Annotated in this window: 50 protein-coding genes (1 of these 50 cut by a window edge); 26 read left to right on the top strand and 24 right to left on the bottom strand. The window is 71.9% G+C overall.

Going from position 1 to position 56,629, the window contains the following annotated elements; genetic code table 11:
• Window positions 1-174: 174 nt before the first annotated feature.
• Entirely contained in the window at window positions 175-711 is a 537-nt protein-coding gene (locus ACZ53K_RS31570) for a YbhB/YbcL family Raf kinase inhibitor-like protein (RefSeq protein ID WP_468843315.1), read from the bottom strand.
• 139 nt (window positions 712-850) lie between these two features.
• Here ACZ53K_RS31570 and ACZ53K_RS31575 point away from each other — a divergent pair, with 139 nt between their 5' ends.
• The 3 genes from ACZ53K_RS31575 to ACZ53K_RS31585 all read left to right on the top strand — a co-directional run bounded on the left by ACZ53K_RS31575 (window position 851) and on the right by ACZ53K_RS31585 (window position 3,087).
• Window positions 851-1,558 carry a GntR family transcriptional regulator gene (locus ACZ53K_RS31575; protein WP_468843317.1) on the top strand — a complete coding sequence of 236 codons (708 nt, stop codon included), beginning with the start codon at window positions 851-853 and terminating at the stop codon, window positions 1,556-1,558.
• Complete coding sequence (locus tag ACZ53K_RS31580) at window positions 1,555-2,418, top strand: SCO6745 family protein (protein WP_468843320.1); 864 nt, start codon at window positions 1,555-1,557, stop codon at window positions 2,416-2,418. The genes ACZ53K_RS31575 and ACZ53K_RS31580 overlap by 4 nt, the downstream gene beginning before the upstream one ends.
• A 222-nt stretch (window positions 2,419-2,640) precedes the next feature.
• A complete protein-coding gene (locus ACZ53K_RS31585; RefSeq protein WP_468843323.1) occupies window positions 2,641-3,087 on the top strand; it encodes a hypothetical protein in 447 nt (148 codons plus the stop codon).
• A 74-nt stretch (window positions 3,088-3,161) separates the two neighbouring features.
• On the opposite strand, the gene ACZ53K_RS31590 is transcribed toward ACZ53K_RS31585, so the two are convergent.
• Together ACZ53K_RS31590 and ACZ53K_RS31595 are read right to left on the bottom strand one after the other, a co-directional pair.
• Window positions 3,162-4,802, bottom strand: coding sequence for a multicopper oxidase family protein (locus tag ACZ53K_RS31590; RefSeq protein ID WP_468843326.1), 1,641 nt, complete (start codon window positions 4,800-4,802; stop codon window positions 3,162-3,164).
• A 97-nt stretch (window positions 4,803-4,899) separates the two neighbouring features.
• A complete protein-coding gene (locus ACZ53K_RS31595) occupies window positions 4,900-5,364 on the bottom strand; it encodes a DUF6153 family protein (RefSeq protein ID WP_468843329.1) in 465 nt (154 codons plus the stop codon).
• A 114-nt stretch (window positions 5,365-5,478) separates the two neighbouring features.
• Between ACZ53K_RS31595 and ACZ53K_RS31600 the strand changes: the two genes are divergently transcribed.
• Together ACZ53K_RS31600 and ACZ53K_RS31605 are read left to right on the top strand one after the other, a co-directional pair.
• Window positions 5,479-6,180: a DUF998 domain-containing protein gene (locus tag ACZ53K_RS31600; protein ID WP_468843332.1), complete on the top strand. Its 702-nt coding sequence runs from the start codon at window positions 5,479-5,481 to the stop codon at window positions 6,178-6,180.
• Between the two features lie 101 nt (window positions 6,181-6,281).
• Window positions 6,282-7,145, top strand: coding sequence for an alpha/beta fold hydrolase (locus tag ACZ53K_RS31605; protein ID WP_468843567.1), 864 nt, complete (start codon window positions 6,282-6,284; stop codon window positions 7,143-7,145).
• Between the two features lie 27 nt (window positions 7,146-7,172).
• Here the strand turns inward: ACZ53K_RS31605 and ACZ53K_RS31610 are convergent, their stop codons facing one another.
• The gene (locus ACZ53K_RS31610; RefSeq protein ID WP_468843336.1) at window positions 7,173-7,790 is read right to left on the bottom strand and encodes a DsbA family protein; all 618 of its coding nucleotides are present in this window, start codon (window positions 7,788-7,790) and stop codon (window positions 7,173-7,175) included.
• A gap of 275 nt (window positions 7,791-8,065) precedes the next feature.
• Between ACZ53K_RS31610 and ACZ53K_RS31615 the strand changes: the two genes are divergently transcribed.
• Complete coding sequence (locus tag ACZ53K_RS31615; protein WP_030670291.1) at window positions 8,066-9,427, top strand: glutamine synthetase family protein; 1,362 nt, start codon at window positions 8,066-8,068, stop codon at window positions 9,425-9,427.
• Window positions 9,424-12,462 (top strand): bifunctional [glutamine synthetase] adenylyltransferase/[glutamine synthetase]-adenylyl-L-tyrosine phosphorylase, encoded by a 3,039-nt coding sequence (locus tag ACZ53K_RS31620; protein ID WP_468843339.1) that lies wholly within the window; start codon window positions 9,424-9,426, stop codon window positions 12,460-12,462. The genes ACZ53K_RS31615 and ACZ53K_RS31620 overlap by 4 nt, the downstream gene beginning before the upstream one ends.
• On the opposite strand, the gene ACZ53K_RS31625 is transcribed toward ACZ53K_RS31620, so the two are convergent.
• The 3 genes from ACZ53K_RS31625 to ACZ53K_RS31635 form a co-directional block, all read right to left on the bottom strand.
• Entirely contained in the window at window positions 12,444-13,286 is an 843-nt protein-coding gene (locus tag ACZ53K_RS31625; RefSeq protein WP_468843343.1) for a phosphatase PAP2 family protein, read from the bottom strand. The two genes, ACZ53K_RS31620 and ACZ53K_RS31625, sit on opposite strands and share 19 nt — an antisense overlap.
• A gap of 121 nt (window positions 13,287-13,407) precedes the next feature.
• Window positions 13,408-14,487: a LacI family DNA-binding transcriptional regulator gene (locus ACZ53K_RS31630; RefSeq protein WP_468843345.1), complete on the bottom strand. Its 1,080-nt coding sequence runs from the start codon at window positions 14,485-14,487 to the stop codon at window positions 13,408-13,410.
• Window positions 14,488-14,581: 94 nt separating this feature from the next.
• The gene (locus tag ACZ53K_RS31635) at window positions 14,582-16,177 is read right to left on the bottom strand and encodes a glycoside hydrolase family 13 protein (RefSeq protein WP_468843348.1); all 1,596 of its coding nucleotides are present in this window, start codon (window positions 16,175-16,177) and stop codon (window positions 14,582-14,584) included.
• 353 nt (window positions 16,178-16,530) lie between these two features.
• Between ACZ53K_RS31635 and ACZ53K_RS31640 the strand changes: the two genes are divergently transcribed.
• From ACZ53K_RS31640 to ACZ53K_RS31665, 6 genes are all read left to right on the top strand, one after another.
• Window positions 16,531-17,796: an extracellular solute-binding protein gene (locus ACZ53K_RS31640; RefSeq protein ID WP_468843351.1), complete on the top strand. Its 1,266-nt coding sequence runs from the start codon at window positions 16,531-16,533 to the stop codon at window positions 17,794-17,796.
• 14 nt (window positions 17,797-17,810) lie between these two features.
• Window positions 17,811-18,776, top strand: coding sequence for a carbohydrate ABC transporter permease (locus ACZ53K_RS31645; RefSeq protein WP_468843570.1), 966 nt, complete (start codon window positions 17,811-17,813; stop codon window positions 18,774-18,776).
• Window positions 18,773-19,624, top strand: a complete 852-nt coding sequence (locus ACZ53K_RS31650) for a sugar ABC transporter permease (protein WP_468843353.1) — start codon at window positions 18,773-18,775, stop codon at window positions 19,622-19,624. The genes ACZ53K_RS31645 and ACZ53K_RS31650 overlap by 4 nt, the downstream gene beginning before the upstream one ends.
• A 1-nt stretch (window position 19,625) precedes the next feature.
• A complete protein-coding gene (locus ACZ53K_RS31655; protein ID WP_468843356.1) occupies window positions 19,626-21,254 on the top strand; it encodes a glycoside hydrolase family 13 protein in 1,629 nt (542 codons plus the stop codon).
• The gene (locus ACZ53K_RS31660; RefSeq protein ID WP_468843358.1) at window positions 21,239-22,330 is read left to right on the top strand and encodes a LacI family DNA-binding transcriptional regulator; all 1,092 of its coding nucleotides are present in this window, start codon (window positions 21,239-21,241) and stop codon (window positions 22,328-22,330) included. The genes ACZ53K_RS31655 and ACZ53K_RS31660 overlap by 16 nt, the downstream gene beginning before the upstream one ends.
• Before the next feature lie 79 nt (window positions 22,331-22,409).
• Window positions 22,410-23,072, top strand: coding sequence for a maltokinase N-terminal cap-like domain-containing protein (locus tag ACZ53K_RS31665; RefSeq protein WP_468843361.1), 663 nt, complete (start codon window positions 22,410-22,412; stop codon window positions 23,070-23,072).
• A 15-nt stretch (window positions 23,073-23,087) separates the two neighbouring features.
• Here ACZ53K_RS31665 and ACZ53K_RS31670 read toward each other — a convergent pair whose 3' ends face one another.
• From ACZ53K_RS31670 to ACZ53K_RS31680, 3 genes are all read right to left on the bottom strand, one after another.
• Window positions 23,088-23,642, bottom strand: coding sequence for an EF-hand domain-containing protein (locus tag ACZ53K_RS31670; protein ID WP_468843364.1), 555 nt, complete (start codon window positions 23,640-23,642; stop codon window positions 23,088-23,090).
• Window positions 23,643-23,726: 84 nt separating this feature from the next.
• Window positions 23,727-23,921: a DUF397 domain-containing protein gene (locus tag ACZ53K_RS31675; RefSeq protein ID WP_468843366.1), complete on the bottom strand. Its 195-nt coding sequence runs from the start codon at window positions 23,919-23,921 to the stop codon at window positions 23,727-23,729.
• A complete protein-coding gene (locus tag ACZ53K_RS31680; protein ID WP_468843368.1) occupies window positions 23,918-24,748 on the bottom strand; it encodes a helix-turn-helix domain-containing protein in 831 nt (276 codons plus the stop codon). Before ACZ53K_RS31680 ends, ACZ53K_RS31675 begins: the two co-directional genes overlap by 4 nt.
• A 149-nt stretch (window positions 24,749-24,897) precedes the next feature.
• Here ACZ53K_RS31680 and ACZ53K_RS31685 point away from each other — a divergent pair, with 149 nt between their 5' ends.
• From ACZ53K_RS31685 to pulA, 3 genes are all read left to right on the top strand, one after another.
• On the top strand, window positions 24,898-25,380 hold the full coding sequence (locus ACZ53K_RS31685) for an ATP-binding protein (protein ID WP_468843371.1): 483 nt from the start codon (window positions 24,898-24,900) through the stop codon (window positions 25,378-25,380).
• A 105-nt stretch (window positions 25,381-25,485) separates the two neighbouring features.
• Window positions 25,486-26,901 carry an alpha-amylase gene (locus ACZ53K_RS31690; RefSeq protein WP_468843373.1) on the top strand — a complete coding sequence of 472 codons (1,416 nt, stop codon included), beginning with the start codon at window positions 25,486-25,488 and terminating at the stop codon, window positions 26,899-26,901.
• 46 nt (window positions 26,902-26,947) lie between these two features.
• Window positions 26,948-29,581, top strand: coding sequence for a pullulanase-type alpha-1,6-glucosidase (pulA, locus tag ACZ53K_RS31695; protein ID WP_468843376.1), 2,634 nt, complete (start codon window positions 26,948-26,950; stop codon window positions 29,579-29,581).
• A gap of 345 nt (window positions 29,582-29,926) precedes the next feature.
• On the opposite strand, the gene ACZ53K_RS31700 is transcribed toward pulA, so the two are convergent.
• The 8 genes from ACZ53K_RS31700 to ACZ53K_RS31735 all read right to left on the bottom strand — a co-directional run bounded on the left by ACZ53K_RS31700 (window position 29,927) and on the right by ACZ53K_RS31735 (window position 37,832).
• The gene (locus ACZ53K_RS31700; RefSeq protein ID WP_468843379.1) at window positions 29,927-30,454 is read right to left on the bottom strand and encodes a GNAT family N-acetyltransferase; all 528 of its coding nucleotides are present in this window, start codon (window positions 30,452-30,454) and stop codon (window positions 29,927-29,929) included.
• Window positions 30,455-30,497: 43 nt separating this feature from the next.
• Entirely contained in the window at window positions 30,498-31,214 is a 717-nt protein-coding gene (locus ACZ53K_RS31705; protein ID WP_468843381.1) for a TetR/AcrR family transcriptional regulator, read from the bottom strand.
• A gap of 91 nt (window positions 31,215-31,305) precedes the next feature.
• Window positions 31,306-32,400 (bottom strand): PDR/VanB family oxidoreductase, encoded by a 1,095-nt coding sequence (locus ACZ53K_RS31710; RefSeq protein ID WP_468843384.1) that lies wholly within the window; start codon window positions 32,398-32,400, stop codon window positions 31,306-31,308.
• 1 nt (window position 32,401) lies between these two features.
• Window positions 32,402-33,406 (bottom strand): metal-dependent hydrolase, encoded by a 1,005-nt coding sequence (locus ACZ53K_RS31715; RefSeq protein WP_468843387.1) that lies wholly within the window; start codon window positions 33,404-33,406, stop codon window positions 32,402-32,404.
• An 80-nt stretch (window positions 33,407-33,486) separates the two neighbouring features.
• Entirely contained in the window at window positions 33,487-35,484 is a 1,998-nt protein-coding gene (locus ACZ53K_RS31720; RefSeq protein ID WP_468843390.1) for a hypothetical protein, read from the bottom strand.
• Between the two features lie 65 nt (window positions 35,485-35,549).
• A complete protein-coding gene (locus ACZ53K_RS31725) occupies window positions 35,550-35,795 on the bottom strand; it encodes a DUF397 domain-containing protein (RefSeq protein ID WP_468843393.1) in 246 nt (81 codons plus the stop codon).
• 124 nt (window positions 35,796-35,919) lie between these two features.
• Entirely contained in the window at window positions 35,920-36,567 is a 648-nt protein-coding gene (locus ACZ53K_RS31730) for a LuxR C-terminal-related transcriptional regulator (RefSeq protein WP_468843395.1), read from the bottom strand.
• Window positions 36,531-37,832: a sensor histidine kinase gene (locus ACZ53K_RS31735; protein ID WP_468843397.1), complete on the bottom strand. Its 1,302-nt coding sequence runs from the start codon at window positions 37,830-37,832 to the stop codon at window positions 36,531-36,533. Before ACZ53K_RS31735 ends, ACZ53K_RS31730 begins: the two co-directional genes overlap by 37 nt.
• Before the next feature lie 245 nt (window positions 37,833-38,077).
• Here ACZ53K_RS31735 and ACZ53K_RS31740 point away from each other — a divergent pair, with 245 nt between their 5' ends.
• Window positions 38,078-38,920: a GNAT family N-acetyltransferase gene (locus ACZ53K_RS31740; protein WP_468843400.1), complete on the top strand. Its 843-nt coding sequence runs from the start codon at window positions 38,078-38,080 to the stop codon at window positions 38,918-38,920.
• Entirely contained in the window at window positions 38,917-39,804 is an 888-nt protein-coding gene (locus ACZ53K_RS31745; protein WP_468843402.1) for a lysophospholipid acyltransferase family protein, read from the top strand. The genes ACZ53K_RS31740 and ACZ53K_RS31745 overlap by 4 nt, the downstream gene beginning before the upstream one ends.
• Here ACZ53K_RS31745 and ACZ53K_RS31750 read toward each other — a convergent pair.
• The 4 genes from ACZ53K_RS31750 to ACZ53K_RS31765 form a co-directional block, all read right to left on the bottom strand.
• Window positions 39,780-40,382, bottom strand: coding sequence for a winged helix-turn-helix domain-containing protein (locus tag ACZ53K_RS31750; RefSeq protein WP_468843405.1), 603 nt, complete (start codon window positions 40,380-40,382; stop codon window positions 39,780-39,782). The two genes, ACZ53K_RS31745 and ACZ53K_RS31750, sit on opposite strands and share 25 nt — an antisense overlap.
• Window positions 40,383-40,626: 244 nt before the next feature.
• Window positions 40,627-41,298: a rhomboid-like protein gene (locus tag ACZ53K_RS31755; protein WP_468843407.1), complete on the bottom strand. Its 672-nt coding sequence runs from the start codon at window positions 41,296-41,298 to the stop codon at window positions 40,627-40,629.
• Between the two features lie 102 nt (window positions 41,299-41,400).
• Entirely contained in the window at window positions 41,401-41,664 is a 264-nt protein-coding gene (locus ACZ53K_RS31760; protein ID WP_468843410.1) for a carboxypeptidase-like regulatory domain-containing protein, read from the bottom strand.
• Between the two features lie 91 nt (window positions 41,665-41,755).
• Window positions 41,756-42,685, bottom strand: a complete 930-nt coding sequence (locus ACZ53K_RS31765) for a trypsin-like serine peptidase (protein WP_468843412.1) — start codon at window positions 42,683-42,685, stop codon at window positions 41,756-41,758.
• Between the two features lie 407 nt (window positions 42,686-43,092).
• Between ACZ53K_RS31765 and ACZ53K_RS31770 the strand changes: the two genes are divergently transcribed.
• Window positions 43,093-44,013 carry a Gfo/Idh/MocA family protein gene (locus ACZ53K_RS31770; RefSeq protein WP_468843415.1) on the top strand — a complete coding sequence of 307 codons (921 nt, stop codon included), beginning with the start codon at window positions 43,093-43,095 and terminating at the stop codon, window positions 44,011-44,013.
• Here the strand turns inward: ACZ53K_RS31770 and ACZ53K_RS31775 are convergent.
• Entirely contained in the window at window positions 44,006-44,485 is a 480-nt protein-coding gene (locus ACZ53K_RS31775) for a hypothetical protein (protein WP_468843418.1), read from the bottom strand. The two genes, ACZ53K_RS31770 and ACZ53K_RS31775, sit on opposite strands and share 8 nt — an antisense overlap.
• 402 nt (window positions 44,486-44,887) lie before the next feature.
• Here ACZ53K_RS31775 and ACZ53K_RS31780 point away from each other — a divergent pair, with 402 nt between their 5' ends.
• The 5 genes from ACZ53K_RS31780 to ACZ53K_RS31800 all read left to right on the top strand — a co-directional run bounded on the left by ACZ53K_RS31780 (window position 44,888) and on the right by ACZ53K_RS31800 (window position 50,233).
• A complete protein-coding gene (locus ACZ53K_RS31780; protein ID WP_468843421.1) occupies window positions 44,888-46,432 on the top strand; it encodes an AMP-binding protein in 1,545 nt (514 codons plus the stop codon).
• Between the two features lie 208 nt (window positions 46,433-46,640).
• Complete coding sequence (locus ACZ53K_RS31785) at window positions 46,641-47,396, top strand: response regulator (RefSeq protein WP_468843424.1); 756 nt, start codon at window positions 46,641-46,643, stop codon at window positions 47,394-47,396.
• A 62-nt stretch (window positions 47,397-47,458) separates the two neighbouring features.
• Window positions 47,459-49,090, top strand: coding sequence for a sensor histidine kinase (locus ACZ53K_RS31790; protein ID WP_468843427.1), 1,632 nt, complete (start codon window positions 47,459-47,461; stop codon window positions 49,088-49,090).
• Window positions 49,087-49,758 (top strand): hypothetical protein, encoded by a 672-nt coding sequence (locus ACZ53K_RS31795; RefSeq protein WP_468843429.1) that lies wholly within the window; start codon window positions 49,087-49,089, stop codon window positions 49,756-49,758. Before ACZ53K_RS31790 ends, ACZ53K_RS31795 begins: the two co-directional genes overlap by 4 nt.
• A gap of 124 nt (window positions 49,759-49,882) precedes the next feature.
• Window positions 49,883-50,233, top strand: a complete 351-nt coding sequence (locus ACZ53K_RS31800) for a hypothetical protein (protein ID WP_468843432.1) — start codon at window positions 49,883-49,885, stop codon at window positions 50,231-50,233.
• 264 nt (window positions 50,234-50,497) lie between these two features.
• Here the strand turns inward: ACZ53K_RS31800 and ACZ53K_RS31805 are convergent, their stop codons facing one another.
• A complete protein-coding gene (locus ACZ53K_RS31805) occupies window positions 50,498-52,765 on the bottom strand; it encodes a terpene synthase family protein (protein ID WP_468843435.1) in 2,268 nt (755 codons plus the stop codon).
• Between the two features lie 849 nt (window positions 52,766-53,614).
• On the opposite strand from ACZ53K_RS31805, the gene ACZ53K_RS31810 reads away from it, so the two are divergent.
• The gene (locus ACZ53K_RS31810; protein WP_468843438.1) at window positions 53,615-56,182 is read left to right on the top strand and encodes a Z1 domain-containing protein; all 2,568 of its coding nucleotides are present in this window, start codon (window positions 53,615-53,617) and stop codon (window positions 56,180-56,182) included.
• Window positions 56,179-56,629, top strand: partial view of a PD-(D/E)XK motif protein gene (locus tag ACZ53K_RS31815; protein WP_468843440.1) — the start only. It continues 572 nt past the right edge of the window; only the first 451 of its 1,023 coding nucleotides appear in the window; its start codon is at window positions 56,179-56,181; its stop codon lies beyond the right edge, outside the window. Before ACZ53K_RS31810 ends, ACZ53K_RS31815 begins: the two co-directional genes overlap by 4 nt.

The raw sequence follows: 56,629 nt of genomic DNA on the forward strand, positions 1-56,629 counted from the left end.
CCGCACCCACCCCACACGACAACGTCGGCCGTCAAGACCACAACCAGGTCTCGAAGGCCGACGTCACGCGAGGCCCCGAATAAACCAACAGCGTCACATATGTGGTCGGGGGCCGTTTACGTCGCCGGTCGCCGGTCGCCGGTCGCCGGTCGCCGGTCGCCGGTCGCCGGTCGCTCAGGCGGCGGGGGTCTCGGCGGTGGCGGTCAGGACCGCACGGCCCAGGGTGTGCCCGGCCATGGTGAAGCCCAGGACGGCCGGGGTGGCGTCGGCCGGGACGCCGATGGACTCGACGTCGAGGGCGTGCACCACGACGAAGTAGCGGTGCGGTCCGTGCCCGGCGGGCGGGGCGGCCCCTATGTAGCGGGCCGCGCGGGCGTCGTTGGGCAGCTGGTAGGCGCCTTCGGGCAGGCCCGAGCCGGTGTCGTCGCCGGCGCCCTCGGGCAGCTCGGCGACGGTGGCGGGGATGCCGGCGACCGCCCAGTGCCAGAACCCGGACCCGGTGGGGGCGTCGGGGTCGTACACGGTGACGGCGTAGCTCCTGGTGCCTTCCGGGGCGCCGCTCCAGGACAGCTGAGGGGAGGTGTCCTTGCCGCCGGGGACGCCGGAGGAGAACTGCTCGGGCGGCCAGGGGGCGCCGTCGGTGACGTTGGTGCTCGTGACGGTGAAGGAAGCCGCCTCGGGGAGGCGGGTGAAGGGGTCGTTGGCGCGCATCGCGTCGTTCCTTTCGGGCCGTGCGGGGGGGGGAGTGGCCGACGGGGGTCCGCGGCGGGGCGCCGTCGGTCCTCTCCCATCGATGGATCGACCATAGCATCGATAATCGATTATCCAGCCTTTCATCTATGATGAGTCCATGAATCAGACGACCCCCGACCCGGCCGCCCCGGCGAAGCAGATGCTCTCCGAGCAGGTCTACGCACACCTGCGGGACGCGATCATGCGCGGGGAGCACGCCCCCGGCGACCCCCTCAAACCGCAGGACCTCGCCAAGGAACAGGGCGTGAGCCTGGCCGTCGTGCGCGAGGCGCTCGTGCGGGTGGTCGGCGACGGCCTCGCCGACCGGCTGCCCAACCGCGGCTTCGCCGTCCCCGCCTTCTCCGACCGCCGCTGGCAGGAGATCGCGGAGGCCCGCCGGACCGTCGAACCGGTGGTGCTGCGCCTGTCCGTCGAGCGTGGCGACGTCGACTGGGAGGCCCGCGTACGCGCCGCCCACCACCGGCTGACCCGCACCCCGGCGTACCTGCCGGAAGAGGGCGAGCACTACAGCGCCGCCTGGGCCGAAGCCCACCGGGTCTTCCACCGCACCCTGCTGGAGGGATGCGGCAACCCCACCCTGATGGAGACCTTCGACCGGCTGTGGACCGCGAGCGAACTGGCCCGCCGCTGGTCGGCGCACCGCAACCCCGGGCGGGACGGCGCCGAGGAACACCGCCGGCTGGAGGAGGCGGCACTGGCCCGCGACGCCGACACCGCCGCCGAGGTACTGGCCCGGCACCTCAGCCTGACCGCGGCCGGACTGACCGGCTGCGACCACGACGCACCTGCGAAGGACGCCCGATGACCGCATACGAGGCGAGCGCGGGGCGCCGTTGCCACAGCGCCGTGGGTCCGCTGCACTCGTGCCTGTACTTCGCGCCGGAGCAGCAGGACGAACTCGCGGCGCTCGGGCTGGAACGCGGGCCGATGGCCTACTACGCGGGCCGCGCGGCCCCGCTCGGGGCGGTCGACGCGGGCACGGTCACGGCGACGTTCTACAACTTCAGCCATGAGCACGTACGGCGCCACATCCCCGCCGCATGGACGGTCACCACGCCGGAGGCGGTGCTCACGGCCCGGCTGCGCGCCGCGGACACGGCACTGCGGCGGCTGCTCGGCGAGAAGGCGCTCGCGTCCGAGGAGATGGCCGAGGCTGCCGGGCTGGCGTTGCGCGCCGCCGAGGCAGGCCACCGCGAGGCGCGGCCGCTGTACGCCGCCAACGCCGGCCTGCCCGTGCCCGGGGAACCGCACCTGGCCCTGTGGCACGCCGCGACGCTGCTGCGCGAGCACCGCGGTGACGGCCACCTCGCCGCCCTGGCGGTCGCCGGCCTGTCCGGGATCGAGGCGCTGGTCCTGCACAACGCCACCGGCACGGGGCCGACATCGGCGCTGCTCCTGCGGACCCGCGGGTGGTCGGCGGAGCAGTGGGCCGCCGCCCGGGACCGGTTGCGCGGGCGCGGGTTGCTGGACGGGGCGGGGGACCTCACAGACGCGGGCACGGCCTTGCGGGGCGAGGCCGAGGCGCTCACCGACCGCCTCGACGCCGCGCCGTACGACCATCTCGGCCCGGCCGCCACCGCGCGCCTCACCGAGCTGGCCGCCGCCTTCACCGGGGCCCTGCGGGCCGCGGGCGCCTTCCCCGCGCACGCGTTCGGCAAGGGCTGAGGCGCCGGGACGCGGGTGCGCGTAAGCCCAGAATGAGCTCAGGCTGTGCGCGGGCTGTGCGCCCGCTGTGTGCAACGGGGCTGTGTCATGGCCGCGCGGCGGCTGTTACCCGATGGCCGGAAAGCGGCAACAGCGGCTTCCTAGCGTTCCGGGTGTGGGCCTTCCGGGGCCCCCACGTCAGGTCCGGGCCCGGCCCGGACACCGTACGTAGCAAGGAGCAGCATGTTCTTCGCAGCCGGCCGCAAGGCCGACGAGTCCGCGCCCGCCTCCGCCGCCCGGACGGGCAGGCGGCCGGGCCTGCGCGCCGCGGTCGTCACCGCGGCGGCCGGTGCCGTCATCGCCGTTCCGGCCGCCGCCGCGTTCGCGGCCCCGGCGCACTCCGCGGCCCCCGCTCCCGCGGCGTCCGCCGCCGCGTCGCACAGCGTGAAAAAGGTGAAGATCGCCAACCACTACACCCTCGCGTGGGACGCCAAGGCGGGCACCGCCACGGTCCTGGACCCGGACGGCGACGCCGTCGGCGTGCTCTCCGACGACAACCAGGGCCCGATCACCAGCGACTTCGGTGACCAGGGCAAGGCCACGTACACGATGGACTCGGCCATGTCGACGGCCACCGTCCACGTCAACGACAACGGGAAGGTCAAGGACTACTCCTTCCTCAAGGGCTAGGAGCGCGTCCTTCTCCGAGGGCCGAGAGGCGTGCGAGCGGGGCCGGGTGAGGGCCGGCCCCGCTTCCGTACTGCCTACTTCCGGTAGCCCAGGACCGTCATCATCCCGGATTCCGCGTGGTAGACGTTGTGGCAGTGCAGCATCCACAGGCCGGGGTTGTCGGCGTCGAGGTCGACGTCCAGCCGGCGGCCCGGCAGCACGATCGCGGTGTCCTTGCGCGGACCGCCGTCCGGCAGTGCGAAGGTGTGCCCGTGCAGGTGCATCGGGTGCCACATCGTCGTGTTGTTGCGGAACGACAGTCGTACGCGTTCCCCGGCCCGCACCGGATAGCGCTGGTCCGGCGTGTACTTCCTGCCGTTGACGGCCCAGTCGTACTTCGCCATCGAGCCGGTGAGATCGAACCGGAGGGTCCGGTCCGGTGTGCGCGACGCCAGGCGCACCGGCCCGTCGGCCTTCAGCCGGTCGGCCGTCAGCAGCCGCCCGTCCAGCTCCTTGGGCTGTACGGACGCCTCGGGGGCCGACCCGCCGCCGGTGCGCAGCAGGGCCAGCGCGGTCCGCTTCTTGCCCTCGGCGAGCGCGGTCAGCGGGAAGACGCCGTCCTTGACGGTGACCACCACGTCGTAGCGCTCGCCCATGCCGAGCAGCAGGGCGTCCGTGGGGGCGTGGGTGACGGGATAGCCGTCGGTGTGCGTGACCGTCATGGTGTGGCCGCCGAGCGCGACGCGGTACGCGGTGTCGCCGCCCGCGTTGACGAAGCGGATGCGGACCCGGTCGCCGGGCCGCGCGCGGAAGGTCTGCGGGTCCTGCGGCGTACGGCCGTTGACGAGGTGGTACGGGTAGTCCACGTCGCCCGCGTCACCGCCCAGCAGTTTGCTGGTGGCGTCCATCAGCATGCGGGAGGGGCCGGAGGGGGACGGTGCCTTGGCGCCGCCCATGGAGTGCGCTCCATGATTCATCCCGCCGGAGCCGGAGCCGTGGTCCATCCCGCCGGAGCCGGAGCCGTGATCCATGCCTCCGTGGTCCATCCCGCCCATCCCCTTGGACAGTTCGGCCAGCACCGCGTCCGGCGTGCTGCCGTCCACGCCGTCGACCCAGTCGTCCAGGACGACGACCCACTCCCTGTCGTAGGCGAGGGGCTCCTTCGGGTCCTCGACGATCAGGGGCGCGTACAGGCCGCGGTCCTGCTGCACGCCCGAGTGCGGGTGGAACCAGTAGGTGCCGGGGTGGCTGACGGCGAAGCGGTACGTGAACGAGCCGCCCGCCTTCACGGGGCGCTGCGTCAGGTCCGGTACGCCGTCCATGTCGTTGCGCAGGGCCAGGCCGTGCCAGTGCAGGGAGGTGGCTTCGGGCAGGTGGTTGGCGAGCGTCAGCTCCAGGGTGTCGCCCGCGGTGATCCTTACCTCCTTGCCGGGCAGCTCGTCCCCGTACGCCCAGCTGCCGACCGTGCGGCCACCCAGGTCGAGCCGGGCGGCGGTGGCGGTCAGCGCGACCTTCCGTACGGTGCCGGAGCCGCGCTTGGTCTCGGCGGCTGCCACTTCGGGGCCGTCGGGGGAGACGTAACCGCCCGGCGCCTCCGCCGGGTTGCCGCCGTGGCCCGAGTGGCCGGTGTCCTTCGTGCTGTCCGTGCCGGAGTCTGACGAGCAGGCGGCGAGCAGGCCGCTGCCGGCGGCTGCGATGGCCGCGCCGAGCACGGCGCGGCGGGTGTGCGTACGCATGGTGGAGAAACACCTCGTGGTGGTGGGAAACGGTTCCGGTGTGCGCGCGTGTGCCGGGCCGCGGACGCGCGCAGGCGTCGGCGGCCGGGCCGCGCGTCTACACGCGCAGGACCGAGAGCCGGGCGAGGTGTTTGTGGCGGGGGACCGGTGGCGGCAGGGGCCGCAGGCCGCGCAGCAGCCGGGCCCGTACGGCGGCCAGGACGTCGGCGGTCTGCCGTCCCAGCAGCCGTCCCGTGCGGACCAGGATGAGGACGCAGAGGGAGAGCACGGCCAGGCAGACCGCGCCGGGGTGCATGGCGTGGTGGTCGTCGGCGATGGAGGAGGAGAGCCGGACGTGCTGAGGCTGGCGGGCTTGCTGCGCCTTGTGGGTTTGCTGGGCCGTGTGGGTTTGCTCCGCCGTGTGGGCGGCTTGCCCGTGGTGTGCCGTGGCCGTCGTTCCCGACCCGTGTCCGCCCACGGGATGCCCCAGCGTGTGCATACCGACGATGCCGACGAGCAGCGCGGCGAACAGCAGCAGGCGGCCGCACCATGCGGCGGCCTTCCCCCGTCCCCGTTCACGCATCTCGTACGGCATCTCTGCACGGCCTCCCGGAATCGCTGTTCCGCAGCCTACCCCCGCCGGGTATGCCGCCCCAGGGCCGCCCGGGCCCCTTGACTTTGCTTATCCTTGACCTTGATGTCCGTGCAGCCGAACAGCCACCGTGCCGCCTCCGTACTCCTCCTGCTCGGTGCGGTGGCGTACACCGCCTGGGTCCTGGAAGTGGTCCTGTCCACCGGCCTCGACCCCGTCCGTACGTACGTCAGTGAGCTGGCCGCCGCCGACCAGCCGCTCGGCGGCCTGTTCCGCGCCACGGACCTGTTCGCCGGGCTGCTGGTGCTGGCCGGCGCGCTCGCCGCGCTCCGCACCCTCCCGCGCCGCCCCTGGGCCACGGCCGGCTGGTCCGCGCTCGCCCTCTTCGGGGCCGCCACCGCCGTCGACTCCCGGCTGCCGCTGAGCTGCGCGCCGACCAGCGACCCGGAGTGCGCGGCCCGCGAGACCGCGGGACTGGTGCCCGCCACCCACACCGCGCATGCGATCAGCAGCTCGCTCGCCATGGTGGGCGCGCTGGCCGCACTGGTCCTGCTGACCGTCGCCGCCCGCCGGTACGGCTGGTGGCCGCCGCTCGGCCGCCTCGCGCCGTGGCTGACGCTGGCCGAACTGGCCGCCACCGCCTGGACGCTCAGCTCTATCGCGGCCTTCACCGAGGGCCACGGCACCTGGGCGCTCGGCGTCGGCCAGCGCCTCCAGGTCCTGCTCGTCGCGCTGTATGTGGGCCTGCTCGCGTGGTGTGTCGGACGAACGGGCACCACTACGGGGAGGGAAGGGGAAACGGCATGAACGGGGACGGCGTGCGGCGGAGGCGGCGGAGCGCGAGGAGCGGCGGGCGGAGCGGTGCGAAGGACGGCCCCACGACCGGCCCCGGCCCCGCTCCCGGCCGCATGCTGCGCGTCGACGGCGTGGTGCTGCACGTGCTGCGCGAGGGCGGCGGTCCGGTGTGCGTGCTCAGCGGCGGGCTGGGCATGAGCTGGTTCGACTGGGACGCGGTCGCGGCCCGGCTCGTCCCGCACCGTACGGTGGTCCGCTTCGACCGGCCCGGCCTGGGGCTGAGCGCGCCCGCCCAGGGGCCGCCCACCGCGGCGGGCGAGGCCGCCCGGATCGCACACGTCCTGGACGCGCTCGGCCTGCCCGGGCCGTGTACCGTCGTCGGCCACAGCCTGGCCGCCTTCCACGCCGAGGCCTTCGCCCGGCTGTATCCGGACCGCGCCGCGGGCATCGTCCTCGTCGACGGCAGTGTGGAGGAGGGTCCGCGGCCGCTGCTGCCGCGCACCGTCCGTACGGCCTGGGCGGGCGGCCTGGCCTCCGTGCTCGCGGCCGCCGGGGTGCCGCGCGCTCTCGGCCCGGCCGCGCGCCGCCTGACCACCCGCGTGCTGACCGTGCACGACCATCCGCGTGCCCCGCACGAAGCCGGTGCCTACCGCACCAGCCGGGTGCTGCGCGCCTGCGCCCTGGAGAACGCGACGTACGGCTACCAGGCCGCCGAGGTCGCCGCGCTGCGCCCGGACCACCCGCTGTGGGGCGTGCCGGTGACGGTCCTGGCGGCGTACGACGGCAGTGAGACGGCCCGCGAACTGCGCTGGCTGGAGCGCCAGCGGGCGCTGGCCACGCAGCTCAACGGCGTCTTCGCGGTCGCCGCCCCGGCCGGGCACCTGGTGATGGCCGACGCGCCGGACGCGGTGGCCACGGCTGTCCTGTCGCTCACCGCCGACCCGGACCTGGAAGGCCCGCAGCAGTACGGACGCTGAGGATCGGCGTCCCGAAACCCGGGCCGTTCACGGCTTCGCCGTCCGCCGCGCCCGCAGCTCGAAGAATTGCGGCACGGACGCCGCGCCCACGAACGCGTCCCACAGGCGGTCGGCGTCCGCGCCGGTGGGCGGGGGCGCCACGACGGGGCCGAAGAAGCCGCGTTCGCCGCCGGGCGTGGTGAGGACCGTGACGGGCGAGCCCGCGTCCTCGCCGGAGAACTCCTGCGCCTGTCGGCGGGCGTGGGCCACCGGCCGGTCCAGCGCGCTGTCGTGCAGCACGTCGGCGTACACCGCGCCGCCGGCCTCCGCCAGGCACCGCTCGGCCAGTTCCGGTGACGGGTCGGCGCCGCCGCCGTGCACCGCGGCACCGTAGGCGGCGTATACAGCGCCGGTCAGCGTGTCCCGGCCGTCGGTGTGCGCGGCCTCGGCCAGCCGCAGCAGACAGCGGCTCCCGGCGGCGGCCCGGCGGCGTCCGGCGGGCAGCTCGTCCAGTGGCGCGCCGTCGGTCAGGTCGAAGGCGCGGTACGCGAGCGGGATGCCGCGCCGCCCGGTGGCGTCCACCAGCCACTGTGCGGTGCGCCAGGTCCAGGGGCACACGGGGTCGAAGTGGAACGTCACGGCCGTGACGTCGAAAGGGTCGCTCATGTGCTCTCCTCGGCCGTCGTACGGGATCGGGCGGCTCCGGGCCCGCCACCGGTGCGGCCCTTCCGGGCGAACCGGGACGATCCGGACTGCCCTTCCTTCGGGTACCGCCCGCCACTCCCGGGCAAACGTGCCGGTGTCCCCTTGCGGCCCGGCGGTTCTGTTCCCGGCCGAGGGTGCGTAATGTGACGGTAACCCCCTCACGTGATACTGGTGTGCCACACCTCGTTGCCCGACGGGGGTGGACAGGCCGATTGACCTGCAAGGATTGGTGAGCCATGGACAAGCAGCAGGAGTTTGTGCTCCGAACGCTGGAGGAGCGCGACATCCGCTTCGTACGACTGTGGTTCACCGACGTGCTGGGGTTCTTGAAGTCGGTGGCCGTGGCACCCGCCGAACTTGAGCAGGCGTTCGACGAAGGCATCGGCTTCGACGGCTCCGCCATCGAGGGCTTCGCGCGGGTGTATGAGTCCGACATGATCGCCAAGCCGGACCCGGGCACCTTCCAGATCCTGCCCTGGCGCGCCGAGGCCCCCGGCACCGCCCGGATGTTCTGCGACATCCTGATGCCGGACGGCTCCCCGTCCTACGCCGACCCGCGCTACGTCCTCAAGCGCATCCTGGCCAAGACCTCCGACCTCGGCTTCACCTTCTACACCCACCCCGAGATCGAGTTCTTCCTGCTCAAGGACAAGCCGGTGGACGGCACCCGGCCCAGCCCCGCGGACTCCTCCGGCTACTTCGACCACACCCCGCAGAACGTCGGCATGGACTTCCGCCGCCAGGCGATCACCATGCTCGAATCGATGGGCATCTCGGTGGAGTTCAGCCACCACGAGGGCGCGCCCGGCCAGCAGGAGATCGACCTGCGCTACGCCGACGCGCTGTCCACGGCCGACAACATCATGACGTTCCGGCTGGTGATGAAGCAGGTCGCGCTGGAACAGGGCGTCCAGGCGACGTTCATGCCCAAGCCGTTCTCGGAATACCCGGGTTCGGGCATGCACACCCACCTCTCGCTGTTCGAGGGCGACCGCAACGCCTTCCACGAGTCCGGCGCCGAATACCAGCTCTCCAAGGTCGGCCGCTCCTTCATCGCCGGACTGCTGCGGCACGCCGGCGAGATCTCCGCCGTCACCAACCAGTGGGTCAACTCCTACAAGCGCATCTGGGGCGGCGCCAACCGCACCGCGGGCGCCGGCGGCGAGGCCCCCTCGTACATCTGCTGGGGCCACAACAACCGCTCCGCGCTCATCCGCGTCCCCATGTACAAGCCGGGCAAGATGGGCTCCACCCGGGTCGAGGTCCGCTCCATCGACTCCGGCGCCAACCCCTACCTCACCTACGCCGTGCTGCTCGCCGCCGGCCTCAAGGGCATCGAGGAGGGCTACGAACTCCCGGCCGGTGCCGACGACGACGTCTGGGCGCTGTCCGACTCCGAGCGCCGCGCCATGGGCATCGAACCGCTGCCGCAGAACCTCGGCGAGGCCATCGACCTGATGGAGCGCAGCGAACTGGTCGCGGAGACCCTCGGCGAGCACGTCTTCGACTTCTTCCTGCGCAACAAGAAGCAGGAGTGGGAGGAGTACCGCTCCGAGGTCACCGCCTTCGAGCTGCGCAAGATGCTGCCGGTCCTGTGACCGCGCACCCCGCTCCGCAGGGACAGGGGCGGCGCAGCAGCGCCTTCTCCCGGCTGCTGCGGTACGGCTTCACCGACCCGCCGGCGGCCGGGCGTCTCCTGGAGGCGCCCGAACTGTCCGCCGTACGGGACGACTCGGTGCTCCTGGAGGCGCTGGGCGGCACCGCCGACCCGGACCTGGCGCTGACCGCGCTGGTCCGGCTGGCGGAGGCGCAGGACGAGGACGAGCGGCACAAGCTGCTGTCCACGCTGATCACCGCGAAGCCGCTGCGCGACCGGCTGCTGGGCGTGCTCGGCGCCTCCGAGGCACTCGGCGACCACCTCGTACGGCATCCGTCCGACTGGCACTCGCTGGTCACGTACGAGGCGGCCGACCTGCACCCGACCACCCCCGAGTTCGAGGCGGCGCTCGCCGAGGGCGTCTGGGGCGAGCGGGGCCGGGACCGGCCGCGCCCGGACGCGCTGCGCGCCGCGTACCGCCGGTGCCTGCTGGGCATCGCGGCGCGCGACGTGTGCGGGACGACCGACCTGGCCGAGACCGCCGCGGAGCTGGCCGACCTGGCGACCGCGACGGTACGCGCCGCGCTGGAGATCGCCGGTGAGGAGCAGCCCACCGACGCCGCCGCCTGCCGGCTCGCCGTGATCGCGATGGGCAAGTGCGGCGGCCGGGAGCTGAACTACGTCTCGGACGTGGACGTCATCTTCGTCGCGGAGGCCCGGGACGGCACCGAGGAGGCCAAGGCGCTGCAGGCCGCGACGCGACTGGCGGGCCGGATGATGCGGGTGTGCTCCGAGGTGACCGCCGAGGGCACGATCTGGCCGGTGGACGCCAACCTGCGCCCCGAGGGCCGCAACGGCCCGCTCGTCCGCACCCTCAACAGCCACCTGGCCTACTGCGAACGCTGGGCCAAGACCTGGGAGTTCCAGGCACTGCTGAAGGCCCGGCCGATGGCGGGCGACGAAGAGCTGGGCAAGGAGTACGTCGCCGCGGTCACCCCGCTGGTCTGGCAGGTCTCCGAGCGCGAGAACTTCGTGACCGACGTACGGCAGATGCGCCGCCGCGTCGTGGAGAACATCCCCGCCGCCCAGGTGGACCGCGAACTGAAACTGGGCCCCGGCGGGCTGCGCGACGTGGAGTTCGCCGTCCAGCTCCTGCAACTGGTGCACGGCCGCGGCGACGCGACGCTGCACAGCGCGTCGACCCTGGAAGCCCTCTCGGCGCTGGCGTCCGGCGGCTACGTCGGCCGTGAGGACGCCAAGGCGCTGGACGCCGCGTACTGCTTCCTGCGCACACTGGAACACCGCATCCAGCTCTACAAACTCCGCCGTACCCACCTGATGCCCGAGGACGAGCCCGACCTGCGGCGCCTCGCCCGCTCCATGGGCCTGCGCACCGAACCGGTGGCGACGCTGCGCAAGGAGTGGAAGTGGCACGCCCGCGAGGTGCGGCGGCTGCACGAGAAGCTGTTCTACCGGCCGCTGCTGGACGCCGTCGCTCACCTGGAGCCCGGCGGTACCCGCCTCTCCGCCAAGGCCGCCGGCCAGCGCCTCGAAGCGCTCGGCTACGCGGACCCGGTCGCCGCGCTGCGCCACCTCGAAGCGCTGGCCTCCGGCGTCACCCGCAAGGCCGCCATCCAGCGCACCCTGCTGCCGGTCCTGCTGGCCTGGTTCGCGGACTCCGCCGACCCCGACGCCGGCCTGCTCAATTTCCGCAAGGTCTCCGACGCCCTCGGCAAGACGCCCTGGTACCTGCGGCTGCTGCGTGACGAAGGCGCCGCCGCCGAGAACCTGGCCCGCGTCCTGTCGGCCGGCCGCTTCGCCCCCGACCTGCTGCTGCGCGCCCCCGAGGCGGTCGCGCTGCTCGGTGCCAAGGACGGGCTCCGGCCGCGCTCCCGTGCCGCGCTGGAGCAGGAGGTGCTGGCCGCGGTCGGCCGCGCGGAGGGCGCCGAGCAGGCCGTCGCCGCGGCCCGCGGGGTACGGCGCCGGGAACTGTTCCGTACGGCCGCCGCCGACCTGATCGGCGCGTACGGCACCGAAGGCCACCCGGCCGAGGCGGACCGCGGGCACGCCGCCGACGTGATCGGCACCGCCGTCTCCGACCTGACCGCCGCCACCATCGCGGGCGCCCTGCGCGCCGCCGTACGCGACCAGTGGGGCGACACCCTGCCCACCCGCTTCACCGTCATCGGCATGGGCCGCTTCGGCGGCCGGGAGCTGGGCTACGGCTCCGACGCGGACGTGCTGTTCGTGCACGAGCCGCGCGAGGGAGCCGACGAGCAGGAGGCCGCCAAGGCCGCGCACGCCGTCGCCAACGAGATGCGCCGCCTCCTCCAGCTGCCGACCTCCGACCCGCCGCTGCCCATCGACGCCGACCTGCGCCCGGAGGGCAAGACCGGCCCGCTGGTGCGCACGCTCTCCTCCTACGCGGCCTATTACCGGCGCTGGTCGCTCGTATGGGAGGCGCAGGCCCTGCTGCGCGCCGAGCCGGTCGCGGGCGACGCCGACCTGGGGGAGCGCTTCATCGAGCTGGTCGACCCGCTGCGCTACCCGGTGGAGGGCCTGGGCGAGGACGCCGTACGGGAGATCCGCCGGCTCAAGGCCCGGATGGAGACCGAGCGGCTGCCGCGCGGCGCCGACCCGACCACGCACACCAAGCTGGGCCGCGGCGGCCTCAGCGACGTGGAGTGGACCGTGCAGCTGCTCCAGATGCAGCACGCCTGGGCCGAGCCGGGGCTGCGCACCACCCGCACCCGTACCGCGCTGGCCGCGGCCTGCGACGCCGGGCTGCTCGCCACGGAGGACGCGCAGATCCTGGACGAGGCGTGGGTACTGGCGTCCCGGGTGCGCAACGCCGCGATGCTGGTACGGGGCCGTCCCGGCGACACGTTCCCGTCCGACGCGCGGGAGCTGGCGGCCGTCGGCCGCTACCTCGGGTACGAGGAAGGGCACGTCGGGGAGATGCTGGACGATTACCGGCGGACGACCCGAAGGGCCCGCGCGGTGGTCGAGGAGCTCTTCTACGGGGCGGCGGGCTGAGGCAGCCGCGGCAGCCGGTGCGGCAGCGCCGCGTACCAGGCGTAGGCCAGGCCGATCCCGAAGGCGAGGCACAGGATGCCGCCCACCGCGTCGAGCCAGAAGTGGTTGGCGGTGGAGACGATGACCATCAGGGTCGTGGTCGGGTAGAGCAGCCCCAGCACCTTGGCCCACACCGGCTTGGCGATCAGCGCGATCATCACGCCGCACCACAGCGACCAGCCGATGTGCATCGAGGGCATCGCCGCGTACTGGTTGGACATCGAGGCCAGGTTGCCGGAGGCCATCGAACCCCAGGTGTGGTGGACGATGACGGTGTCGATGAAGCCGCCGCCGTTCATCAGGCGGGGCGGGGCCAGCGGGTAGAAGTAGTAGCCGATGAGGGCCACGCCCGTGGTGGCGAAGAGCGCGAGGCGGGCGGCGGCGTACCGGCCGGGGTGCCAGCGGTAGAGCCAGACCAGCACGCCGATGGTCAGTATGAAGTGCAGCGTGGCGTAGTAATAGTTCATCGAGACGATGAGCCAGGTCACCGAGTCCACGGCGTGGTTGACGGTTTTCTCCACCGCTATGCCGAGGGTCTGTTCGGTCTGCCAGATCCAGTCCGCGTTCTTCAGCGCCTGGGCCTTCTGCTCGGGCACGGCGTTGCGGATGAGGGAGTACACCCAGTAGCTGACCGCGATCAGCAGGATCTCGAACCAGAGCCGCGGGGAACGGGGTGAGCGCAGGCGGGCCAGCCGGCCACCGGAGGACGCGCTCGGCGCGCCGTCCTCGGTGGGTGGCGGCACGGCCGTACGGCCGTCAAGAGTCTTTACATGCGCTTCACCCATAGGCAGACAGTCTGCCAGAAAGGGGTCGGCGGCCGATCACCCTCCGGTCGGGTCCTGAAGGGCCCGCATGTAGCACCTCAGGGGGAGGCGCCACCCCTGACGGATGAGGGAAGGCTCTGCCCTACGGCGGGGGCGGGAGGCTTCCATCCGTATCAGAGGAGACGGCCGGGCCGGGAATCCGGGCGGCCCTGGGCGCCGAAGCGGTGGAACCGCGGACCACCAGTTCCGGGTGGAAGACGAACTCGCTGTGCGGCGCCGGGGTGCCGCCGACCTCCTCCAGCAGGGCCCGCACCGCCGCCTGCCCCATCGCGGTGACCGGCTGCCGGATCGTGGTCAGCGGCGGGTCCGTGAAGGCGATCAGCGGGGAGTCGTCGAAGCCGACGACGGAGACCTCCCGGGGCACGTCCAGGCCCTGCTGCCGGGCGGCCCGGATCGCGCCGAGCGCCATCATGTCGCTGGCGCACACCACCGCCGTACAGCCGCGGGAGAGCAGCGCGGCGGCCGCGGCCTGCCCGCCCTCCAGGGAGTAGAGGGAGTGCTGGATCAGCTCCTGGGCCGCCGCCCGGTCCAGGCCGAGCTGCTCGTGCATGCTGTGCAGGAAGCCCTCGATCTTGCGCTGGACGGGCACGAAGCGCTTCGGCCCGAGGGCCAGCCCGATCCGCTGGTGGCCCAGTGCCGCCAGATGGGTGACGGCGAGGCGGATCGCGGCCCGGTCGTCCGGCGAGACGAAGGGCGCCTGCACCTTGTCGGAGAAGCCGTTGATCAGGACGAAGGGCACGCCCTGGCCCCGCAGCTGCTCGTAGCGCTGCATGTCGGCGGAGGTGTCCGCGTGCAGTCCGGAGACGAAGATGATCCCGGCGACGCCGCGGTCCACCAGCATCTCGGTCAGCTCGTCCTCGGTGGAGCCGCCCGGCGTCTGGGTGGCCAGCACCGGGGTGTAGCCCTGCCGGGTCAGCGCCTGGCCGATGACCTGGGCGAACGCCGGGAAGATCGGGTTCTCCAGCTCCGGCGTTATCAGGCCGACCAGCCCGGCGCTGCGCTGCCTCAGCCGTACGGGGCGTTCGTACCCGAGCACGTCGAGCGCGGCCAGCACGGACTGGCGGGTGGTCGCGGAGACGCCGGGTTTTCCGTTGAGCACCCGGCTGACGGTGGCCTCGCTGACACCCGCCTGCGCTGCGATGTCGGACAGGCGGGCGGTCATGGGTGGGACTGTACCGGTCGCCTGTCGGATTGCCCACGCTGCCCGCACCGGCCGGCGGGCGGGCGGCGTTCGGCGGGCCGTGCCGGATCGTCGGTCAGAGGGCCCACCAGGTGCAGGAGTCGCCGGGCAGCGGGATCGTGGCGCCCTCGGCCGGGACGGTCGTGGAGGAGAGCAGCACCCGTCCGGGGCGGGGGAGTTCGACGGCGCGGTCCAGGGTGTTGAGGGTGCACAGCAGGTCCGGGCGGCCCGAGCGGCCGGTTCGGGTGAAGGCCAGCAGCCCCTCGGGGACGTCGGTCCAGGTCAGGCCGCCGTCGCCGAGGCAGGGGTGGGCGCGGCGCAGGGTGAGTGCCGCGCGGTACAGCTCCAGGGTGGAGGCCGGGTCGCCGGTCTGGGCCCGTACGGACAGGTCCTTCCACGCGCGCGGCTGGGGGAGCCAGCTGCCGCCGGGCCCGAAGCCGTACGCGGCCGAGTCGCCGCACCAGGGCAGCGGCACCCGGCAGCCGTCGCGGTGCCCGTCCTGCCCGTCGCCGCGGAAGAACGCGGGGTCCTGGCGTACCTCGTCGGGCAGGTCGGTGACCTCGGGCAGGCCCAGTTCCTCGCCCTGGTAGAGGTAGGCCGAGCCGGGCAGCGCGAGCATCATGAGCGTGGCGGCGCGGGCGCGGCGCAGGCCGCCGAGGCGGGTGGCGTGGCGGACCACGTCGTGGTTGGAGAGCACCCAGGAGGTGGTGGCGCCGACCGAGGCCGTGGCGGCGAGGGAGGCGTCGATGACGGCGCGCAGCGAGGCGGCGAACCAGTCGGCGGTCAGGAACTGGAAGTTGAACGCCTGGTGGCATTCGTCGGGGCGTACGTACAGGGCCAGGCGTTCGGGGCTGGGGGCCCAGGCCTCGGCGACGCCGATGCGCTCGCCGGGGTAGGAGTCCAGCAGGCGGCGCCAGGCGCGGTGGATCCGGTGGACGCCGTCCTGGTCGAAGAAGGGCAGTACCTGGCTGCCGATGAGTTTGGCCTGCTCCTTGTGGCCGATGTCGGGCAGGCCGGGTGCCTTGACCATGCCGTGGGCGACGTCGATGCGGAAGCCGTCCACGCCGAGGTCGAGCCAGAACCGCAGGACGGACTCGAACTCGGCGTGCACGTCCGGGTTGTCCCAGTTCAGGTCGGGCTGCTGCGGGGCGAACAGGTGCAGGTACCAGTCGCCGCGTTCGGTACGGGTCCAGGCGGGCCCGCCGAAGACCGACTCCCAGTCGTTGGGCGGCAGCTCGCCGGAGGCGCCCTTGCCGGGGCGGAAGAGGTAACGCTGCCGGGCCAGTTCCGGGTCCCGGAACCAGGGGTGCTGGTCGGAGGTGTGGTTGGGCACGATGTCGACGATCACCCGCAGGCCCAGCGCGTGGGCGGCCTGTACGAGGTCGTCGGCGTCCTGGAGGCTGCCGAACAGCGGGTCGACGGCGCGGTAATCGGCGACGTCGTAGCCGCCGTCGGCCTGCGGGGAGGCGTAGAACGGGGTGAGCCAGACCGCGTCCACGCCCAGTTCCCGCAGGTAGGGCAGGCGGGCGCGGGCGCCGCGCAGATCGCCGATGCCGTCGCCGTCGCAGTCGGCGAAGGAGCGGACGTACACCTGGTAGATGACGGCGTCGCGCCACCAGCCGGGCCGGGCCGCCGTGTGGGCGAAGTCGGTCGAGGTCAGCTCCTGGGTCATCTGGCATCCCTGTCGAGAGTGGGGCGATTCGGGGCAGAGCGTCCATGCATCGTCTTGCAGGGTCCAGGCATCGATCGACGGACGGTCGTTTACGGGCTCAACGCGCAGGGCGCGGCGGGGTGACGGGCCTGCGGGCGCTCGCGGCCCTGGTGAGCGGCCTGCTGAGGCGTGGTGGGCATGGCGTGCGCGGGCGCCGCCCCCTGCAATACCTTCCCGTTACCTTGCAGAAATTTGCCGCAAGGTCTTTCGGATTCATTTCCACGCTGTTACGTTCCTGTCCGCCATCACAGGCGTTTCGAACGGCCGAGCGAGGCGTTCCGGCGCCATCTCGGGCGTCCCCCTAAGGAGTTCACATGCGGCGTGGCATAGTGGCCACCGCGTTGGTCGCGGGTCTGGCAATGACGGCGACAGCGTGCGGAGATGACGGCGGCGGCGACCAGCAGAGCGGCGGCGAGCTGTCCGGCACCGTGACCTTCTGGGACACCTCCAACGACGCCGAGAAGGCCACGTACAAGAAGCTGGCCGAGAGCTTCGAGAAGGAACACCCGAAGGTCGACGTCAAGTACGTCAGCGTCGCGTTCGGCGAGGCCAACGCCAAGTTCAAGAACGCCGCCGGCGCCGGCGCGGGCGCCCCCGACGTGATGCGCACCGAGGTCGCCTGGGTCGCCGACTTCGCCAACCTCGGCTACCTCGCCCCGCTCGACGACACCCCGGCCCTGGACAACACAGGCGACTACCTGCCGCAGGCCGTCGGCAGCACCAGATTCAAGGACAAGACCTACGCCGTGCCGCAGGTCACCGACACCCTCGGCCTCTTCTACAACAAGCGGCTGCTCAAGGAGGCCGGTGTCGAGGTACCCAAGACCTTCGCCGAGCTGACCGCCGCCGCCAAGCAGATCAAGGACAAGACCGGCGCCACCGCGCTGTACCTGCGCGGCGACGACCCGTACTGGTTCCTGCCGTACCTCTACGGCGAGGGCGGCGACCTGGTCGACGCCCGCGACAAGGTCGTCACCATCGACGACGACGCCGGCGTGAAGGCCTTCAAGGCCATCAAGGACCTGGTCGACTCCAAGGCCGCCGTCACCGACGCCACCGACGGCCAGGAGAACCAGCTCAAGGCCCTCAAGGACGGCAAGGTCGCGATGGCCGTCAGCGGCCCCTGGGACATCGAAGGCGTGCGGGCGGGCAAGGAGTTCAAGGACAAGAAGAACCTCGGCGTCGCACCCGTACCCGGCGGCAGCGCCTCCCAGGGCTCCCCGCAGGGCGGCTGGAACCTCTCCGTCTACGCGGGCTCCAAGAACCTCCAGGCGTCCTACGCCTTCGCGAAGTACATGAGCTCGGCGAAGATCCAGCAGCAGACCACCGAACAGCTGAGCCTGCTGCCCACCCGCAAGTCCGTGTACGAGATGCCGTCCGTCAAGAACAACGAGATGGTCGGCTTCTTCAAACCCGCCGTCGACAAGGCCGTCCAGCGCCCCTGGATCGCCGAGGGCAACGCGCTCTTCGAGCCGATCAAGGTCCAGATGAACAAGGTCCTCACCGGCGCCAGCACCCCCGAGCAGGCCGCCAAGGCCGTCGGCGACAGCTACCGCAAGCTCCTCAAGGACTACAAGTGACGGACACCGCACAGATGTCCCGGGCCCGGCGGAAGGAGGCCGCCACCGCACCGCCGGGCCGGGTGCGCAGAGCCCTCGGCACCCACTGGTACGCCTGGACCATGGTCGCCCCGGTGGTGCTCGTCATCGGCGTCATCATCGGATACCCGCTGGTCCGCGGCCTGTACCTGTCGCTGACCGACGCCAACGAGGGCAATGTCGAGCGCAACATCGGCATGAACCACATCCCGGCCACCTACAAGTTCACCGGCCTGGACAACTACACCGCCGTCCTCGGCGACAGCGTCTTCTGGGGCCGGCTCGGCTGGACCGCGGTGTGGACGGTGGCCTGCGTCGGCCTCACCTTCGCCATCGGCCTGGCCCTCGCCAACCTGCTCAACCGCACGCTGCGCGGCCGCACCTTCTACCGGCTGGCGCTGATCCTGCCCTGGGCCATCCCCGCCTTCGTCTCCGTCTTCACCTGGCGGCTGCTCTACAACGAGAAGAACGGCCTGCTCAACAAGGTCCTGGCGGGCGGCGGCATCGACGCGGTGCCGTGGCTGAACGACCCGACCTGGGCCAAGCTGTCGGTCATCGCCGTCAACGTGTGGCTGGGCGTACCGTTCATGCTCGTCGCGCTGCTCGGCGGCCTCCAGTCGATCCCCGGCGAGCTGTACGAGGCCGCGGAGATGGACGGCGCGGGCCCCTGGCAGCGGTTCCGCCACATCACCCTGCCCGGTCTGCGCGGGGTGAGCAGCACCGTGATCCTGCTCTCCATCATCTGGACGTTCAACATGTTCCCGGTGATCTACCTGCTCACCCGGGGCGGCCCCGGCGACGCCACCGAAATCCTGGTGACCTACGCCTACCGGCTCTCCTTCGTCGACAGCCCGCGCGACTTCTCCGGCTCGGCCGCCTGGGGCGTACTGATCCTGCTCCTGCTGTCCCTGATCGCGATCGTCTACCGGCGCTCGCTCCGCAAGCAGGGAGAGGTGTGGTGACCGTGGCACCGAAGAAGACGCCGCGCAACAAGCGCGGCCCGCTGGCCTCCGTCGGCCTGCACACGACTCTGCTGATCGCCGCCGTCGTCGCGGTCTTCCCGCCGCTGTGGCTGCTGATCACCTCCTTCAAACCGAAGAACGACGCCTTCACCACCGAGCTGGTCAGCAACTTCACCTTCGCCAACTACCGGCACGTGGTCGCCGACACCGAGTTCCTGACCTGGTTCGGCAACTCGGTGCTCGTCGTCGGCATCACCACCGTCATCGGCGTCTTCGTCGCGGCCACCACCGGCTACGCCGTCAGCCGCTTCCGGTTCCCCGGGATGCGCCCGCTGATGTGGCTGCTGCTGATCACGCAGATGTTCCCGGTCGCCGTACTGATCGTGCCGCTGTACAACCTGCTGGCGAGCCTCGGGCTGCTCAACCAGCCGGCCGGTCTGGTCGTCACCTACCTGACCATCGCCGTCCCCTTCTGCGCCTGGATGATGAAAGGCTTCTTCGACACCATCCCGGTGGAGATCGACGAAGCCGGACGCGTCGACGGCCTCAACCCCTTCGGCACCTTCTGGCGCCTGGTCCTGCCGCTGGCCCGCCCCGGCCTGGCCGTCACCGGCTTCTACACCTTCGTGACCGCCTGGGCCGAGGTCGCGTACGCCTCCGCCTTCATGACCGGCGAGGAGAACCTGACCCTCGCCGGCGGCCTGCAGACCTTCGTCAACCAGTACGTCAACGACTGGGGATCGATGACCGCCGCCGCCGTGATCATCGCGGTGCCCGCGGCCCTGGTCTTCGCCTTCGCCCAGCGCCACCTCGTCGCCGGACTGACCTCCGGCACCACCAAGGGATGACATGACCACCGAGCACCCCACCCATGGAGCGACCGCCGACGCCGCGGCCCCGGCCGCACCCGGTGCCACCCAGTGGTGGCGCCACGCGGTGATCTACCAGGTCTACCCGCGCAGCTTCGCCGACGGCAACGGCGACGGCATGGGCGACCTGCCCGGCATCCGCAGCCGCCTGCCCTACCTCAAGGACCTGGGCGTCGACGCCGTCTGGCTCAGCCCCTTCTACTCCTCCCCGCAGGCCGACGCGGGCTACGACGTCGCCGATTACCGCGTCATCGACCCGGCCTTCGGCACCCTCGCCGACGCCGAGGCCGTCATCCGCGACGCCCACGGCCTGGGCCTGCGCGTGATCGTGGACGTCGTCCCCAACCACTGCTCCGACCGGCACGCCTGGTTCCGGCAGGCGCTGGAGGAGGGCCCCGGATCGACGCTCCGCGACCGCTTCCACTTCCGCAAGGGACGCGGCGAGAACGGTGAACTCCCGCCCAACGACTGGGAGTCCGTCTTCGGCGGCCCGGCCTGGACCCGAGTGGCGGACGGCGAGTGGTACCTCCACCTCTTCGCCCCCGAACAGCCCGACTTCAACTGGGAACACGCCGCCGTCCAGGACGAGTTCCGTTCCATCCTGCGCTTCTGGCTCGACCTCGGCGTGGACGGCTTCCGCATCGACGTCGCCCACGGTCTGGTCAAGGCCCCCGGCCTGCCCGACATGGGCCGCACCGGCCAGCTCAGACTGCTCGGCAACCAGGTCCTGCCGTTCTTCGACCAGGACGGCGTCCACGAGATCTACCGCTCCTGGCGCCGCGTCCTGGACGAGTACGCGGGCGACCGCATCGGCGTCGCCGAGGCCTGGACCCCCAGCGCCGACCGCACCGCCCTCTACCTGCGCCCCGACGAACTCCACCAGGCGTTCAACTTCCACTACCTCGGCACCGGATGGGACGCCGCCGCACTGCGCGCCGCCATCGACGACTCCCTCGACGCCATGCGGCCCGTGGGCGCCCCCACCACCTGGGTTCTCTCCAACCACGACGTCGTACGGCACGCCACCCGCCTCGGCGGCGACGCCCGCCGCGCCCGCGCCGCCGCCCTGCTCATGCTCGCGCTGCCCGGCTCCGCGTACGTCTACCAGGGCGAGGAACTGGGCCTGCCCGAGGTCACCGACCTGCCCGACGAGGTACGCCAGGACCCCGCGTTCTTCCGCGGCGACGGCCAGGACGGCCTGCGCGACGGCTGCCGCGTCCCGATCCCGTGGTCCGGCGACACGGCTCCGTACGGCTTCGGGACCGGCGGCAGCTGGCTCCCGCAGCCGCCGGAGTGGGCGGGCCTGAGCGTCGCCGCCCAGACCGGCGACCCGGCCTCCATGCTGGAGCTGTACCGTACGGCCCTCAAGCTGCGCCGCACCCACCCCGGACTCGGGGCCGGCGACCGCGTCGAATGGCTGGAAGCGCCCGAAGGCGTGCTGGCCTTCCGCCGCCCCGGCGGCTTCGCCTGCACGGTCAACATGACAGCCGAACCCGTACCCGCCCCGGTCCGGCCGTCCTGGCGGCCGCTGCTGTCCTCGGCCGGACTCCGCACCGTCGACGACGAACTCACCCTCCCGGCGGACACCGCCGTGTGGTGGGAAGCGTGACCGACCACCTCGACGCGCCGCCGGCCGGGGGCCCCGGCCCCCGGCTGGCGCACATCGCCGCGCAGGCCCAGGTCAGCGAGGCGACCGTGAGCCGGGTGCTCAACGGGAAGGCGGGGGTGGCCCGCGGCACCCGGCAGCGGGTCCTGGCCGCCCTCGACGTCCTCGGCGGCGATCGCCCCGTCCGCCTGCGCCGCACCAGCGCCGGACTGGTCGGCCTGATCGTCCCCGAACTGACCAACCCGATCTTCCCGGCCTTCGCCCAGCTCATCGAACAGGCCCTGACCGGCCACGGCTACACCCCCGTCCTGTGCACCCAGCTCCCCGGCGGCGCCACCGAGGACGAGATCGTCGAACAGCTCGAAGCGCGCGGCGTCACCGGCATCATCTTCCTCTCCGGCCTCCACTCCGACAGCACCACCGACCCCGACCGCTACACCCGCCTCACCGATCGCGGTGTCCCGTACGTCCTCATCAACGGCCACCACGAGGGCATCGCCGCCCCGTTCGTCTCCCCGGACGACCGGGCGGCCGCCCGCATGGCCGTACGCCACCTCGCCGAACTCGGCCACCGCACCATCGGCCTGGCCGTCGGCCCGGTCCGCTACGTGCCGTCGCGCCGCAAGGCCGAAGGCTTCGCCGCGGCGGTGACGGAGGAGTTCGGCCTGCGGAGGGGGCAGGCCGAACACCTCGTCCGGCACACCCTCTTCGGCGTCGAAGGCGGTCACGCGGCGGCGGCGTCCTTACTGGACGCGGGCTGCACGGCCATCGTCTGCGGCAGCGATCTGATGGCGCTCGGCGTCGTACGGGCGGCCCGCCAGCGCGGCCTGGACGTACCGGCACAGGTGTCGGTCGTCGGCTTCGACGACTCCCAGCTCATCGCCTTCACCGACCCGCCCCTGACCACCGTGCGCCAGCCCGTGCGGGCGATGGCCTCGGCCGCCGTCGACGCGCTGATCGAAGAGATCCGCGCCCGCGCGGACGGCGACGGACCGCCGGACCGCCACACGGAGTTCGTCTTCCAGCCGGAGCTGGTGGTACGGGGATCGACGGCACGGATCGCGGAGCCGGCGGGGTAGCGCCCGCGGCCGTGAATGGCAGGATGACCACCGCGACCAAGTGATCACCGCAGCCACTTACGGGAAGGTGCCGGAGACCATGGCCATCATCCACCACACCACGCTCTCGCCCACCAAGCTGGAACTGCTCGCCCCCTGGCTTCCCGCCCAGCCCTGGTACGCGGGGGAGGGGCCGGCCCCGACACTCACCAAGGCCGGCGGCTTCCGCCTCGACGACCCGGAGGGCGAGGTCGGCATGGAATTCATGGTGGCCACCGACACCGCCGGGCCCGAACCAGTGCACTACCACGTCCCCTTCACCTACCGGGGCGCCCCTCTGACCGGTGCCGGCCACGCCCTCATCGGCACCCTGGAGCACGGCGTACTCGGCAAGCGCTGGGTCTACGACGGCACCCACGACCCGGTCCTGGTCGCCCAGCTCTTCGCCCTCCTCACCGGCCGGGCCGAACCCCACGCCCAGAGCGAGAACGACGCCCTCGACCCCACGGTGCGAGCGCGGCTCGCGGAAGCGGCCCACGGCGAGGCCCCGGGCCCCGCCTCGGTGACCCAGAGCGTGACCGCCACCGACATCCTCGTCCGGACGCCCCGGCCGCTGGTCCTGCGCGTCCACCGGGTGCTGACACCGGCCGAGGGCGAGGGTGAGGTCGGCCCGGCCCTGGGACACGTCAGCGCGACGTGGACCGAGGCATCGGGGGAGCAGCCGCGAGGGCTGTTCGTCACCGTTCACGAGGCCGCGGACTGACGGCCGCCGCCCGGCTCACGTGATGAGTGGCGAGCCGAGCAGCCAGTTGCCCGGGGCGTCCGGGTCCGGGCTGAGGTAGAACTCCTCGATGGCCTTGCGGAACTCGGCGTGGCTGATGGCGCCGTCGCCGTCACGGTCCAGCCGCTGGAAGGCGGGGGCGGAGGTCGCCGGGTCGATGTGCAGCGCCTCGTACATCCGCACGTACTCGTCCTGGGTGAGCCGGCCGTTGCGGTCGGTGTCGAGCGCCTGCATCAGCGCGTCGACGATCTGGAGTACGACGTGCTCGAAGGTCTTCGGGTCGGTGACGTGCGAGCGCATCAGATCGATGAACGCCCGGCGTCCCACCCGCCCTTCGTCATCCGTGCCGCCCGCGTCCCGCAGCACCTCCCACCACCGGCCGAACGCCTCACGCAGCGCGGCCCGGTTGTCGTGGTCCTCCGGCTGCGCCAGCGCCATGAACAGCCCGGCCATCACCTCGAAGTCCTCATGGGTGAGCCAGCCGTCCTCGGTCCGGTCGAACCAGTCGAAGAGGATGCTGAACTTGCGCTCAAGGGTGTCGTTCGCGGCCATCGGAACCCACCGTTCTCTCGCGGGGCGCTCACGGACGCGTTCCATGGAACTGCGGCCGGGGGCCGCGGGCAACGGTGGTTCGGGTCAGGTTGCCTGGCGGGCGGCGTAGGGGAGGAAGGCGGCCCAGGCGGCGGGGGAGGTCGTGAGTTGAGGCCCTTGCGCATTCTTTGAGTCGCGGATGCGGATGGTGGTTGGGGAGGCGGCGACTTCAACGCAGTTGTCACCCGAGCTACCGCTGTAGCTGCTCTTCGTCCAGGTCAGCTCGGTGGTGGTGCTCATAGGGCTCCTCGCATCCGCTCCAGCAGGCTCCTGGAGTCTTCGGGGGAGAGAGCCTGCGATTGCAGTCTTGCATAGCGCATGTGCAGTGTGCTGATCGTCTTGGGATCGGAGACGAACTGCCCGCTTTCCTGCGCCTCGCAGTATCCGAACCACTTGTTGTCCGGGGTCTCCAAGAGACAAATCGGCCCGTCCAACCCGGGGTGGACCGGCTCCTCCAGCGGCATGATTTGTAGCTCGACGTTCCGCAGACTCGCACATTCCAGGACGTGCTCGATGAGCTGACGGGAAGTCTCCGTGCCGCCGGTCCGACGCAGGAACACATGCTCGTCGAGGACGAAGCTGAACAGTGTGCCCGTCCTCTCCTGCAACAGCTTTTGACGCTCCAGGCGGGCGGACACTTGGGACTCGACCTGTTCGTCGGTCAGCGGAGGTACACGGTTCTCGAAGAGCGTCCGTGCGTACGCCTCGGTTTGCAGCAGGCCCGGGACCAATCGGCACTCATACGTACGCAGACTGACCGCCCTTGCTTCCTTGGCCGCCCAGTGGCGGAACCAAGCAGCCAAGCCTGGCTTACGCGAGAGGTGACGTGCGGCGGCTTTCAGTGCGCCGAATGCGTCCAGCACCACCTCCGCCCGGTCGATGAAGTCCGGTGGCGGGAACCGCCGTCCCTGTTCGATGGAGGCGATGGTCTGAGCCGAGAACCGAACCGGCCCGGCCAATTCGTCCTGCGTCAGTCCGGCCCGTTCCCTGAACGCCTTGACCACGGCGCCGAACGCCTTGAGGCTGTCGATGGGTTCTGGCTCGCTGCTACCCGCGGCATCTGTCACTTCGGGCCCTCTCCGGCGGTCCTATCTGCGCGACCCGGCCATGATCACGGTGAGTAAGGCGTACTGTCCACCCTCTGTGCTCGTACGCTCTCACTCCGTACGGGTGGAAACTCTGGTCAGCGCCGTCATTCGAGGGCGACCGTGGGTCCATGCCAGCCCAACTCGCCACTCAGCCGCCCAACCCTCCCGTCACCGTACGTGTGTTCACCCAACGCTTCAGCAGTACCCGGCTCGGGGCGCGCCTCGCGCGCCATCTCGCCGTGCACCGGCTCGACGCGTGGGGGTTTCCGTACGGCACTCCGTTCTCCGAGGATGTCGGGGCGGTCGTCGGGGAGCTGGCCGCCAACGCCGTCACCCACGGCCGCGTACCCGGGCGGGACTTCGAATTGCGGCTCGCGGTCCTCGGAGGGCTCGCCCGTACCGGGGCACTGCGGATCGACGTGACCGACACGCGCACCGAGCGGCGGCCACCGTCACCCGACCGCATCGGGCCCGCCCCGGCCGACGTGGAGACCGGCCGCGGCCTGGTCCTCGTCGCGGCGCTCGCCACCCGGTGGGCGGTCCTGGACCGGGCGGGGGTGGGTAAGACGGTGCGCGCGGAGCTGGACCTCGCGCCGGGTGCCCACGTCTGACGCCCGGCGGGCCGTACTGCAATCTCTTGCGTAAACTATTGCAACGATCAACCGCGGCGGATAGAACAACGGCTGAACACCTCCCACCCCCTCACAGGAGGAACCATGGCCGCCCCCACCCGCCGCCGACGGTCCACCCGCAGATCCGTGGCCGCCGCCCTGGCCCTCCTCTCCGGCGCCGCGGCAGCCGTCCTCGGCCCGCCGCCGCAGCCCGCGAACGCGGCGCCGCCGGGGACGAAGGACGTGACCGCCGAGCTGTTCCAGTGGCGGTACGACTCGGTCGCCGAAGAGTGCAAGAACACGCTGGGGCCCGCCGGTTACGGCCATGTGGAGGTCTCGCCGGCCACCGAGCACATCCAGGGCGGCCAGTGGTGGACCTCGTACCAGCCGGTCAGCTACAAGATCGCCGGGCGGCTCGGCGACCGGGCGGCCTTCAAGAACATGGTGGCCGCCTGCCACGCGGCCGGGGTCAAGGTGGTCGCGGACGCGGTGATCAACCACATGTCCGCCGGGTCGGGTACGGGCACCGGCGGCTCGCCGTACACGAAGTACGACTACCCGGGGGTCTACCAGCGCCAGGACATGGACGACTGCACCGGGCAGATCACGGACTACCGCGACCGGTGGAACGTCCAGCACTGCGAACTGGTCGGTCTGGCCGACCTGGACACCGGTGAGCCGTATGTCCGGTCCCGGATCGCCGCGTACCTCAACGACCTGCTGTCGCTCGGCGTGGACGGCTTCCGGATCGACGCGGCCAAGCACATGCCGGCGGAGGACCTCGCCGCGATCAAACGGCAATTGAAGAACCCTTCCGTCTACTGGAAGCAGGAGGCGATCCACGGGGAGGGCGAGGCTGTCTCCCCGGCCGAGTACCTGGGCAACGGTGACGTCCAGGAATTCCGCTACGGCCGCGACCTCAAGCGCGTGTTCCAGAGCGAGAAGCTGGCGTACCTGAAGAACTTCGGTGAGGGCTGGGCCTACCTGCCCTCGGCCAAGTCCGGTGTCTTCGTCGACAACTGGGACACCGAGCGCAACGGCAGCACGCTCAGCTACAAGGACGGCGCGGACTACACCCTCGCCAACGTCTTCATGCTGGCATGGCCGTACGCGGCACCCGATGTGCACTCCGGATACGAGTTCTCCGACCACGACGCCGGTCCGCCCAACGGGGGTGCTGTGCGCGCCTGCTGGCAGGACCAGTGGAAGTGCCAGCACAACTGGCCCGAGATCCGCGCCATGGTCGGCTTCCGCAACGCGACCCACGGCACGCCCGTCACCCACTGGTGGGACAACGGCAACGACGCCATCGCCTTCGGACGCGGCGACAAGGGCTACGCCGTGGTCAACCACGAAGGCAGCGCGCTGACCCGCACCTTCCAGACCGCGCTGCCGGCCGGCACGTACTGCGACGTACAGAGCCGGAAGCCGGTGACGGTGGGCGGCGACGGGCGCTTCACCGCCACGGTCGCCCCGAACACGGCGCTGGCGCTGCACGTCGGCGCGCGCGGCTGCGGCTGACCCGGACACCTCCCGCCCCGCCCGAACGTCCTGAAGGAGTCCTTACGTGAGGCGCACCCTCCGCCGTACCGTCTCAGCCGTGGCCATGGCCCTGTGCGCGGCGGTCCTGCCCGCCCCGCCCTCCGCGAACGCCGAACCGCCACCGGCTCCCGCCAAGGCGGCGGCCCAGTGGATCGACCGCGACACCGTGGTCTGGAAGGGCGCCCGGCGCGCGGACGCCCGGCTGGAGTTCGGGGCGGCGGGGAAGGGGGAGGGGCGGATACGGCTCACGCCCAGCGCCCTCACCCCCGCGGAGCAGGCCGCGTACCCGCACCTGAAGGGCTTTCCGGCGTTCGCCGTCGATCCGCGTGACCAGCAGCTCGCCCGCACCGCGCTGCGCGACCGGCTCGTCGCGGTCCAGCCGGACGCCGACGGGCGGCCCGTGAGCACCGGCGTGCAGATCCCCGGCGTACTGGACGACCTGTACGGACCGGCCGCGGCCAAGGCGCCGCTCGGGCCGGTCTTCCGGCGTGGCCGCCCCACCCTCTCCGTCTGGGCGCCGACCGCCCGCACCGTCGCGCTCGAACTGGACGGCCGTACGGTCCCGATGCGCCGGGACGACGCGAGCGGCGTGTGGCAGGCGCGGGGCACGCGGGGCTGGGCGGGCCAGCCGTACCGCTATGTCGTCGACGTCTGGGCGCCCGCCGTCGGCCGCTTCGTCACGAACAAGGTCACCGACCCGTACGCGACCGCCCTGACCGCCGACTCCACGCGCAGCCTCGTCGTCGACCTCGCCGACCCGCGCCTCGCGCCGAAGGGCTGGGACCGGCTCAAGAAGCCCGCGGCGGTGCCGCTGAACCGGGCCCGCATCCAGGAACTGCACATCCGGGACTTCTCCGTCGAGGACCGCACCTCGCGCCACCCGGGGCAGTACCTCGCCTTCACCGACCGCCGGTCGGACGGCATGCGGCACCTGAAATCCCTCGCCGACTCCGGCACCTCGTACGTCCACCTCCTGCCCGCCTTCGACATCGCGACCGTCCCGGAGCGGCGCTCCGACCAGGCCCGCCCGGACTGCGACCTGGCGGCGCTGCCCGCCGACTCCGAGCGGCAGCAGGAGTGCGTGGGGAAGGCCGCCGCGCGTGACGCGTACAACTGGGGGTACGACCCGTTCCACTACACCGTGCCGGAAGGCTCGTACGCCTCCGAACCGGACTCGCCGCGCGCACGGACCGTGGAATTCCGTCGCATGGTGCAGGGGCTGAACGGCGCCGGACTGCGCACCGTCATGGACGTCGTCTATAACCACACCGCCGCGAGTGGGCAGAGCGCGCTGTCCGTCCTCGACCGCATCGTGCCCGGTTATTACCACCGACTGCTCGACGACGGCTCCGTGGCCACCTCCACCTGCTGCGCGAACACCGCGCCCGAGCACACGATGATGGGCCGGCTCGTCGTCGACTCGATCGTCACCTGGGCCCGGCAGTACAAGATCGACGGGTTCCGGTTCGACCTCATGGGACACCATCCGAAGGCCAACATCCTCGCCGTACGCAAGGCCCTGGACGCCCTGACCCCCGCCAAGGACGGCGTGGACGGCAAGGCGGTCGTCCTGTACGGGGAAGGCTGGAACTTCGGCGAGGTCGCGGACGACGCGCGCTTCGTGCAGGCCACCCAGCGCAACATGGCGGGCACCGGGATCGCCACCTTCAACGACCGCGCGCGCGACGCGGTACGCGGCGGCGGCCCCTTCGACCCGGACCCGCGCGTCCAGGGCTTCGCCTCCGGTCTCCTCACGGACCCCAACACCTCGCCCGCCAACGGCACCCCGTCCGAACAGCGCACCCGCCTGCTCCACTACCAGGACCTGCTCAAGGTCGGCCTTACCGGCAACCTCGCCGACTTCACCTTCACCGACACCTCCGGCCGTACGGTCAAGGGCTCGCAGGTCGACTACAACGGCAGCCCGGCCGGATACGCCGCCACCCCCGCCGACGCCCTCGCGTACGCCGACGCCCACGACAACGAGACGCTCTACGACGCCCTCGCCTACAAGCTCCCGCAGGGCACCACGCCCGCCGACCGAGCCCGTATGCAGGTCGTGGCCATGGCCACCGCCGCGCTCTCCCAGGGCCCGGCCCTCTCCCAGGCGGGCAGCGACCTGCTCCGGTCGAAGTCGCTGGACCGCAACTCGCACGACAGCGGCGACTGGTTCAACGCCCTGCACTGGGACTGCCGGGACGGCAACGGCTTCGGCCGCGGCCTGCCGCCCGCCGCCGACAACAAGGACAAATGGCCGTACGCCCGGCCCCTGCTCGCCGACCCCGCCCTGCGCCCCGGCTGCGCGCAGATCACCGCCGCCTCCGCGGCCTACCGCGACCTGCTCCGTATCCACGCCACCGAACCGGCCTTCGGGCTCGACAGCGCCGAGGCCGTACAGAAGGCGCTCTCCTTCCCCCTGTCGGGGACGTCCGAGACGCCGGGCGTGGTGACCATGCGGCTCGGCGCGCTGATCGTGGTCTTCAACGCGACGCCGCAGCGGCAGCTCCAGCACGTACCGGCGCTCGCGGGCAAGCGGTACGGCCTGCACCGCGTCCAGGCGCGCGGCGCGGATCCGGTGGTGCGGACGGCTTCGTACGACAAGCGGACGGGAACGTTCGGCGTACCGGCGCGTACGGTCGCGGTGTTCGCCGCGAAGTAGCGGCGGCGGCAGCCCGGTTGTGCTTGTTGGGGCCGTCCATGGGCCGCCCTGCCCATGGACGGCCCATCCGCCATCGGCGGCTCCGGGGCCCGGTTTCCCCCGTGGATCGCCCCCATGGTTCCCCCATCCGTCCGCCGCAGCGGACTCCATGGGCCCCCGTGATCCCGTGCCCTCAGGCCCCGGTGACACCACTGTGGGGCTCCCGGGAATTGTCCGAAAGCCCTGGAGATGCCGGACAAAGGGCCGTACAACCCGTGTCGGTTGCGCGGCGGGTGCCCGCGCGCCGGTGCTCTGCGCCGGGTGTGCGCCCCCGCGCCCGTGGTGCGCCCCCGGCTGTGCCCCCGGTTACGCCTCCGGCCCGAGCACCCGCTTTTCCAGCAGCGTGACGGTGTACTTGCTCCCGTCCGAGCCCTCTTTCGACCGCTGTTCGCCGACGACCCGGTAGCCCGCACCCTCGTAGTACGGCTGCAGGCGCGGATTGCTCGACTTGCAGTCGAGGCGGCTCAGCGGACGGCCCGCCTCGGCGATCCGCCGCTCGGCCCGGGCCAGCATCGCGCGGCCGGTGCCCGCCGGGGCCCGGTCGCGGTCGACCATCAGACGGTGCAGATAGCCCGCGACCGGCGGCTGCGGGCCCCAGGCGGGCAGATCCTCCCACCACAGCTCCCAGGCACCGGCGATCTCCCCGCCCACTTCGGCGAACCAGACCTCGTCCTGCTTGATCCGCAGCCGGAAGTGCTCCGCGTCCCGCTCGCCGGGCGTCCACTGGTTGATGCCGCGGCCCTGCATCCAGCGGGCGGCTCCGTCGTACAGCGCGACGAGGGCGGCCACATCGGCGTCGGTGTCCGCCGCGCGGCGAAAGGTGATCATGTCCATGCGCGGATTGTGCCGCAGCGGCACCGGAACGGGCTCGTCCGTCTCACGTCGCCTGCGGCGCCAGCGCCAGCAGCCGGGTCAGCAGGTCGGCGAACGGCCCGTCGGACGGCTCCCCGGCCAGGACGCGGCCCAGGACACCGGCCATTTCTTCGTCGTACGCGGCGCTCACCGCCGCCAGCGCCGCGAAGTCGTGCACCAGCTGGCGTTCCAGCTCGCCGCGCGGGATGGCGCGGCTGTCCAGCCAGATCAGCGCGGTGGTCTCGGCGAGCGATATCCAGGAGCGGACCACCAGCTCCATGCGCGGAGCGGGGCCCTCGACTCCGAGGTGGGAGAGGATCTGCTCGTACGCGGCCTGGCGTACGCCGTCGATCATCGCGCTCGTCCGGCCCGACCCCACGCCGTCCATGGCGCCGATGGACGGGCCGCCGCGCATCAGCGCGGAGAAGCCGGGGCCGTGCTCCTCGACAAAGTCGAAGAATCGTTCCATCACGCGCAGCAGACGGGCCCCGAGCGGCCCTTCGTGCGGTTCGACGAAGCGGGCGGCCAGCTCGTCGGCCGCCCGGCGCAGCGCCGCCTCGTACAGGCTCTGCTTGCCCGGGAAATAGTGGTAGACCAGCGGCCGGGAGATGCCGGCCGCCTCGGCGATCTCGTCGATCGAGACCTCTTCCGGGGCCCGGCGGCTGAACAGACCGAGCGCCACCGCGATCAGCTGCTCGCGTCGTTGCTCGACACCCATCCTGCGGCGCGCCCCGTTGGTCATGCGCACACCCTAACGACCGGGGACGCGCCGCGGAATCGAGCGACCGGGGACCGGACACCGCGTACCGGACGCCGGGCCGGTACGGCCGGTCTCAGAGGTCGAGCACCAGGCGCGCCCCCCGGGCCCGCGAAACGCAGATCAGCATCGAGTCGTCGCGCTCGGCGTCGGTGAGCAGTTCATCGCGGTGGTCGACCTCGCCGGAGAGCACCCGCTGCTGACAGGTGCCGCAGAAGCCCTGTTCACAGGAGTACGGGAGGTCCGGCAGTGCCTGCTCGCGGATGGCGCGCAGGGCGCTGCCGTCCGCCGGGACGGTGACCGTGGCGCCGGTGCGCCGCAGCTCCACCTCGAACTCCGCGTTCCCGCCCGGTTCCGGCGCCGCGGCGGGCGCGAACCGCTCGGTGTACAGGGTCAGCCCGCGCGCCCTCCGCGGCAGCAGCCCGGCCACCGCGTCCATCAGCGGATCGGGGCCGCAGCAGTAGACGGCGGCGTGCGGCGGGGCGTCGGCGAGCGCGCCCGCCAGGTCGGGCAGCCCGTCCTCGTCCTCGGCGACCACCGTCACCCGGTCCGACGCGGCGCCCGCCAGCTTCTCGATCTCCGCCAGGAACGGCATCGACGCCCGCGACCGCCCGCCGTACACCAGCCGCCAGGGCACGCCCTCGGACTCGGCCTGCCGCAGCATCGGCAGGATCGGCGTGATGCCGATGCCGCCCGCGATGAACAGGTAGGCGTGGCACTCCTCCAGCCGGAAGCGGTTGCGCGGCCCGCGCACCTCCACGACCGTGCCCTCGTGCAGCTGCTCGTGCACCTCGCGCGAGCCGCCCCGGCCGTCCTCGATCAGCCGCGTCGCGATCGTGTACGAGCCGGTGTCGGCCGGGCTGCCGCACAGCGAGTACTGGCGTACGTTCCCCGAGGGCAGGACCACGTCGAGGTGTGCCCCGGGCTCCCAGCCCGGCAGTCCCTCGCCTTCCAGGCGCAGCCGTACGACGCCTTCGGCCTCCTCGGCGCGCTCCACGACCAGGAGTTGGAGCGGGCCGGTCCGGTCCCGGCCCCGGCCGGAGACGGGGTGTTCCAGCGCGGGCATCGGCCACAGCGGCGACCAGCCGATGCGCCGGCGCAGCGCCCGCCGGGCGGCGAGCGCGGCGCCGGCGACGACCAGGACCGTACGTATCCGGGGGAGGGGCGGCATCTCAGGCGGCTCCAGTCGAGTGCTGTGTCGGGTGCTGTGCCGCGTGGGCCTCGGTGGGACGGTTCTGCGCGGGCTTCGGGTGGGTCGCGGCGGCGGTCGCGGCGGGTGATCCGGCGAGATAGGCCGCGGCCTGCTCGGTACTGCCGTACCGCGAGGGGTGATAGGTGCGGCTCAGGTACTGGGGGATGGAGCGGACCATGGCGCCGGGGGCGGGCAGTACGCCCTGCCGTCCCGCGCGGAAGAACTCCTTGAAGCTGGCCTTGCCGTCCGGGAGCGAGGGGTCGTTCGCCATGAAGAAGCGGGTGCCGCGCTGCCAGAGGAAGACGAGTGCGGAGAAGGCGGTGGCCCAGGTCCGCACCCGCCGCCGGTACCCGCCGTCCAGGTGCATGAACAGGTCGAAGGCGACCGAACGGTGCTCGACCTCCTCGGCGCCGTGCCAGCGCAGCAGATCCAGCATCGTCGGGTCGGCGCCCTTCGCGTCCAGGGCCTGTGCGTTGAGCACCCAGTCCCCGAGGAACGCGGTGTAGTGCTCGATCGCGGCGATGATGGCGACCCGCTCCATCAGCCACCACTGGCTCGCCCGGCCCGGCGGCAGTGGGGGCACCACCCACGCGTTGAGCAGTGGGGGACGGTCGCCGAGCAGCTTCTCGAAGAGCCAGTCGACCTGCGCGGTGTACGGGGCCGGGTCCAGCCCGAGCCGCTTGAGGTGCGGCAGTACGTCGTCGTGGGCCTGGGAGTGCATCGCTTCCTGGCCGATGAACCCGATCACGTCCGCGCGCAGCCGCGCGTCCCGGATCTGCGGCAGCACCTGCTTGTAGACGTGCACGAACCAGCGTTCGCCGGCGGGCAGCAGCAGGTGCAGCACATTGATCGTGTGGGTGCTGTCCGGGTCGCCCGGAATCCAGTGCAGGGGAGTGTCCGCCCAGTCGAAGGCGACGTTGCGTGCCTTCAGCGGGGTGTGCTCGGACGCGACCGGCCGGGGCCGCAGCGAGGCCGTATTAGACATGGCGTCAATGTACTGGCGGGTACGGGATCGGCAACAGGCTTCGGGCAGGGAAATTCCGCCTGGCCGTGCGCACCCCCGGGCTACCGCAGCCCCCGCACCCGCTCCCCGCTCCGCAGCCGCCCCGACAGTTCCGCCCGGGCGCCCGCCGTGGCCGGTGCGGCCAGCTGGGAGCCCGCCGTACGGCCCGTGACCCCGCCGCTCGCGCTGATCTCCGTGAGCTGTTCGCTGCCCGCGGCCAGCAGCCACCACTGCCCGCCGGCCGCCTTCCACAGGACCCCGGCCAGCGCCCACGGCTCGCGCGGGCCGCATCCCGGGCCGCCCTCGGAACGGGCCACGACTGCCCCCGGCGCGTACTGCTGCCCGGCCGGGGGCGGAGTCTGGACCTGCGCGAAGGTGTGGCTGCCCGCACCCCGCCAGGTCTCGGCGCGCGTGCACACCCAGGTCGCGGTCCCGGCCCCGGCGGGCAGCTGCTGCCGGGCGAATTCCCAGGAGTTGACCGTGCGTACGCCGTGGCCGCGCAGCCCGCCGAGGTGACATGCCGTACGCGCCCAGGCCGTACGCGCCTGCGGCCCGTCCGGTTCGCCCGGCCGGTCCGGCGAACCGGACGTCAGCCGCGCCGGGACCAGCTCGCCGAGGTCGGTGAAGAGGCGGCCGTCCATCCGCAGGGCCTGCCACGCGGTGCAGGCGGTGGCTTGCGCGGGGGACGGTACGGGGCCGGTCGTACCGTCCTCGCCGAGGGGCAGGGGCTGGGCCGCGCCGGTGGGCTTCAGCAGGTCGGTCAGCTCCGCGCGTTCGGCCCACGGGGCGGTCAGGTAGCGGACGTTGCTGTCCGTGCGGGTGAGCACCAGGGCCGTCGCGGAGGTGTCGTCCGCGCCGTCCGTACGGGCGAAGTCCAGCACTGCGCCGGGGCCGCCCTGCCCGCCAGAACCGTCCACCGGCTCCGAATAGCGCACCACACGCAGCCCGTCGTACAGGAGCACCACCGCGGCACGGTCCGCCACACCCGCGTACAGCAACTGCGGCGGGCCGGCCGCAGGGCCCTTGGCAGTGCCCGGGGTCGCCGAGACCCGTACGTCCGGGCCGGGCCTGGCCCACACCGCCAGCGCGCGCCGCAGCAACGCCTGATCGTGCGTACGGTCCCCGCGGGCGGGCCACGCCGAAAGACCCCGCCGCGTCGCGTTCCGCCACGTACCGGCGGCGGCCCGCGTCACCTTGGCGGGGTCCAGGGCGGCCTGCGCTGCCGCGTTCTCGGCGTACGGGGGAGCCGCGGCGCCATCGGGGCCCCAGCCGCCGCCCGGCAGAACCGGCAGCGCGGCGCACACCAGCACCACCGCCCCCGCCGCCAGCGCCGCGCGGGTGTGCCGGCGACGTCGCAGCAGGTCGGTGGGCCGGGCCTGGAGGGAGCAGGGGTCGAACCCGGCGGATTCCAGCAGCGCCCGGTCCCGGCCGCCCGCCGCCGGTGCCGCACCGGCCGCCGTGGCGAGCGCGCCCGGCACGTCCTCGGCGCCGGCCGCCTCCAGGACCGCCCGTACGTCCGCGTCACCCAGGCCGTCCAGTACGCGCAGCACGTACGCCGCACGGGCCGCGGCGGACAGCGTGGAAAGGGCCCGGCCCATGGCGAGTTCGTCCACGTCGCCGGACCGGGGGAACAGCCGCAGCCCCCAGACCTGCGGCAGCAGTGGCGGGAGCGGCGGCAAGGGCACCTCGCGGCGCGCGAACGGCAGGCGCAGCCGGGGGTGTTCGGCGCCCAGGGCCGCGCGCAGCACCCGCAGCCGTACGAAGGCGTATCCGGGATCGGTGGCCGGTCGGCCGGGGCGGCGCTGGGGCGGCAGGGCGGGCAGCCGCGCCGGGGCGCCCTTGCGCGGCAGCGCGCGCTGGACGATCGCATGTGCCGTCAGGACGCGCCGGTTGCGGCTCAGTTTCGGCGGCAGCACCAGATAGGCGAGGCGCGTCAGGCGCGGGTAGTGCTCGACGAGGGCCGCCTCGGCCTGTTCGACGTCGACGAAGGCGGCCGGGACGTCACCGGCGGCGGGGCGGGGGCCGTCCGGACGGGGTGCTGTTGCCTGCTGCTGCTCCACATTCGGTGAAACGAGTGAATCCTGGGATGGTCACCTCAATCACCGCCCGCCCCGCGCGGGAGCGTCTACTCCGGGTGCTGCACGCGGTCCAGGTCGAACTCACCGTCCCGCGCCCCCAGGACGAACGCGCGCCACTCCGCCTCGGTATACCGCAGCACCACGTCCGGCTCCTTGGAATTGCGCATGGCCACCGCGCCCTGCTCCAGGAACGCGATCTCCACCGCCTCCTCGGCCTCGCCGGGGGCGCGCTGCCAGGTGGCGTCGGAGATGTCGAGGGCGTAGAGCCACTCCTTCTCAGCTGCGGCACTCATACGGTGAACTCCTCGCTCGCGGTCCGTACGGGTCTGCGTACGGATCGTCAGCGTACGCGGTGGCCGGATGAGCTTCCAGCGGCCTCACGAGGTGTGCTACGGGGACCCGGTGAGGCCGACGTGCTCAGCCGCGGTCCAGGTAGGCCAGCACCGCCAGCACCCGGCGGTTGTCGTCGTCGGACGGCGGCAGCTCCAGCTTCCCGAAGATGTTGGAGGTGTGCTTGGCGACGGCACGCTCGGTGACGACCAGCTTGGCCGCGATGGCCGTGTTGGAGCGCCCCTCGGCCATCAGCTCCAGCACCTCGGTCTCGCGCGGCGTCAGCCGGGCCATCGGCCGGTCCTGCGACCGCCGGGACAGCAGCTGGGAAATCACCTGCGGGTCCATGGCCGTACCGCCCGCAGCCACCCGCCGTACCGAGTCGATGAACTGCTCGGCGTCGAAGACCCGGTCCTTGAGCAGGTAGCCGACGCCGCCCGTGCCGTCGGCCAGCAGCTCCCGCGCGTACAGCTGCTCCACGTGCTGGGACAGGACGAGCACCGGCAGGCCGGGCCGGGCACGGCGGGCGGCCAGCGCGCACTGCAGGCCCTCGTCCGTGAAAGAGGGCGGCAGCCGTACGTCGACGACCGCGACGTCCGGCTCCTCCTCGGCCAGCGCCCGCGTCAGATCGGGCCCGTTGTCGACCGCGGCGGCGATCTCGAAGTCGAATGCCTGCAGCATCCGTATCAGACCGTCTCTCAGGAGGAAGAGGTCTTCGGCGAGCACAACGCGCACGGGATCTCCAGCGTGACCAGGGTGGGGCCGCCCGCCGGACTGCTGACGGCCAGGATGCCGTCGAATGTACCGAGTCGGCGTTCGAGTCCGCGCAGCCCGGAGAGCGTACCGGCCTGGCCGGGCACTCCGGCGCCGCCCGCGGGCGGCAGGACGACGCCGCCGCGGCCGTCGTCGCCGACGGTGATCCGCAGCCGCCCGTCGATGTGCTCCAGGTCCACCCACGCCCGCGTGGCGTCCGCGTGCTTGGCGGCGTTGGTGAGCAGCTCGCTCACCGAGAAGTACGCGGCCGACTCCACCGGCGCTTCCGGACGGCCCGCCAGGCGCCCGGTCACCTCCACCGGCAGCGGCATCCGCAGCGCCAGCGCCCGTACGGCGTCGTCCAGGCCGCGTTCGGCCAGTACCGGCGGGTGGATGCCGCGTACCAGGTCGCGCAGTTCGGTCAGGGCCTCCGCCGAGGACGTACGGGCCCGGGCGACCAGTTCCTTGGCCTGTGCCGGATCGCGTTCGATCAGCGCCTCGATGGTGCCCAGGTCCATGCCCATCGCGACCAGCCGGGCCTGCGCGCCGTCGTGCAGGTCCCGTTCGATGCGGCGCAGCTCGGCCGCCGAGGCGTCCACCGCGTCGTGCCGGGTCTCGGTCAGCCGGGCCACCCGGGCGGCCAGCTCCGCCTTGGGCGGGGTGAGGAAGACCGCGGTGAGCCGGAAGTGCAGGGCCAGCAGCTTCGGGTTGAAGCGGGTCGCGGCGAGCGCCGCCGCGCCCAGCACCGGCATGAGGGCCACCTGCACCGGGTCCGAGGCGTACAGGAATCCGTACGTCTGGCCGCCGAGGTCCACCCCGCTCCAGATCAGTGCCGGAAGGACGAATCCCTCGATGCCGAACGCGATCAGCAGGGCCGGAAGCAGCGCCGTGAGGAATCCGGCCACCATGTCCACCAGCAGCCACAGCAGCTCCCGCCAGGTCGCCGGGTCGCTCAGCACGTGCTGGCAGCGCTGCGCCACACCCGGCAGGCCGGGCTGGGAGCCGGGCGGCGGCCGGTAGCCGGCCGGTATGCGGATGCCCGCCCAGTCCAGTGCCCACGCCCGCCGGTGGTCGGCGAACCGGCGGGTCAGCTGTACGACCTGCGGGGTGGTCAGCCAGCCGGGGCCCACCATGAGCAGGGTCAGCGAGATGAGGGTGAGCGAGAAGAGCAGGACCGACCCCACCAGTGAGACGGCGGCGAGCCCCAGCCCCCGTGCCGTGGCAACCAATGTTCGACGGACCCTCATCCGTACGCTCCCTGCGTTTCACGTGCCCGGACGTCGGGCACGGGAACAGTCTGCCGGGTGGAGATGTCCAGGTCACTGGGCTTCGCCCCCAGGGAGGGGTGTAGCCAGCCCCACCATCGCGGGCCGCCGCGGGCCGGTGCCCGCGGCACCCGGCCGAACCCGGTGCCCCGGCCCTTCCCCGGTCTCCCGCATCCGCGCCCCCTGCCGGCCTCACCACGTCTCGACTTCCCCGGACGGAGAGCCCCATGAGCGTCCCCGCGACCGTGCCCGCCGCCACCCCGACAGTCGCCCCGCCGACAACCCAGCCCGTCCCGCCGGCCGCCTACGAGACGTCGATCGCCGGTACCCCCGGCCTGGTACGCGCCGCCCAGCGGCTGCGCCACCAGGTCTTCGGCGAGGAGCTGGGCGCCACCCTGCACTCGCCCCTGGCCGGCCACGACATCGATCCCGTCGACGACCTCGCGGACCACCTGATCGTCACCGAGACCGCCACCGGCGACGTGGTCGGCACCTACCGGCTGGTGCCGCCCGGACGCGGCGACCGCCTCTACTCCGACGGCGAGTTCGACCTGACGGCGCTGGCCGCACTGCGCCCCTCGCTTATCGAGGCCGGACGGTCCTGCGTCCACCCCGGTCACCGCAGCGGCGCCGTCATCAACCTGATGTGGGCCGCGCTCGCCCGCTACACCCTGCTCTCCGGGCACCGCTACCTGGCGGGCTGCGCCTCCGTACCGCTCGAAGACGGGGGCACGGCCGCGGCCGCCGCCTGGGAGCTGGGCCGCACTCGGCACGCCGCGCCGCCCGCACTGCGCGTCACCCCGCACCGGCCGTGGCGCCCCGAAGGCCCGGGACCGGAGGCGCGGCCCGACGTGTCGCTCCTGCCGCCGCTGCTCCGCGGCTATCTGCGGATCGGCGCGTGGGTGTGCGGGCCGCCCGCGTACGACCCGGAGTTCGATGTGGCCGACTTCTTCGTGGTGCTCGACATGGAGCGCCTCAATGACCGGTACCGCCGGTTCTTCCTGGGGGAGCAGGCGGCCGGGCGGGACGCTTCGGAGCGGCAGGGCATGCCGTCCGGGAGCCGGGCGTGAGTACCTGGGAGGTACGGTCCGAGTGCACCACGGGCTGCGCCGCCCACGCCGTGCCCCGGGTCCCGTTCACGGAGGCCGCCCGCCGCTGCGCCGCCTTCGCGCGCGCCGCGGGCCGGGCGCTGCGGGACGGCGAGCGGATGTCCGAACCGGCGCGGCTGCGGGCGCATGCGCGCGCGGTGCTCGGCGCGATCGGCGTACGGCTCGTCGTGGAGACGGCGGCGGACGCGGCGGGCTTCGCGGTCCCGGACGCGCGCCCGCCAGGGGCCCGGGCCGCGCCCCGCCCCGGCACCCTCGTCGTCGCCAACCACATCTCCTGGCTGGACATCCCCGCCCTGATCGCCGTCGAGCCGGTGACCCTGCTCGCCAAGCGCGAGATCGGCGACTGGCCGCTGGTCGGCAGCCTGGCCCGGCGCGCCGGGACCCGCTTCATCGACCGTGCCAGCCCGCGCCAACTGCCCGGCGCCGTGTCCGGCTTGGCGGCGCTGCTGCGCTCCGGGCAGTCGGTGGCCGCCTTTCCGCAGGCCACCACCTGGTGCTCGGTAGCGTACGGTGCCTTCCGCCGGGCCACCTTCCAGGCGGCGCTGGACGCGGGCGCCCCCGTACGGCCGGTGACGATCGCGTACGAGCAGCATGGGCGGCCCAGCACGGTCGCGGGCTTCCTCGGCGACGAGGAATTCCTGTCCTCCGTACGGCGGGTGGCCGGCGCGCGCGGCCTCACGGTCCGCGTCACCGTGCACCCGCCGCTGCTGCCGCGGCCCGGCGCCGACGACCGGCGCGCGCTGGCGGAGCTGGCCCGCGCGGCCGTCACCGGTACCGTCCGGGAACCGGCCCGGCGGCACGGAGACCGCGTACTCGCCGGTCAGACGCTCGGCACGTACTTGTAGCCGACGCGCCGTACGGTCACGATCGACGACCGCAGGCCCGCGCCCAACTTGCGGCGCAGCCGGGCGACATGCACGTCGACCGTACGGCCGTCGCCGACGTGCCCGTACCCCCACACCGTGGTCACCAGCTGGTCACGGGTGTGCACCCGGTGCGGGTGCGCCACGAGGTGGGCGAGCAGTTCGAACTCCAGATACGTCAGGTCCAGCGCCCGGCCGTGGACGTGCACGGTCCGCTGCTCGGGGTCGATCCGCACGTTCGCGTCACCGGTCGTGGCGGCGGCCGGCTCCTCGGCCGCGACGGGCGGCGCGGTGGCGGCGGCCGGCACCCGCTCCGCCGGTACGAGCACGAGGTAGCCGACCATCGCCGGCTGCCCCGGGAGCGCGGGCAGGCTGTGCTGCGGCGCGGGGAGCCAGGTCGCGCCGGAGGTGAGCAGGTCGGCGACGGGTGGCAGTTCGTCGGGCGCCACGGCGCGCAGGCGCTGTCGCTGCCTGCCGGGCACGGTGTGGACGGGGGAGGAGGCGGTCGCGGAGACGGAGGCGGCGGCGGAAGTGGCAGGCAGGGTACGGACGTTCGTCATGATCGTCAGCTCTTTCGCGCAGAGGGGCGTCGGTGGACGTCGTGCGCGCGGGCAGGGCTGGAGACGCGGTGGAAGGCGTCGGTGAGGCGTGTGCGGGCCCGCGCTCAGTGCGCGCGGCAACACAGACGGTCGAAGTGATGTCCCTGCCGGGACGGCCAGAAGGGCTCAAGGTCGCTGCGACCCGTCGCGGTGTCGGTAAGGCTGGCCATGCCCCCATTCAACCAGACAGCCGGTGATCTGTCCTTCACGTGGCCTGCGTACGGGCACGAAACGGACGGCGGAAGGGGGCGGTCGAGCGACGGAAGGGGGCGGTCGTGCGGCGGCGGACCTTGTAGGCGGCGCCCGCGCCCATGCCCAGCAGCAGCGCCGTCAGGTGCCCCGCGTCCGTGAAGTCCCGCCGTCGGCTCAGCACCGGGCTGACACCGAGCGCCAGCACGCCCGCCGTGGCCGCGGCCCGCACGCCGCGATGCGGTACGGAGACGGCGAGCGCGCCCACCGTGGCGTAGAAGCCGTAACTCGCGCCCACGTCCACGGCCCGCTCGGTGTCGGGCGTGACCGCCTTGTGTGACAGCGCGCGGGCCGCCCGCAGGCCGCCGTACACCAGGACGCTCGCGCCGATGTGCCCGGCGGCGAACATCCCGGCGGCGCGCCGGGTACCCCATGCCGCCTCGGCCGTGCCGAGCGCCGCGAGCAGCGCGAGCCCGTACGGGACGGGCAGCGGGCTCTCGACGAACACGGCGCTGGTCGCCAGCGTCCGCCAGCGGCCCGCCCGCAGGTTGTCGACGTTGGTGGAGTGCGCGCGCAGCAGCTCGGCGCGCTCCTGCGCGGGCAGCCGCGCGGTGGCGTACGCGCCGAGCTGGACGGCGCCGACGTACAGCGGGGTGAGCCAGGGAGCGTAGGCGGAGAGCGCTTTCATGCCCTCCATCATCCCTGGCCGCGGGACGTACGGCCCGGCCGGCACCGGGGCGCGGCCCGGCCGGCACCGGGCCCCGGTGCGGGCCGGTGCCGCCGGCCCGGTTCAGGCGAGGCGGATCTCGACCGGGTCGGCCGAGCCGCCCCGCACCGTGACCGCGGCCCCGGCGGTCAGCGACGCGCCGCCCCGCTCCGACCGGCACTCGACGGTGTAGCCGCCGTCGGCGCCGGCGGAGAGGGCGAAACGCCCCTCGCCGTCCGTGAGCGCGGCCACGTCGGGGAAGGACCCGGGGCCCGCGGCGAGATACACCCGGGCGTCCGGGACGGGCCGGCCGTCCGCGTCCACCACGACTCCCGAGATCACCGCCATACCGCCGGGCCCTTCCGTTTCCTGCCGGCACATTCCTGCTGCCGGATTCCCACCGCGGGCTTTCTCCCGCGGATTCTCTACTGCCGTTCGGTCACGCCTTCCACGACACGTAGTTGTTGTACACCGGCGTGGTGATCCGCGTGCCCGAGTTGGTGACCGCGCCGCCGTACGCGTGGATCGCGATGCCGTACCGGCCGCCGTTGTAGAAGTGGTAGACGGAGCTGCCGCTCTGGCCGCCCGCCGTGTCGATGTCGTAGTACACCTTGCGCGGGCCGACGGAGGCGACGCCGCGCGCGTCGTACCACTGCGTACCGGCCGGCTTGTCGCCCGGGTAACCGGAGATGTTGCCGACGGTCTTGAGCAGGTCGGCGTCGGACCACACGCCGAAGCCGAACCACCCCGTCGTGTTGCCGAGGTTGGTGGGCAGGACGATCGCGCCGTAATCGTAGTTCTCGTCGCCGTTGTTGGCCCAGCCGTTGACCGTACGGAAGCTGGTGCTGGTGACGACGCCGTAGGGGAGGGTGTTGCCGTTGCGGCCCGGCATCACGTTGATGCTCTTGACCCAGCCGTCGCGCCCGGCGACGCCGCTGTTCTTGATGTAGACGACGTGTCCCGCGGTGGCCAGCGTGTGCGGGCCGATGAACCAGCCGGTGCCGATCCAGCGGGAGTTGTCCGCCGCGGTGATCAGCAGCGAGCAGTGCACCCGCCACGGATACACGGACGTGTCGGTGATCTGCACCCGGTCGTCCGGGCCGTGCACGGTCTCGGCGGCGACCGGGGGCGGGCCGAAGGACGCCTCGCCGATGTCCGGCAGCGCCGCGGTCGGCGGCTGCCACAGCTGCTCGGGCGTGCCTTCGGGACGGTTGTACCCCCGTACGTTCTCCAGGCCGTCGCCGGTGGGCCTGGCCGCGTCGCCCTGCGGCCCCTCGGACGGCGGCTGTACGGCCAACTCCTCAGCGGTGTAGACGACCTGCTGTTCCTCCGGCTCGTTCGAGACGGCGGTGTGGAACTCGATCGGCATTGCTGGTCACCGGGCCTCTCGGTTCTCGCGGTGCACTGTGGGAGTCCTCCTCGAAGGAGTCCTCTCCTTGTACTGCGGTCCCCGGAGCCGGACAACGAAAGATGCGGCGAATTCTTGCGGATGGTTCTCTGCTACGCCATCTGTCCCGAAGTGCCCCGACGGCAGCACCAGACTCCCCGCGAAAACGGGACGCCTGTGCCACGGAGAACTTCCGCACCCAGAACGCGCACGGCCGGACCTTGCGGGCCGGTGCGGAGCGCGCAACGATGCGCGCGGCGTGCGCGCGCGGGCGCGGGGACGCCGGGGCGGGGGACCAGCCCCGGGGCCCCGGGGGACGGGGCGCCGGTGTAGCGCGGGACACCTCGACGCCACGGAGGCGTTCTTGCGCCGCGGGGCACACTGGCGGCATGACGACGACCTTGCGCATCGGACTCCTCGGCACCGGCCCCTGGGCGCAGCGCGTCCACGCCCCGGCGCTCGCCGCCCACCCCGGCGTCACCTTCACGGGCGTCTGGGGGCGGCGCCCGGAGGCCGCCGCGGCGCTGGCCACGAGCCACGGCACCCGCCCGTACGCGACCCCCGAGGACCTGTTCGCCGACACCGACGCCCTCGCCATCGCCCTGCCGCCGTCCGTCCAGGCGGACCTCGCCGTACGGGCCGCCGAAGCCGGCCGGCACCTCCTCCTGGACAAGCCGGTCGCCACCACCGTCCCCGAAGCCCGCGCGGTGGCCGACGCGGCCGACCGGGCGGGCGTCGCCACCGTGGTGTTCTTCACCGCGCGCTTCGGCATCGCGGAAGGGGAGTGGGTCGACCGGGCGGCCGCGGCCGGCGGCTGGTTCACCGCGCACGCCGACTGGCTCGGCTCGGTCTTCGCGGCCGACAGCGACAGCCCGTACGCGGCATCCCCCTGGCGCCGCGAGAAAGGCGCCCTGTGGGACGTCGGCCCGCACGCACTGTCCCTCCTGCTGCCCGTCCTCGGGGACGCGGAGCACGTCACGGCCGCCCGGGGACCCGGCGACACCGTGCTGCTCACGCTGCGGCACGCGGGCGGCGCGGCGAGTTCGGCGACCGTCAGCCTGACCGCGCCGCGCGCGGCCTCCGGAGTCTCCGTCACGCTGTACGGCGCCTCGGGCGCGACCTCGCTCCCGAGCCGCCAGGACGGCCCGGACGTGGCGTACGGACGGGCGGTGGACGCGCTGCTCACCGCCGTACGCACCGGCGAACGGCACCCGTGCGACGCGCGGTTCGGGCTGCGGGTGACGGAGGTGCTGGCGGCGGCGGAGGCGTCGTTCGAGGGGACCGGCGGGACCGGTGCGGCGCTTACTTGATCAGCGCGTTCGCCACCGCGATCAGCAGCCCGAGCGCGGCATCGGCCACACCGATCAGCACGGCCCCGCGCCTGCGGTAGCCCATCCGCAGCGCGGCGGCCATGCCCCAGCCGAACAGCAGCGTGGCGTTGAGCGTCAGCCCGGCCGCCGTGGTGGGGCCCTCGGGCCAGTTCCCGTGCCCGGCGGCCAGCAGCAGCACCACCGTGGGCAGCGAGGCGACGACGAGCGGCCACTCGTCGATCAGCCGGTGCCCGAGCGCGTACCAGCGGTGGCCCGCGCTGTGGGCGCGGTGGGTGGACATGTGGTGGGCGTACCCGTGTGCGAGGGCCGCGGTGGCGGCGGTGACCAGCACCCACAGCGCGTCGTACACCGGCGTGAACGGCGCCCCCTCGCTCTGCAGAGCGGCCAGCAGCGCACTGGCGAGCACCGTTCCGTACACGCCTCCGAACAGCATGTTGGAACGCACGGACATCTCTCTTTTCGGCGATACGGCAAGAACACAACGAGCTGTCCACGCTAAACGGCGGGCCCGCCCAATTCCTCACCGTAACGGAGGAGAAAGAAAGGGCCGAAGGTATGACAACGCGCGGCCGCAACTAATCCCCGCGGGTTTTCCCGCCGCGCCGCGGATTCGCGGAACCGAACCGGCGAGCGCATTCGCCCGCACCCGCCGCCCCCGCTCTCCGTACTCATGTCTCCCCGGGTATCGCTACATGCCGAAATTGGTCTTGGAAGGCATGCGAGATCCCGCCTAACGTCGTGCCCGCGCCCTTTCGCGCTCCCCATCCATCCGCACGTCCCATCCGTACGCACTCCGCGCCGCACGCCATCCGCGCCGCGCGCCTGTGCGCTGTACGACAAGGAGGCGCAGCTCATGACAGCGTTCACGAGTTACGTCGAAATCATCCTCCAGGAACTGGCGGACCACCCGGAACGCCGGGTGCTGACCACGTCCGACGGGCGGGACATCACCGCCGCCGACTTCCACGACAGCGTGCACCGCACCGCCGCGGAACTGGCCGACCGCGGCATCGGGCGCGGCCACACCGTCTCGATGCTGTGCGGCAACCGGCCGGAGGCACTGTCCGCCCGGTACGCGGTCAACCTGCTCGGCGCCAGGATCGTGCTGCTCTACGAGGGGCAGGCCCCGGAAACCCAGGCGCGCGTCGTGGAGAGCGCCGAGACCGTCCTGCTCCTCGTCGGGCCGGAATCGGCCAAACCCGCCGCGGAACTCCTCTCCCACTTCGACGGCACCGCGCCGGCCGTCCTGCTGCTCGGCCCCGGAGGCGGCGACGGCCTGGATGCCGAGGACCTGACCGCGGCCGCCGCCGCCCGGCCTTCAGGCCGTACGGTCGCGAGCGCGGCCCGCCCCGACGACGACTGGTGCATCCGCTACACGGGCGGCACGACCGGCCTCCCCAAGGGCATCCAGATGGCGCACGAACCGTACGCGAAGGCGATCGCCTACCCCTTCGCGTCCGCCGGCGACCCCGCCCGCCTGCTGGCCTGCACCTCGCTGGCCCATCTGGCCGGACAGATGGCCGACATGACACTGGCCGCGGGCGGCAGCGTCGTCCTTCAGGAAGGGTTCGACACCGGCGCGGTCCTCGCCGCGGTCGCACGCGAACGCATCACCCACATGTGGCTGCTGCCGCCCCTCCTCTACCACCTGCTCGACCACCCCGACCTGGCCACCACCGACCTCAGCAGCCTCTCCCGCATCACCTACGGCGGCTGCCCGGCCTCCCCTTCCCGGCTGCGGCAGGGCCTCGACGTCCTCGGCCCGGTCCTCTACGGCTGGTACGGACAGTCCGAAGCCCTGCTGCTCACCGAGATGAACCCCGCCGAACACGACATGACCGGGCAGGGCGGCCAGATCACCGTCGGCCGCCCCGTACCCGGTGTGGGCATCGAGATCCGCGACGCGGAAGGCCACCGCCTCCCGCCGGACACCAGCGGCGAGGTGTACGTCCGCTCCGAAGGCATGATGACCGGCTACTGGAAGAAACCCGAGCTGACCGCGCAGGTCATCCGAGACGGCTGGGTGCGCACCGGCGACATCGGCTACCTGGACGACGCCGGCTACCTCTACCTGATGGACCGGGTCAAGGACATGGTCATCGTGGTGGGCGGGCACGTCTATCCGGGCGAACTGGAGGACCTGCTGCACACCCACCCGGACATCGCGCACTGCGCGGTCTTCGGCGTGCGCACCGCCGACGAGGTGGAGGAGGTGCACTGCGCGGTCGTCCCCGCCCCGGGACGCACGGTCGACCCCGGCCGGATCACCGACTTCGTGGTGGCGCACAAGGGCGCGATGTACGCGCCGCGCGGCGTGCACCAGGTCGACACCATCCCGCTCACCTCCGTCGGCAAGCCGGACAAGAAGCGGCTCAAGGCGGAATTGGTGGCGGGGTAAGCGGAGGGCGGGGGCGCGGGGGCCGGAGCGTCGGCGGACGAGGTCTCCGGCGTTGTACGGCTCTCCGGCGTACGGCGGGGACCGTCATCAATTCCTCACACAATGCGAGACACGACGTCACGAACAGCACGCATCATGGTCAGCTCCCGCCCCCGCCGTACGCTTTCGACGAGCGTCCGCCCGGCCACCGCTTCGGAGACCCCCGCCCATGACCCGTGTGCTGCTCATCGAGGACGATCCCGCCGTACGCAAGGGCGTCCACCTCGCGCTGCGCCGCCGCGGGCACGAGGTCGAGACGGCGGCCAGCGGCGAGACCGGACTCCTCGCGCTGGACCGCTTCCGGCCGGAGCTGGTGCTGCTGGACCTGATGCTGCCCGGCATGAGCGGCCTGGAGGTGTGCCGCCGCATCCGTGAGACCCAGCAGATCCCGATCATCATCCTGTCCGCGCGCGGCGACGACATCGACATGGTGGTGGGGCTGGAGGCCGGCGCGGACGACTATGTGGTCAAGCCCGCCGGCGGCGAGGTGCTCCAGGCGCGGATGCGGGCGGTGCTGCGGCGGGTGGTGGGGGAGGGACGCGGCGAAGCGGACGGAGCGGCGGGCCCGGCCCCCGGCCTCTCCGCGGCCGCCGGCGCTCCGGCCCCGCCCCGGTCCGCGTCCTCCTCCGTGGCGTACGGCGCGCTGACCATCGACCGCGCGGCGCTGCTCGTCACGAAGGACGGCCAGGAGATCGTGCTGGCCCCTTCCGAACTCAAGCTGCTGCTCTTCCTGTCCGACTCACCCGGCCAGGTCTTCAGCCGCCAGCAGCTCCTCGAACAGGTCTGGGAGCACAGCTTCTACGGGGATGTGCGGCTGGTGGACGCGTGCGTGATGCGGCTGCGCTCCAAGATCGAGAACGATTCGCGCACGCCCGTGTACGTACAGACGGTACGAGGATTCGGCTACCGATTCGGGCCCTTGTGAGCACCGGCTCGTCCCCTGGAGGGACCGGGCCGTCTGAAGGGACCGGGCCGTCCGAAGGGACCGTGCCGTCGCGAGGCCGGGCGCGGCTGTCCGCCGCCTACACCCGGCTGCGCGGCCTGCGCACCCGCCTCATCGTCGGCTTCCTCGTGGTCTCCGCGCTCAGCGCGCTGATCACCGCGACCCTCACCTTCCGCCAGGCCCGTACGGCGATACTGACCCGTACCCAGAACACCGCCGTGCACGACCTGCGCGCGCAGCTGGAATCCCTCGGCCCCGACCTGCCCTTCCCGCCTCGGCACGAGGACCTGCAGAACCTCGTCACCCAGCTCGACCGGGCGGGCGGCTCACGGAACTGGCGCACCTACGCGCAGTACGAGGACGGGCCGGTGGCCCCGGGGCCGTGGCGCGGGGCGGGCGCCCAGGCGGAGAGCGCGGTCACCGACGGCCTGCGCGCCGCCGTACGCGAGCACCACGCACCCGTCTTCCAGCGCGTCGACCGGGGCGGGCGGCCCTGGCTGGCGATCGGCATGCCGGTGGACTTCACCGACCCGGCGGCCAAGGGCACAGAACCCGGCACACCCTCTCCCCAACCATCGTCTTCGCCCCGCAAGACCAAACCCTCCGGCCTCATCGTCTACACCGAGTTCGCCCTCGGCGACGAGCAGGCCGACATCTCCGCCCTGGTCACCGCCGCCCAGGCCGGCGCGCTGCCCGCACTCGCGCTGGCCGTCGTGCCCGCGCTGTTCGCCGCCCGCCGCGTACTGCTGCCGGTACGCCGCCTGCGCGAAGCCGCCGAACGCATCACCTCCGGCGAACTGGACACCCGCTCCCCGGTCACCGGCCGCGACGAACTCGCCGACCTCACCGTCACCTTCAACGACATGGCCCGCGCCCTGGAGCAGGACGACGCCGAACTGCGCCGCATGGAGGCCAACGCCCGGCGCTTCGCCGCCGACGTCTCCCACGAACTGCGCACCCCGCTGGCCGCGATGGCCGCCGTCACCGAGGTCCTCGACGAGGACGCGGCCCGGCTCGCCCCGGACACCGCCGACGCCGTACGGCTGATCAGCGACGAGACCACCAAACTCGCCCGCATGGTGGAGGACCTGATAGAGGTCTCGCGCTTCGACGCGGGCGCCGCCGATCTGCTCCTGGACGAGATCGACGTCGCCGTCGCGCTGCGCAAGACCCTCCAGCTGCGCGGCTGGCAGGACCAGGTCGAAACCGGCCTCCCCGAGGGGCTGCGGGCGCGCTTCGACCCGCGCCGTATCGACGTGGTCGTGGCCAACCTGGTCGGCAACGCGCTCCGGCACGGCGGCGCCCCCGTACGGCTGTCGGTGTACGCGGCCCCGGGACGGCTACGCATCGACGTGGCCGACCAGGGCCCCGGCATCGCCCCGGAAGCGCTCCCGCACGTCTTCGACCGCTTCTACAAGGCCGACGCGTCCCGCGCACGCTCCAGCGGCAGCGGCCTGGGGCTGGCCATCGCGATGGAGAACGTACGCCTGCACGGCGGCACGCTGCGCGCGGCCAACGCGCCGGGCGGGGGAGCGGTGTTCACGGTCGAACTGCCGGTGGACCCGCAGGTGGATCCGCCGCTGAACTCGCCGCTGAACCCGCTGGTGGACCCGCAGGGACCTGGGGCCGGGCCCACCCCTCCCGCCACCGACCCGGCCCCCGAGGACCGCCCATGAACTCCGCCACAGCGTCAACTCCGCCCCCTTTCCCCACACCCCCCTCCAACACGCCCCGCACCCTCACCACCACTACCACCACCTTCCTTGCCCTCCTCTCCCCTCTCCTCCTCACCACCCTCCTCCTCACCGGCTGCGGCATCGCCCCCACCGGGTACGTACAGGCAGGCGCGCCCGCCCAGGGCATCCGGCAGCCGGGCACCGACACCTACACCACCCGCCTCTTCTTCCTCTCCCCCCTCGGTATCCACGCCGCGAGCCGTCCGGCCGACGCCCCGGTCGGCCCGCAGGAAGCCCTGGATCTCCTGGTGAAGGGGCCGACCGCCGCCGAACGGGCGCGCGGGCTGGTCAGTGCGCTGCCACCGATGCCCGGTCCGCTCACCGCCGTACCCGCGACCGGCGCGGTCAGCGTCCACCTCCCGACGCCGGTGTCCCGGATGCAGGCGGCGGCGGTCCACCAGATCGCGTGCACCGCCGCCCACGCCGACATCCCCGGCGGCCGCCCCGCCACGCAGGTCGACGTCCGGATGTACGAGCCGGAGAGCCGGAACGGCCCCTGGACGGTGCGCTGTTCCAGTGACGGGATCGCCCTGCCGACCGCCGGCCCGGACACCTGGAAGAACCCCGCCCCGAGAGCGACCCCGGCCCCCGCCCCAGACGCCTCCTAGACCTCGCCCTCCACCACCCTCACGTACTCCCTGACCAGGCGGCTTTGTCAGTGGTCGGCACTAAAATCGGAGGCAGTAAGGAAGCAGTCCAGGACTGCTTCTCCGCTGTGCCGGGAGGTTGCCGATGGCCGTTGCCGCACTGTCCACGAACACCGCCGCTCCGAAGAGGACCACGACGGTCACCAAGGCCGCGACGACCGCGTACGGGAAAACCGCCGCACGCCGAGTGGTCCGCCGCACCCCGACGTCCAAGAAGCCGCTGCCCGCAGGCCTGCCGCGCGAGTGGTACGAGGCCCACAACCGCCGCCTGAAGGCCATGCGCCTGGCGATAGCCCTGCTCGACGGCGGTGTCTACACCCCGGAGCGGGCCCGCAACCGCACCATCCGCACGGCCGCGGCCCGCATCGGAGTGCACCCGCCCTCCAACACGACCTGCCGCCTGGTCCGTTCCCTGATCACCGAGAACGCCCGCTGAGCCGGCCGGCGCCGCGCCGCCGCCTGCGCGCGAACTCGAGCGACGACTCCCACCGGCCCTGACCGCAGCCCAGTCGACGCACTCCGCATCCGGTATCCCGCATTCCTGACCTGACCCGGCCCCTCCCGGCCCACCCGGGAGGGGCCACCAGTCATGCCCGCCCCGGCCTACCCGTGCGGGACCACCGGCCGGGGCCATCGGTCGTGACCATCAGCCGGGATCACCGATCGGGACCACCAGCCGTCCACCGGTCGTGACCACCCGTCATGCCCGCGGAGCAACCACCCGGGCCGCCGCAGTCCCCAGCCCACTGGGCCGGCCGACAAAGGCCCGCGCCACCACGGCCTCCGCCCCCGCCACCCCCACCCCCTGGCGGCCCTTGTGCCGGATCAGATCCTCCTCCCGATACCGCCGGCACCCCTGGTGCCAGGTGAGAATCCCGGACATCCAGTTCTCCAGTTCCCTCACGTACCCGTCCAGCACCGCCCGTGCCTCCTCCGACAGGTCGAAGTCGTCGTACAGCACCGGCATTTCATTCGCCGCCACATGCTGGAACTCCCGCATACGGGCCGTCATGAGGTCATGCACGATCGCGAGCGCCGTCGGGTAGTCGCAGCCGAAGAAGTTCTGCACCACCAGGACCCCGTTGTGCACCTCTCCCTCGTACTCGATCTCCTTCTGGTACGAGAACACGTCGTTCAGCAGCGTCGCGTAATCGGCTGCCGCGTTCTCCAACGCACGCATGGTCCCGCTCCGGTGGACCTCCTCCGGCACCCGCCGCCCGTGCCCGATACGGCTCAGGCTCATCGTCAGGTCGGAGCCGAACGTCGCCCGCCGCATCTCGATGTAGTCCACCGGATCGGGAATGTGGTTCAACGCCTGGTTCTCCAGCTCCCAGATCCACCCCTCCGTCATCACCTCGACGGATTCCCGGACCATCCGCCGCGCCGCGACGTCCATGGCCCCCGTCGTACGGCTCCAGAGATCCGCCAGCCCCCGCTCCATCGCATTCGCCGGCTCGCCGGCCTCCCCCTCCTCCTCCACCGGCATGAACGCCGAAAGCCGCGCATTGCACGCCTTCGCCCCGGCGATGTCCCGCGTGGCCCCGAACACCGCGGGGTAATAATCGTCCCCGTACGTCCCCCACGTCAGCCACTGCGACTCCAGATCCAGTTCCTCCGGCGTCGCCTCGGGGTGCAGCCCGGCAGCACACAGCGGAAAGTCGTAATCAGCGAGCTTTTCGGCACTCCAGACACCCGACAGCGGCACTCCGGCCTGCGGCCGCAACATGCCCATCTGCCGCGCCCACTCCACCGCGTTCACCCGGGCCCAGTCCAGATGCGGGCTCAGTGTCGTCTTGAACGGCATGTAAAAGTCCGGCAACTGCGAGGGCCCCACCCTTGGGAACGGCACATGCGTGAAGTTGCGCAGCCGCTTGGCCCCGGAGACCGCCACGGCCTTCCGTACGTCCGCCCCCGAAGTCCCCAGCCCCCCGAACGCGAACGGTGACCAATTCCCTGCCGTCTCCGCCGCCTTCCCGCCCCCGTTCATATACCGACTCGACCGCATATGCCATTCATGCCCACCCGACTGCCAGTCCTGCAGCCCCTTGGTATAAGCCAGCACATCCGCACACTCCCGCGGGCCCAGCCCCCGCTCCGCGAACAGCACCGGCAGCTCCGTGACCACCGTGTTCTCGAACTGCTGCACCCGAGAGGTGATCAGGTCATTGACAGCCTCCGCCGCCTCCTGAGTACCGCACCCGAGAAAGTTCTCCAGCACCAGCACCCCATTGCTCAGCTCCCCCTCCTCCTCGGTCTCCCGCTGATACGAGAACAAGTCGTTCCGCAGATGCACCCCGTCCGAGAACGCGTCCTTCAGCACCCGCAACGGCCGCGACCCGGCAACCGCCGCCGGCACCTCGGCCCCCACCGCGAACTCCACCAGCCCCGCCGACCACGGCGCCCCACCGACCTTCCGGCGCATCTCGATGTACTCGACGGGATTGGGCACGCGCCCCGCGTTGATGTTCGAAAGCTCCCACAACGACTCATTCAGCAAATGCTCAGTACTCTCCCGGAACCGAGCCCGCCACCCCGCCGACATCGAAGGCACCGTACGCGCCCACAGATCCGCCAGCCCCGCCTCCACCGGATTGACCGGCTCGGGCACCGGCGCGTCCACATCCATCGGCATGAACAACGGCAGCCGGTCCAGATACGCCTTACCACCCACCCGGTCCTGTGTCCGCTTGAACGCCTCCAAGAAGTGGTCGTCGAAGAAGAACACCCACACATACCAGTCCGTCACCAGCGACAGCACATCCGCCGAGCACTCGGGATGCGTATAAGCACACAACAACGCGTAATCATGCGCATCCAAATCCCCCTCCTCCCAAATCCCCGACCCTTCCAGCATTCCCATCCCACGCGCCCACTCCTTGGAATGCCCACGAGCCTCCTCCAGATGCGCATTCAACCGCGCCGGATACGGCAGATAAAAACCCGGCAATTCAAACGGCTGGCCAGCCACGACCCACCCTCTCGTCGTCCGTCACCCTTACCCACCGGAGCCACGCCCCCGCCCCCGCGCCCCCGGCGGCCACAGCACTACCCACCCCACCTGTCATGTATCCACCGTCTTGACAGGTCGTAAGTGCGTGTGGTTTTGGCTGGTGATCAAGGTAAGAGATCGAACGCAGCGCGGGTCCTCTCGGCGGGCCGGGCAGTCACACAGCGTCGGGAGGCCCGGGCATACGCGGGATCGAGGCAGGCGCACCACCCCGCCTAAGAAGACCTGCGTCCTCCGGCCACGACCTGACCAAGTGGTCGCGAATGAGGAAGCAGCCTGCGGGCTCATCCGGCTGCTTCGCGAGGACCCGCCCCATCGGTTGCGCGACTGGCGCGTGCAAGCACGACTCGTGCGGAAGCGATGGTGCGAGCTCGATCGTCTGCCCCGCCCGGCACGCATGTTGACGTACGGCAAGCGTTGCGAACGGCGAAGAGGGCACTGTGAGCTGAAGGTCAGCCCTGCGGGCCGGGCGAGCGATTTCAGGGGCACGCCCCCGGCCGGGTGTTGAAGGAACTCCATCAGGTCTCCGCCCGCGTCGGGTCCCTGTGAGGAGTGGCCCTTGACGACAGTGTGTGCGACAGGAGCGGGGGAGGGGACTGCAGGAGGGCCGGTCACGTTTCTGGTGGTCGGGAAGCTCCGATATCGTGCGCCAACACCATGCGTCACCTAATAGGGTGTAGCGGCACGGGGGAGTGACGTACCGGTGTGTGTCTCGGGGGCCTGTGTCGTTCATGCAGCAGTTGACGGCGGCGAAGAGGCTCGCGGCCGAAACGACCTGATCGAACGAGAACGGGGAACAGGCGAGTCCCGATGGCTGACGAAACCGATGGCATGTACGAGACGTTCAAGGCGATCTTGGATGCATTTCCCCCTTCCGAAGCGATCAAGCGACTGGAACAGTTCGGGATCGATTCCGACGTCGTCGAGAAGATCCGTGAGCGGCACGAGCAGCAGACCATTCGGATCAAGGAGCTCGAGGAACCGCACGCGGTGGTCCTGGGCAATCGCGACACCTGGTACACGGGGCCGCAGGCCAAGGACAAGTGCTGGCCGGTGATCGTGGATCTGCTCCGCAAGGACGGATGGCCCCAGGACCCCGCGATCGAGAAGCTCGACGAGTCCTCGACCAGGGTCGTCTCGCTGCTGAACCACCCGAAGGAGACGGCTTTCTCCACCCGTGGCCTCGTCGTCGGGCATGTGCAGTCCGGAAAGACCACCAACTTCACCTCGGTCATGGCCAAGGCGGCCGACCGCGGTTACAAACTCTTCATCGTCCTGGCCGGCATACACAACGGCCTTCGTCGTCAGACCCAGGCCAGACTCGTGCAGCAGCTCGTGGAGCCGAACCCCACGATGTGGTCCCAGCTGACCGGCCTCGACAGGGACTTCACCCCGCAGGAGAACCCCGCTTCGTACTTCGGGAAGAACAACAGGACGCACGTGCTGTGCGTGGTGAAGAAGAACGCAACGGTGCTGCGCAAGCTCGCCCAGTGGCTCGCGAAGGCCTCGAACCATCTGCGGGACTGTCCCGCTCTGATCATCGACGACGAGGCGGACCAGGCCACCGTTGCGACGAAGTCCATCAACCCTCTGATCCTGGACATCATGGGTTGTCTGCCCAAGTCCGCCTACATCGGCTACACGGCCTCCCCGTTCGCGAACCTGCTCATCGATCCGAGTGCCGAGGACCTGTACCCCCGAGACTTCGTCGTCAACCTGCCCAAGCCCGACGGGCACTTCGGGACCGAAGTTCTCTTCGGTCGTTACGCGCTTGACGGCGAGGATCCAGAGCAGCTCGACGACGGTTACGACATGATTCGTTCGATACCCGACGAGGACGTGCCGTGCGTACGTCCCATGACGAGGGCCGACGTCGAGGGATTTGAACCGGTCGTCACCGACTCCCTCACCAGAGCGGTCGAGTACTTCTGGCTGGTGACCGCCGCGCGTCGGGTGCGCGGCACCGGCAACCCGCACAGCACGATGTTGATCCACACCAGCGTCAACACCTCGGTGCACAACAGCTTCAAGAGGCCGCTGGAGCACCTGCGCAGCCGTTCCGCGCAGTCCCTGACCGATGCCGTCTTCCTCAAGCGGTTGCGTAATCTTTGGGATGAGGAGACCGAGCGGGTGCCGGCCGAGGAATTCGGCGGGACGAAGGTGCCGTTCGAACAGTTGCTGCCGGAGCTCCCGGGAGTTCTCGACAGCTGTCGCGTCATCATGGACAACTCCAGCAGCGAGGACCGGCTCGACTACGAGAACGGCCCGGTCGTGGCCATCGCCGTGGGGGGCAACACCCTCTCGCGAGGGCTGACGCTCGAGGGCCTGGTGGTCAGCTATTTCGTCCGTGCCGTCTCGGCGTACGATACGTTGCTGCAGATGGGGCGCTGGTTCGGGTTCCGGAACGGGTACGCCGACCTGCCTCGCATCTGGATGACCGACGAGCTGGCCGGGTGGTTCCGGCACCTTGCCACTGTCGAGACGGAGATGCGTCGCGACATCGACATCTACATGACCGAGGACGAGAACCCGCTCACCTTCGCCGTCCGCCTTCGTACCCACCCTGCCCTGCGTGTGACCGCGGCGGCCAAGATGCGCGACGCTGTCACGGCCGCCTCTTCCTACGGTGGCAAGCGGGTGCAGACCCACTACTTCCACACGAATCGGGACTGGTTGCAGCGGAACATCGACGCGGCTCGCACGCTCGTCGAAGTATCTGTGACCCATGCCGTGCGAACGGAGCCGCGCCCGGCGGAGGGCCGGTACGTGTTTCGGAATGTCCCGCACGACTACGTGCTCGACTTCTTGGCGACATACGCGTTCCACGAGAATTCTCCGGAGAACGACCCCGAACTGATCACCGCATACATCCGTCAGCGGCTCGCCGATGCGGGGTCGCTGGGCCGGTGGAATGTTGCGATCGTGGGCAATCCCAAGGGCGAGGACTTCACCTTCGCGCCCGGTGTCACTGTCGGGCGGAACGTCCGTGCCCGTCTCAAGATCGACGAATCACCGGGGGACTTCGCCGACATCAAGACGCTGATGAGCCGCCGGGACGCTGCTGTCGATCTCCCCGGAGACACCTCGAAGCTGGCCGAGAAGGCGATCATGGAAGCGCGTCGCGCCCAGCTACCGGACACGGGGTTGCTGGTGCTGTACCCGATCGACAAGGTCTCCGAGCCGACGCCGTCCACGAACCCGAAGAAGAAGCTGCTGCGTGCCCCGCTGAATGCCGAGGAGCACGTGATCGGCGTCGGCCTCGTCTTCCCGAAGCCGCTGGGCGTGGACAGCACGGTGCACGGGTACATCTCCGCCGACCTTTCCGGCGTCTCGATCGAGGACGAGGACTTCAGCGTCCTCGACAGCGAGGACGCATGAGAGACGACACGCTCCGCACGGTGGTCGAGGAACATTGGACCAAGCTGGAGGCAGAGCGGACCACAGGTGAGCGACGGCTGAGAGTCTCCGAACTTCCCGTCGTCGCCGAACTGGGCCCGTTGGCGGTGGCCGTCGACTACGACCGGCACCGCCACGTCCTGGTGCCGATCCCGTCCAACCGCAAGATCCGACCAGGCCTGAACGGCCCGGCGCTGGAGTTGAGCAGGCGGCCCCTGGAGGACGCGGACAGCTACCGGACCTACGCCGACCTCGCCTGCCTGCGGGAAGACCTCAACGACCTGTTCACGGATCTGTGCGTGGACGTGCTGGGCCAGGCGAAAGAGGTGCCCGAGAACCCGGCCAAGGCCCTGTACCGTGTCCTGGACCGTTGGAGGTCTCTCTTCCGGAACCAAGGAGACCCGTTGGGTCCGGAACAGCTCGCCGGCC

Source organism: Streptomyces sp. NPDC033221 (genome assembly GCF_055577005.1).

Bases quoted from the DNA above. Each gene is read 5' to 3' on its own strand.
- ACZ53K_RS31570 (WP_468843315.1), bottom strand. From the start codon at position 711: ATGCGCGCCAACGACCCCTTCACCCGCCTCCCCGAGGCGGCTTCCTTC.
- ACZ53K_RS31575 (WP_468843317.1), top strand. From the start codon at position 851: ATGAATCAGACGACCCCCGACCCGGCCGCCCCGGCGAAGCAGATGCTC.
- ACZ53K_RS31580 (WP_468843320.1), top strand. From the start codon at position 1,555: ATGACCGCATACGAGGCGAGCGCGGGGCGCCGTTGCCACAGCGCCGTG.
- ACZ53K_RS31585 (WP_468843323.1), top strand. From the start codon at position 2,641: ATGTTCTTCGCAGCCGGCCGCAAGGCCGACGAGTCCGCGCCCGCCTCC.
- ACZ53K_RS31590 (WP_468843326.1), bottom strand. From the start codon at position 4,802: ATGCGTACGCACACCCGCCGCGCCGTGCTCGGCGCGGCCATCGCAGCC.
- ACZ53K_RS31595 (WP_468843329.1), bottom strand. From the start codon at position 5,364: ATGCGTGAACGGGGACGGGGGAAGGCCGCCGCATGGTGCGGCCGCCTG.
- ACZ53K_RS31600 (WP_468843332.1), top strand. From the start codon at position 5,479: ATGTCCGTGCAGCCGAACAGCCACCGTGCCGCCTCCGTACTCCTCCTG.
- ACZ53K_RS31605 (WP_468843567.1), top strand. From the start codon at position 6,282: ATGCTGCGCGTCGACGGCGTGGTGCTGCACGTGCTGCGCGAGGGCGGC.
- ACZ53K_RS31610 (WP_468843336.1), bottom strand. From the start codon at position 7,790: ATGAGCGACCCTTTCGACGTCACGGCCGTGACGTTCCACTTCGACCCC.
- ACZ53K_RS31615 (WP_030670291.1), top strand. From the start codon at position 8,066: ATGGACAAGCAGCAGGAGTTTGTGCTCCGAACGCTGGAGGAGCGCGAC.
- ACZ53K_RS31625 (WP_468843343.1), bottom strand. From the start codon at position 13,286: ATGGGTGAAGCGCATGTAAAGACTCTTGACGGCCGTACGGCCGTGCCG.
- ACZ53K_RS31630 (WP_468843345.1), bottom strand. From the start codon at position 14,487: ATGACCGCCCGCCTGTCCGACATCGCAGCGCAGGCGGGTGTCAGCGAG.
- ACZ53K_RS31635 (WP_468843348.1), bottom strand. From the start codon at position 16,177: ATGACCCAGGAGCTGACCTCGACCGACTTCGCCCACACGGCGGCCCGG.
- ACZ53K_RS31640 (WP_468843351.1), top strand. From the start codon at position 16,531: ATGCGGCGTGGCATAGTGGCCACCGCGTTGGTCGCGGGTCTGGCAATG.
- ACZ53K_RS31645 (WP_468843570.1), top strand. From the start codon at position 17,811: ATGTCCCGGGCCCGGCGGAAGGAGGCCGCCACCGCACCGCCGGGCCGG.
- ACZ53K_RS31655 (WP_468843356.1), top strand. From the start codon at position 19,626: ATGACCACCGAGCACCCCACCCATGGAGCGACCGCCGACGCCGCGGCC.
- ACZ53K_RS31665 (WP_468843361.1), top strand. From the start codon at position 22,410: ATGGCCATCATCCACCACACCACGCTCTCGCCCACCAAGCTGGAACTG.
- ACZ53K_RS31670 (WP_468843364.1), bottom strand. From the start codon at position 23,642: ATGGCCGCGAACGACACCCTTGAGCGCAAGTTCAGCATCCTCTTCGAC.
- ACZ53K_RS31675 (WP_468843366.1), bottom strand. From the start codon at position 23,921: ATGAGCACCACCACCGAGCTGACCTGGACGAAGAGCAGCTACAGCGGT.
- ACZ53K_RS31685 (WP_468843371.1), top strand. From the start codon at position 24,898: ATGCCAGCCCAACTCGCCACTCAGCCGCCCAACCCTCCCGTCACCGTA.
- ACZ53K_RS31690 (WP_468843373.1), top strand. From the start codon at position 25,486: ATGGCCGCCCCCACCCGCCGCCGACGGTCCACCCGCAGATCCGTGGCC.
- ACZ53K_RS31700 (WP_468843379.1), bottom strand. From the start codon at position 30,454: ATGGACATGATCACCTTTCGCCGCGCGGCGGACACCGACGCCGATGTG.
- ACZ53K_RS31705 (WP_468843381.1), bottom strand. From the start codon at position 31,214: ATGACCAACGGGGCGCGCCGCAGGATGGGTGTCGAGCAACGACGCGAG.
- ACZ53K_RS31710 (WP_468843384.1), bottom strand. From the start codon at position 32,400: ATGCCGCCCCTCCCCCGGATACGTACGGTCCTGGTCGTCGCCGGCGCC.
- ACZ53K_RS31715 (WP_468843387.1), bottom strand. From the start codon at position 33,406: ATGTCTAATACGGCCTCGCTGCGGCCCCGGCCGGTCGCGTCCGAGCAC.
- ACZ53K_RS31725 (WP_468843393.1), bottom strand. From the start codon at position 35,795: ATGAGTGCCGCAGCTGAGAAGGAGTGGCTCTACGCCCTCGACATCTCC.
- ACZ53K_RS31735 (WP_468843397.1), bottom strand. From the start codon at position 37,832: ATGAGGGTCCGTCGAACATTGGTTGCCACGGCACGGGGGCTGGGGCTC.
- ACZ53K_RS31740 (WP_468843400.1), top strand. From the start codon at position 38,078: ATGAGCGTCCCCGCGACCGTGCCCGCCGCCACCCCGACAGTCGCCCCG.
- ACZ53K_RS31750 (WP_468843405.1), bottom strand. From the start codon at position 40,382: ATGACGAACGTCCGTACCCTGCCTGCCACTTCCGCCGCCGCCTCCGTC.
- ACZ53K_RS31755 (WP_468843407.1), bottom strand. From the start codon at position 41,298: ATGAAAGCGCTCTCCGCCTACGCTCCCTGGCTCACCCCGCTGTACGTC.
- ACZ53K_RS31760 (WP_468843410.1), bottom strand. From the start codon at position 41,664: ATGGCGGTGATCTCGGGAGTCGTGGTGGACGCGGACGGCCGGCCCGTC.
- ACZ53K_RS31765 (WP_468843412.1), bottom strand. From the start codon at position 42,685: ATGCCGATCGAGTTCCACACCGCCGTCTCGAACGAGCCGGAGGAACAG.
- ACZ53K_RS31770 (WP_468843415.1), top strand. From the start codon at position 43,093: ATGACGACGACCTTGCGCATCGGACTCCTCGGCACCGGCCCCTGGGCG.
- ACZ53K_RS31775 (WP_468843418.1), bottom strand. From the start codon at position 44,485: ATGTCCGTGCGTTCCAACATGCTGTTCGGAGGCGTGTACGGAACGGTG.
- ACZ53K_RS31780 (WP_468843421.1), top strand. From the start codon at position 44,888: ATGACAGCGTTCACGAGTTACGTCGAAATCATCCTCCAGGAACTGGCG.
- ACZ53K_RS31785 (WP_468843424.1), top strand. From the start codon at position 46,641: ATGACCCGTGTGCTGCTCATCGAGGACGATCCCGCCGTACGCAAGGGC.
- ACZ53K_RS31795 (WP_468843429.1), top strand. From the start codon at position 49,087: ATGAACTCCGCCACAGCGTCAACTCCGCCCCCTTTCCCCACACCCCCC.
- ACZ53K_RS31800 (WP_468843432.1), top strand. From the start codon at position 49,883: ATGGCCGTTGCCGCACTGTCCACGAACACCGCCGCTCCGAAGAGGACC.
- ACZ53K_RS31810 (WP_468843438.1), top strand. From the start codon at position 53,615: ATGGCTGACGAAACCGATGGCATGTACGAGACGTTCAAGGCGATCTTG.